The organism is Streptomyces griseus subsp. griseus (genome assembly GCF_000720255.1).
GTDB lineage: Bacteria > Actinomycetota > Actinomycetes > Streptomycetales > Streptomycetaceae > Streptomyces > Streptomyces griseus_I.
In genome coordinates, this window is sequence record NZ_JOJE01000026.1 from 1 (window position 1) to 56,153 (window position 56,153).

General features: G+C 70.6%; 55 protein-coding genes and 1 pseudogene (1 of these 56 running past the window's edge). 19 read left to right on the plus strand and 37 right to left on the minus strand.

Annotation, left to right across the window (positions count from 1 at the left end; translation table 11 throughout):
* From IG99_RS28975 to IG99_RS28985, 3 genes are all read left to right on the plus strand, one after another.
* Positions 1–427, plus strand: a 427-nt coding sequence (locus IG99_RS28975; protein ID WP_037678902.1) for an MMPL family transporter, incomplete at its 5' end; no start/stop codon positions are given.
* Positions 428–518: 91 nt separating this feature from the next.
* Positions 519–1,703: a sensor histidine kinase gene (locus tag IG99_RS28980; protein WP_037678904.1), complete on the plus strand. Its 1,185-nt coding sequence runs from the start codon at positions 519–521 to the stop codon at positions 1,701–1,703.
* A gap of 20 nt (positions 1,704–1,723) precedes the next feature.
* Positions 1,724–2,401, plus strand: a complete 678-nt coding sequence (locus tag IG99_RS28985; protein WP_037678906.1) for a response regulator — start codon at positions 1,724–1,726, stop codon at positions 2,399–2,401.
* Positions 2,402–2,479: 78 nt separating this feature from the next.
* Here IG99_RS28985 and IG99_RS28990 read toward each other — a convergent pair whose 3' ends face one another.
* Genes IG99_RS28990 through IG99_RS29015 form a run of 6 tightly spaced genes read right to left on the minus strand, consistent with a single transcriptional unit; the run spans position 2,480 to position 7,802 of the window.
* Entirely contained in the window at positions 2,480–3,574 is a 1,095-nt protein-coding gene (locus tag IG99_RS28990; protein WP_234311991.1) for an amidohydrolase family protein, read from the minus strand.
* A 25-nt stretch (positions 3,575–3,599) separates the two neighbouring features.
* Positions 3,600–3,920, minus strand: coding sequence for a hypothetical protein (locus IG99_RS28995; RefSeq protein ID WP_037678907.1), 321 nt, complete (start codon positions 3,918–3,920; stop codon positions 3,600–3,602).
* A complete protein-coding gene (locus tag IG99_RS29000; protein WP_063768345.1) occupies positions 3,883–4,290 on the minus strand; it encodes a hypothetical protein in 408 nt (135 codons plus the stop codon). The genes IG99_RS28995 and IG99_RS29000 overlap by 38 nt, the downstream gene beginning before the upstream one ends.
* Positions 4,287–4,997 (minus strand): ABC transporter ATP-binding protein, encoded by a 711-nt coding sequence (locus tag IG99_RS29005; RefSeq protein WP_037678910.1) that lies wholly within the window; start codon positions 4,995–4,997, stop codon positions 4,287–4,289. The genes IG99_RS29000 and IG99_RS29005 overlap by 4 nt, the downstream gene beginning before the upstream one ends.
* Entirely contained in the window at positions 4,994–5,713 is a 720-nt protein-coding gene (locus IG99_RS29010; RefSeq protein WP_037678914.1) for an ABC transporter ATP-binding protein, read from the minus strand. The genes IG99_RS29005 and IG99_RS29010 overlap by 4 nt, the downstream gene beginning before the upstream one ends.
* Positions 5,691–7,802: a branched-chain amino acid ABC transporter permease gene (locus IG99_RS29015; RefSeq protein ID WP_037678915.1), complete on the minus strand. Its 2,112-nt coding sequence runs from the start codon at positions 7,800–7,802 to the stop codon at positions 5,691–5,693. Before IG99_RS29015 ends, IG99_RS29010 begins: the two co-directional genes overlap by 23 nt.
* Positions 7,803–7,897: 95 nt before the next feature.
* Here IG99_RS29015 and IG99_RS29020 point away from each other — a divergent pair, with 95 nt between their 5' ends.
* From IG99_RS29020 to IG99_RS29035, 4 genes are read left to right on the plus strand one after another with little or no spacing between them, the layout of a single operon-like run.
* A complete protein-coding gene (locus IG99_RS29020) occupies positions 7,898–8,314 on the plus strand; it encodes a nuclear transport factor 2 family protein (protein WP_037678917.1) in 417 nt (138 codons plus the stop codon).
* Positions 8,311–9,405: an acyl-CoA dehydrogenase family protein gene (locus IG99_RS29025; protein ID WP_037678920.1), complete on the plus strand. Its 1,095-nt coding sequence runs from the start codon at positions 8,311–8,313 to the stop codon at positions 9,403–9,405. The genes IG99_RS29020 and IG99_RS29025 overlap by 4 nt, the downstream gene beginning before the upstream one ends.
* A gap of 6 nt (positions 9,406–9,411) precedes the next feature.
* A complete protein-coding gene (locus IG99_RS29030; protein WP_037678923.1) occupies positions 9,412–10,269 on the plus strand; it encodes an acyl-CoA dehydrogenase family protein in 858 nt (285 codons plus the stop codon).
* A gap of 10 nt (positions 10,270–10,279) precedes the next feature.
* A complete protein-coding gene (locus IG99_RS29035; protein ID WP_037678925.1) occupies positions 10,280–11,077 on the plus strand; it encodes an acyl-CoA thioesterase in 798 nt (265 codons plus the stop codon).
* 44 nt (positions 11,078–11,121) lie between these two features.
* Here IG99_RS29035 and IG99_RS50550 read toward each other — a convergent pair whose 3' ends face one another.
* From IG99_RS50550 to IG99_RS49690, 7 genes and pseudogenes are all read right to left on the minus strand, one after another.
* The gene (locus IG99_RS50550; protein ID WP_037678928.1) at positions 11,122–11,505 is read right to left on the minus strand and encodes a hypothetical protein; all 384 of its coding nucleotides are present in this window, start codon (positions 11,503–11,505) and stop codon (positions 11,122–11,124) included.
* 344 nt (positions 11,506–11,849) lie between these two features.
* A pseudogene (locus IG99_RS29045) lies at positions 11,850–12,083 on the minus strand (rhamnogalacturonan lyase family protein); the annotation flags it as partial.
* A gap of 84 nt (positions 12,084–12,167) precedes the next feature.
* Positions 12,168–13,049 (minus strand): alpha/beta hydrolase family protein, encoded by an 882-nt coding sequence (locus IG99_RS29050; protein WP_051866018.1) that lies wholly within the window; start codon positions 13,047–13,049, stop codon positions 12,168–12,170.
* 259 nt (positions 13,050–13,308) lie between these two features.
* The gene (locus IG99_RS51445; RefSeq protein WP_267882569.1) at positions 13,309–13,437 is read right to left on the minus strand and encodes a hypothetical protein; all 129 of its coding nucleotides are present in this window, start codon (positions 13,435–13,437) and stop codon (positions 13,309–13,311) included.
* A gap of 34 nt (positions 13,438–13,471) precedes the next feature.
* Positions 13,472–15,013 carry a family 43 glycosylhydrolase gene (locus IG99_RS29055; protein WP_037678934.1) on the minus strand — a complete coding sequence of 514 codons (1,542 nt, stop codon included), beginning with the start codon at positions 15,011–15,013 and terminating at the stop codon, positions 13,472–13,474.
* A gap of 1 nt (position 15,014) precedes the next feature.
* Positions 15,015–16,820 carry a right-handed parallel beta-helix repeat-containing protein gene (locus IG99_RS29060; protein ID WP_234311992.1) on the minus strand — a complete coding sequence of 602 codons (1,806 nt, stop codon included), beginning with the start codon at positions 16,818–16,820 and terminating at the stop codon, positions 15,015–15,017.
* A gap of 227 nt (positions 16,821–17,047) precedes the next feature.
* On the minus strand, positions 17,048–17,203 hold the full coding sequence (locus IG99_RS49690; protein WP_199815617.1) for a hypothetical protein: 156 nt from the start codon (positions 17,201–17,203) through the stop codon (positions 17,048–17,050).
* A 1,268-nt stretch (positions 17,204–18,471) separates the two neighbouring features.
* Here IG99_RS49690 and IG99_RS50555 point away from each other — a divergent pair.
* The 4 genes from IG99_RS50555 to IG99_RS29085 all read left to right on the plus strand — a co-directional run bounded on the left by IG99_RS50555 (position 18,472) and on the right by IG99_RS29085 (position 23,183).
* Entirely contained in the window at positions 18,472–18,975 is a 504-nt protein-coding gene (locus IG99_RS50555) for an SGNH/GDSL hydrolase family protein (RefSeq protein ID WP_234311993.1), read from the plus strand.
* The gene (locus IG99_RS50560) at positions 18,975–19,334 is read left to right on the plus strand and encodes an SGNH/GDSL hydrolase family protein (RefSeq protein WP_234311994.1); all 360 of its coding nucleotides are present in this window, start codon (positions 18,975–18,977) and stop codon (positions 19,332–19,334) included. Before IG99_RS50555 ends, IG99_RS50560 begins: the two co-directional genes overlap by 1 nt.
* Positions 19,335–19,584: 250 nt before the next feature.
* Positions 19,585–21,780, plus strand: coding sequence for a glycoside hydrolase family 2 (locus IG99_RS29080; RefSeq protein WP_051866020.1), 2,196 nt, complete (start codon positions 19,585–19,587; stop codon positions 21,778–21,780).
* 65 nt (positions 21,781–21,845) lie between these two features.
* Entirely contained in the window at positions 21,846–23,183 is a 1,338-nt protein-coding gene (locus tag IG99_RS29085) for a right-handed parallel beta-helix repeat-containing protein (RefSeq protein ID WP_037678945.1), read from the plus strand.
* Between the two features lie 735 nt (positions 23,184–23,918).
* Here the strand turns inward: IG99_RS29085 and IG99_RS29090 are convergent.
* The gene (locus tag IG99_RS29090; RefSeq protein WP_037678948.1) at positions 23,919–25,064 is read right to left on the minus strand and encodes a thiolase family protein; all 1,146 of its coding nucleotides are present in this window, start codon (positions 25,062–25,064) and stop codon (positions 23,919–23,921) included.
* On the minus strand, positions 25,057–26,490 hold the full coding sequence (locus tag IG99_RS29095; RefSeq protein WP_037678951.1) for a class I adenylate-forming enzyme family protein: 1,434 nt from the start codon (positions 26,488–26,490) through the stop codon (positions 25,057–25,059). Before IG99_RS29095 ends, IG99_RS29090 begins: the two co-directional genes overlap by 8 nt.
* 53 nt (positions 26,491–26,543) lie before the next feature.
* Here IG99_RS29095 and IG99_RS29100 point away from each other — a divergent pair, with 53 nt between their 5' ends.
* On the plus strand, positions 26,544–27,311 hold the full coding sequence (locus IG99_RS29100; RefSeq protein ID WP_037678954.1) for an SDR family oxidoreductase: 768 nt from the start codon (positions 26,544–26,546) through the stop codon (positions 27,309–27,311).
* A 224-nt stretch (positions 27,312–27,535) separates the two neighbouring features.
* Here the strand turns inward: IG99_RS29100 and IG99_RS29105 are convergent, their stop codons facing one another.
* The 4 genes from IG99_RS29105 to IG99_RS29120 all read right to left on the minus strand — a co-directional run bounded on the left by IG99_RS29105 (position 27,536) and on the right by IG99_RS29120 (position 31,463).
* Positions 27,536–28,600 (minus strand): phosphotransferase family protein, encoded by a 1,065-nt coding sequence (locus IG99_RS29105; RefSeq protein ID WP_037678957.1) that lies wholly within the window; start codon positions 28,598–28,600, stop codon positions 27,536–27,538.
* Complete coding sequence (locus tag IG99_RS29110) at positions 28,597–29,922, minus strand: acyl-CoA dehydrogenase family protein (protein WP_037678959.1); 1,326 nt, start codon at positions 29,920–29,922, stop codon at positions 28,597–28,599. Before IG99_RS29110 ends, IG99_RS29105 begins: the two co-directional genes overlap by 4 nt.
* A 72-nt stretch (positions 29,923–29,994) precedes the next feature.
* The gene (locus IG99_RS29115) at positions 29,995–30,651 is read right to left on the minus strand and encodes a TetR family transcriptional regulator (RefSeq protein ID WP_037678960.1); all 657 of its coding nucleotides are present in this window, start codon (positions 30,649–30,651) and stop codon (positions 29,995–29,997) included.
* Positions 30,652–30,701: 50 nt separating this feature from the next.
* Positions 30,702–31,463, minus strand: coding sequence for an SDR family NAD(P)-dependent oxidoreductase (locus IG99_RS29120; protein WP_037678961.1), 762 nt, complete (start codon positions 31,461–31,463; stop codon positions 30,702–30,704).
* A 173-nt stretch (positions 31,464–31,636) separates the two neighbouring features.
* On the opposite strand from IG99_RS29120, the gene IG99_RS29125 reads away from it, so the two are divergent.
* The gene (locus IG99_RS29125; protein ID WP_037678962.1) at positions 31,637–32,404 is read left to right on the plus strand and encodes an SDR family NAD(P)-dependent oxidoreductase; all 768 of its coding nucleotides are present in this window, start codon (positions 31,637–31,639) and stop codon (positions 32,402–32,404) included.
* Positions 32,405–32,465: 61 nt separating this feature from the next.
* Here IG99_RS29125 and IG99_RS49695 read toward each other — a convergent pair whose 3' ends face one another.
* Positions 32,466–32,657: a hypothetical protein gene (locus tag IG99_RS49695; RefSeq protein WP_199815618.1), complete on the minus strand. Its 192-nt coding sequence runs from the start codon at positions 32,655–32,657 to the stop codon at positions 32,466–32,468.
* A gap of 612 nt (positions 32,658–33,269) precedes the next feature.
* Between IG99_RS49695 and IG99_RS29135 the strand changes: the two genes are divergently transcribed.
* On the plus strand, positions 33,270–34,799 hold the full coding sequence (locus tag IG99_RS29135; RefSeq protein ID WP_234311995.1) for a multicopper oxidase family protein: 1,530 nt from the start codon (positions 33,270–33,272) through the stop codon (positions 34,797–34,799).
* A 60-nt stretch (positions 34,800–34,859) separates the two neighbouring features.
* Here IG99_RS29135 and IG99_RS29140 read toward each other — a convergent pair whose 3' ends face one another.
* From IG99_RS29140 to IG99_RS29170, 7 genes are read right to left on the minus strand one after another with little or no spacing between them, the layout of a single operon-like run.
* Complete coding sequence (locus IG99_RS29140; RefSeq protein WP_037678965.1) at positions 34,860–35,897, minus strand: CaiB/BaiF CoA transferase family protein; 1,038 nt, start codon at positions 35,895–35,897, stop codon at positions 34,860–34,862.
* Positions 35,894–36,850: a TIGR03564 family F420-dependent LLM class oxidoreductase gene (locus tag IG99_RS29145; RefSeq protein ID WP_037678966.1), complete on the minus strand. Its 957-nt coding sequence runs from the start codon at positions 36,848–36,850 to the stop codon at positions 35,894–35,896. Before IG99_RS29145 ends, IG99_RS29140 begins: the two co-directional genes overlap by 4 nt.
* A 3-nt stretch (positions 36,851–36,853) precedes the next feature.
* Complete coding sequence (locus IG99_RS29150) at positions 36,854–37,255, minus strand: cobalamin B12-binding domain-containing protein (protein ID WP_037678968.1); 402 nt, start codon at positions 37,253–37,255, stop codon at positions 36,854–36,856.
* Positions 37,255–38,832, minus strand: a complete 1,578-nt coding sequence (locus IG99_RS29155) for a methylmalonyl-CoA mutase family protein (protein ID WP_037678970.1) — start codon at positions 38,830–38,832, stop codon at positions 37,255–37,257. The genes IG99_RS29150 and IG99_RS29155 overlap by 1 nt, the downstream gene beginning before the upstream one ends.
* The gene (locus IG99_RS29160; protein ID WP_037678973.1) at positions 38,829–40,271 is read right to left on the minus strand and encodes a FadD3 family acyl-CoA ligase; all 1,443 of its coding nucleotides are present in this window, start codon (positions 40,269–40,271) and stop codon (positions 38,829–38,831) included. Before IG99_RS29160 ends, IG99_RS29155 begins: the two co-directional genes overlap by 4 nt.
* Positions 40,268–41,446, minus strand: a complete 1,179-nt coding sequence (locus IG99_RS29165; protein WP_037678975.1) for an amidohydrolase family protein — start codon at positions 41,444–41,446, stop codon at positions 40,268–40,270. The genes IG99_RS29160 and IG99_RS29165 overlap by 4 nt, the downstream gene beginning before the upstream one ends.
* An 11-nt stretch (positions 41,447–41,457) precedes the next feature.
* Positions 41,458–43,044 (minus strand): AMP-binding protein, encoded by a 1,587-nt coding sequence (locus tag IG99_RS29170; RefSeq protein WP_199815619.1) that lies wholly within the window; start codon positions 43,042–43,044, stop codon positions 41,458–41,460.
* Between the two features lie 64 nt (positions 43,045–43,108).
* On the opposite strand from IG99_RS29170, the gene IG99_RS29175 reads away from it, so the two are divergent.
* Genes IG99_RS29175 through IG99_RS29185 form a run of 3 tightly spaced genes read left to right on the plus strand, consistent with a single transcriptional unit; the run spans position 43,109 to position 45,599 of the window.
* Positions 43,109–44,113: a ferredoxin--NADP reductase gene (locus IG99_RS29175; RefSeq protein WP_037678977.1), complete on the plus strand. Its 1,005-nt coding sequence runs from the start codon at positions 43,109–43,111 to the stop codon at positions 44,111–44,113.
* A gap of 42 nt (positions 44,114–44,155) precedes the next feature.
* Positions 44,156–44,875, plus strand: a complete 720-nt coding sequence (locus IG99_RS29180; protein WP_037678980.1) for an enoyl-CoA hydratase/isomerase family protein — start codon at positions 44,156–44,158, stop codon at positions 44,873–44,875.
* Positions 44,865–45,599 carry an alpha/beta hydrolase fold domain-containing protein gene (locus IG99_RS29185; RefSeq protein ID WP_051866032.1) on the plus strand — a complete coding sequence of 245 codons (735 nt, stop codon included), beginning with the start codon at positions 44,865–44,867 and terminating at the stop codon, positions 45,597–45,599. The genes IG99_RS29180 and IG99_RS29185 overlap by 11 nt, the downstream gene beginning before the upstream one ends.
* 519 nt (positions 45,600–46,118) lie before the next feature.
* Here the strand turns inward: IG99_RS29185 and IG99_RS29190 are convergent.
* From IG99_RS29190 to IG99_RS29205, 4 genes are all read right to left on the minus strand, one after another.
* Positions 46,119–46,616 (minus strand): snapalysin family zinc-dependent metalloprotease, encoded by a 498-nt coding sequence (locus IG99_RS29190; RefSeq protein ID WP_234311996.1) that lies wholly within the window; start codon positions 46,614–46,616, stop codon positions 46,119–46,121.
* A 471-nt stretch (positions 46,617–47,087) separates the two neighbouring features.
* On the minus strand, positions 47,088–48,371 hold the full coding sequence (locus IG99_RS29195; protein ID WP_051866021.1) for a metal-dependent hydrolase family protein: 1,284 nt from the start codon (positions 48,369–48,371) through the stop codon (positions 47,088–47,090).
* A complete protein-coding gene (locus IG99_RS29200) occupies positions 48,371–48,700 on the minus strand; it encodes a hypothetical protein (protein WP_037678984.1) in 330 nt (109 codons plus the stop codon). The genes IG99_RS29195 and IG99_RS29200 overlap by 1 nt, the downstream gene beginning before the upstream one ends.
* Before the next feature lie 50 nt (positions 48,701–48,750).
* Entirely contained in the window at positions 48,751–50,034 is a 1,284-nt protein-coding gene (locus IG99_RS29205) for an aromatic ring-hydroxylating oxygenase subunit alpha (RefSeq protein WP_037678986.1), read from the minus strand.
* A 278-nt stretch (positions 50,035–50,312) separates the two neighbouring features.
* Between IG99_RS29205 and IG99_RS47910 the strand changes: the two genes are divergently transcribed.
* Positions 50,313–50,537 (plus strand): hypothetical protein, encoded by a 225-nt coding sequence (locus IG99_RS47910; RefSeq protein ID WP_037678989.1) that lies wholly within the window; start codon positions 50,313–50,315, stop codon positions 50,535–50,537.
* Positions 50,534–51,388: an NAD(P)-dependent oxidoreductase gene (locus IG99_RS29215; protein WP_037678991.1), complete on the plus strand. Its 855-nt coding sequence runs from the start codon at positions 50,534–50,536 to the stop codon at positions 51,386–51,388. Before IG99_RS47910 ends, IG99_RS29215 begins: the two co-directional genes overlap by 4 nt.
* Here the strand turns inward: IG99_RS29215 and IG99_RS29220 are convergent.
* The 6 genes from IG99_RS29220 to IG99_RS29245 all read right to left on the minus strand — a co-directional run.
* Positions 51,364–51,963 carry a TetR/AcrR family transcriptional regulator gene (locus IG99_RS29220; protein ID WP_051866022.1) on the minus strand — a complete coding sequence of 200 codons (600 nt, stop codon included), beginning with the start codon at positions 51,961–51,963 and terminating at the stop codon, positions 51,364–51,366. The two genes, IG99_RS29215 and IG99_RS29220, sit on opposite strands and share 25 nt — an antisense overlap.
* Positions 51,964–52,051: 88 nt before the next feature.
* Positions 52,052–52,786, minus strand: a complete 735-nt coding sequence (locus IG99_RS29225) for an NAD(P)-dependent oxidoreductase (protein ID WP_267882570.1) — start codon at positions 52,784–52,786, stop codon at positions 52,052–52,054.
* A 92-nt stretch (positions 52,787–52,878) separates the two neighbouring features.
* Complete coding sequence (locus tag IG99_RS29230) at positions 52,879–53,379, minus strand: DoxX family protein (protein ID WP_037678994.1); 501 nt, start codon at positions 53,377–53,379, stop codon at positions 52,879–52,881.
* A complete protein-coding gene (locus IG99_RS29235) occupies positions 53,372–54,286 on the minus strand; it encodes an alpha/beta hydrolase (protein WP_037678996.1) in 915 nt (304 codons plus the stop codon). The genes IG99_RS29230 and IG99_RS29235 overlap by 8 nt, the downstream gene beginning before the upstream one ends.
* Before the next feature lie 16 nt (positions 54,287–54,302).
* A complete protein-coding gene (locus tag IG99_RS29240; protein ID WP_037678998.1) occupies positions 54,303–55,958 on the minus strand; it encodes a thiolase C-terminal domain-containing protein in 1,656 nt (551 codons plus the stop codon).
* A protein-coding gene (locus IG99_RS29245; RefSeq protein ID WP_037679001.1) for a cytochrome P450 crosses the window boundary here: on the minus strand, positions 55,955–56,153 show its end. It continues 1,169 nt past the right edge of the window; only the last 199 of its 1,368 coding nucleotides appear in the window; its start codon lies off the right edge, out of view; it ends in the stop codon at positions 55,955–55,957. Before IG99_RS29245 ends, IG99_RS29240 begins: the two co-directional genes overlap by 4 nt.

Genomic DNA, 56,153 nt, shown 5'->3' on the forward strand with positions numbered 1-56,153 from the left:
GGTCGTCGGCATCATGTTCGGCCTGTCCATGGACTACCAGGTCTTCCTGGTCAGCCGGATGCGCGAGGAGTGGGCCCACACCGGCGACAGCCACCGCGCAGTCCGGGTCGGCCAGGCCGAGACCGGCAAGGTCATCGCCGTCGCGGCCACCATCATGGTCTGTGTCTTCGGCTCCTTCGTCTTCGGCGGCATGCGGGTCATCTCCGAGTTCGGCGTCAGCCTCGCGGTGGCTGTCGCTGTGGATGCCCTGCTGATCCGCATGATCGTCGTCCCCGCGCTCATGCACCTGTGCGGACGGGCCAACTGGTGGCTGCCCCGCCGGCTGGACAAGGCCTTGCCCAACGTGTCCGTGGAAGGCCCCGCCGACGAGCCCGCGCATCCGCTGTACGCCGTGCGGGAACCGGATCACTCCGGCCTGGCCAACTGACCGTCACCACGACGGACCGACATCGCACGCGGGCCGGTGGAGGGGGGGGTGACCTCACCTTCCACCGGTCGGCGCTGCTTAGAGTGAGGGAATGGAACTGCCCATGGTGTGGCGACGGTGGCTGGCCCGTCATGACCGGATCAAAGACGCGTTGCCGGCGGTACCGCTGATCGTGATCGCCGCGGCGGCGACCGCCGCCGTCGGCAAGGACAGCTGGCAGGAGCCTCGTTGGCACGAGGTCGTGTGGACGACGCTGTCGTGCGTGCCGCTGGCCTTCCGAAGCCGCTGGCCCCTGGGCGTAGCCCTCTTCACCCTGGCGGGTGACCTCACGCTGATGGCCGTCGCCTCACACATCTCGCCGGCCCCGGGAGCGAGCCTGATCGCCCTGTACACCCTCGCCTTCCTCGGCAGCCGGCGCACCGCGTGGACGGTCGGGGTAGCCTCGGCCATGGCGATCACCGGTGTCTACGCCGCCACCCACTCCGAGTCTCTCGTGGCGGGGGCCAGTCTGTTGCGGTTGGACTTCGCGATCGCGGCCACCCTGCTCGGCCGCACCGTCCGCAGCCGCCGTGAGAACCTCGCGGCGGCCAGGGAACGCGTGGAACACGCCGAACGCACACGGGAGGAAGAGGCCCGGCGGCGGGTCACTGAGGAACGCGTGCGCATCGCGCGCGATCTGCACGACGTGGTCGCCCACCACATCACCCTCGTCAACGCCCAGGCGGGGGTGGCCCACCATCTCATGCGCGCCAACCCGGAACAGGCCTTCGAGGCACTGGCCCACATCAAGGACAACAGCCGCGCCGCCCTCGACGAACTGCGGGCCACCGTCGGCCTGTTGCGTCAACCCGACGACGCGCCGGGCGCGCGGGCCCCCGTCCCGCGTCTGGCCGATCTCGACGCCCTCGTCACCGGTTTCGAGGCGAGCGGGCTGTCCGTGTCGGTGACCCGTACGGGCGGCACTTCGCCGCTGGCGCCCGCAACCGACCTCACCGCCTACCGCATCATCCAGGAAGCCCTCACCAACACCCACAAGCACGCGTCCGCGTCCCGCGCCTCGGTGGTCCTGGACTACGGCGTGCACTCACTCCGGGTCGCTGTGACGGACGACGGACGCCCGGGCGCACCGAAGGGCGCGGGCACCGGCCACGGACTGATCGGCATGCATGAGCGGGCCACGGCCATCGGCGGTACCGTCACCGCCGGCCCGCGTCCCGAAGGCGGCTTCCAGGTCGTCGCCGAGCTGCCGCTCTCATTCTCCCCCGCACCTGCCTGACCCCCGTGAGGAACCCGCCCATGACCATTCGCGTCCTGCTCGCCGACGACCAGGCCCTGCTCCGCGGCACCTTCCGGCTGCTCATCGACGCACAACCCGACATGGACGTCGTCGCAGAGGCCTCCAACGGGAGGGAGGCAGCCCAACTGGCCCGGTCCAGGCGCGCCGACGTCGTCGTCATGGACATCCGGATGCCCGAGGTCGACGGCATCGAAGCCACCCGGCTGATCGCCCAGGACGAGGACCTGGCCGGAGTCAAGATCCTCGTCCTGACCACCTTCGAGGAGGACGACCTCGTCGTCGAGGCCCTCCGGGCCGGGGCGAGCGGCTTCTTGGGCAAGGGCGTCGAACCGGCACAGCTCCTCGAGGCCATCCGCCTCGTGGCCGCAGGCGAGGCGCTGCTCTCCCCGGCGGCCACCAAGGGCCTCATCACCCGGCTCCTCGCCCAGCCCTCACCCGGCGACCTCGTCGACCCCCATCGGCTGGCCACGCTGACTCCCCGGGAACGCGAGGTACTGGCACTGGTGGGCACCGGCCTGGCCAACGACGAGATCGCCGAACGCCTCTTCGTCACCCCGGTCACCGTCAAGACCCACGCCAACCGGGCCATGGCCAAACTCGGCGCCCGCGACAGGGCTCAGCTCGTCGTCATCGCCTACGAGACCGGCCTGGTACGCGCGGGAGAGCGGCAAGGCTGAGGCACCGGCCGACCACGGCCGGTGCCCGGGTCTCCCGGAGCACGCGCCGGAAGGACGCGCGCTGTCGACGCGTGCCCGTCAGCGGGCCGTCGCCCTCACTTCGGCTGCGCGGCGGCGAGCGCCGCCTCGGCCTTCTTGCGGTAGATGGCGAGTTTCTCGGCGGGGGCGACGACCTGGCGGCTGCGGGACTTCACGGACACGTCGTGGCCGCCCGCGGCCCTGCGCAGGGCGCCCACCGTCGCCTGTTCGCGGGGGACGTGGGCGAACGGGTCGAAGGAGTACCAGCGCATGGCGTTCTCGTGCGTCATCTTGTTGATGTCGTCGTCCGGCACGGAGTTGGTCCAGGCGGTCCAGAAAGTAGGGGATCCAGCCGGTGCCGCCCTCCGACAGCCCGATCCTGATGGCCGGGTACTCCTTGAGGACACGGGACCACATCAGGTCGGCCGCCGCCTGGACGAGGTTGATGGGCTGGAGGGTGATCATCACGTCCGGCGGGGCGTCGGGCGCGGTGATGGCGAGGCGGCCGGAGGAGCCGATGTGCAGGTTCATCACCGTGCCGCAGTCGGTCAGCGCCCGCCATACCGGGTCCCAGTACTCGGAGTGGAAGCTCGGGTAGCCGAGCGGGACCGGGTTCTCCGGGAAGGTGAGGGCGTGACAGCCCTTCTCGGCGACGCGCCGGATCTCCTGGGCGCACAGCTCGGCGTCCCAGATCGCCGGGAGGGCCATGGGGATGAACCGGCCGGGGTGGGCGGCGCACCACTCGTCGATGTGCCAGTCGTTGTAGGCGCGCACCAGGGCCATCGAGAAGTCGGAGTCCTCGGTGGCGAACAGCCGGGCGGAGAAGCCGGGGAAGGAGGGGAAGTTCAGCTGGGCGAGGACACCGCCGGCGTTCATGTCGGCGACGCGTTCGTCGACGTCGTAGCAGCCGGGCCTGATCTCGTCCAGGCCCTGCGGCTCCATGCCGTACTCCTCCTTGGGACGGCCCGCGACCGCGTTGAGCGCGGCGTTGCCGATCCTGGCGTCCCGGAACTGCCAGACGTCGCTGCCGTCCTCGCGGTGCACCAGCCGCGGCGCGTCCTTCTTGTAGCGGGCCGGCAGGTGGTTGGCGAACAGGTCCGGCGGTTCGATGATGTGGTCGTCGACGCTGATGAGGATCATGTCATCGCGGTCCATGGGACTCCTTGTGGCTGAGGGCGGATCAGTCCGAGGCGGGCAGGGCCTTGGGCGGTTTGACCGCCAGGGGCCTTCCTCCGTAGGTGAGGTGGCCGGTGCCGGAGGCGGTGCAGAGGAGTTCGAGCGTGTCGGCGGGGTCGACGTAGCGCTTGCCGATGAGGGTGTCCGGTGCCTGGCCGGCCGGCTGTGCGGCAGGGGCGTCCTGGGCCGGGACCATCGGGCTGCCACCGCATTCGACCGGACCCGTGACCTCCTGCGGGGCCCGGATCACGATGACGCGGGTGGTGCCGGTGACCGAGGCCAGCTGGTCACCGGGGCGCAGGGCCGGTGTGCGGGGTGACGGCATGGCGCGGTTCTCCTTGGGATGCGGGTGCCGGTGGAGTGAGCCTCTCCCCCAGCCGGTCCAGGTCGTAGGACTGGCGGGCGAGCCAGAAGCGCAGGAAGCCGGTGAGCGAGTAGCGCAGGAAGAGGGCTCCGCCCACCACGGCGGCGGCGATTCCGCCGAGACCGATGGCGAGGGCGTCGCCCTGGGCCAGGGAGTTGTCCGTGGCGTGGGCGAGAGGAAAGGCGAGCGCGCCCAGGACGAGTCCCGCGGCCATGAGCAGTCCGCCGAGCCGCAGCCAGAGCGTGGCGCGGGCGGCGGCGGGGTCGGGGATCTTCAGCTCGGCGAGTTGGCGGACGAACCGTTCTGCACGCGCGTCGGGAGGTGCGGTCATATCGGGCTCCCCAGGTAGTAGGAGGAGAGTTCGGCGTGCAGGGAGCTGTCGGGGTGCCCCTGCCACTGGACGCGGCCGCCGGCGAGGACAGCGGCGTGGTCGGCGATCTTCAGTACGGCGGCGGCGAACTGCTCGACGACGAGCACGGCGACGCCCTGCCGGGCGATGCCGGCGACGAGTTCGTAGAGCTCGGCGACGACCAGCGGGGCGAGCCCCATGGAGAGTTCGTCGAGGAGCAGGACGGCGGGGTCGGTGGCGAGGCCGCGGGCCAGGGCGAGCATCTGCTGCTCGCCGCCGGAGAGGGTGCCCGCGGGCTGGGCGCGCCGGGTGCCAAGGACGGGGAAGCGGGCGTAAGCGATCTCCTCGATCTCCTCGTGGGTGCGGCCCGTGAAGGTCATCATCCGGAGGTTGTCGCGCACGGACAGGTTGGGGAAGACACCACGGCCCTGGGGCACCAGGCACACGCCGGCGCGGGCGAGGTCGCGCGGGTGGATGCCGGTGGCGTCCCGGCCACCGAGCAGCAACCGGCCGGCGCTGGGCGGGTGCACACCGGCGGCGACCGACAGCAGGGTGGTCTTACCGGAGCCGTTGGGACCGAGGAGAGCCACCACGCGGCCCTCCTCGACAGCCAGGTCCACGCCGTGCAGCACGGTGATGCCGCCGTGGGCGGCGCGGATGCCGTCCAGCTCCAGCAGGGGTCCGCTCATGGCCGTGCCTCCCCCAGGTAGGCGGCGAGGACCGTCTCGTCGGTCTGCACTCGGGCGGGCGGGCCGCTGGCGACGACGGAGCCGAGGTCGAGGACGTGCACCTCGTCGCAGACGCTCATCACCAGGCTCATGTCGTGCTCGACGAGCAGGACGGCCGTGCCCTCGTCGGCGAGGGAGCGCAGCAGCGCGGCGAACCGCTCCGTCTCCTCCGCGTCCTGACCGGCGGCGGGTTCGTCGAGGAGCAGGACGCGTGGGCCGAGGACGAGGGCGCGGCCGACCTCGACCAGGCGGGCCAGGCCGGTGGGGAGCGCGTCGGACGCGTCGTCGGCCACACCGGTCAGGCCGAGCCGTGCCAGTACGGCGTCGGCCGTGCGGGCGGCGTGGCGGCGCCCCGGGCCGAGTTCGGCGGCGACGAGCAGGTTGTCGCGCACGGAGAGACGGCCGAAGAGCTCCAGGTGCTGGAAGGTGCGGGACATCCCGCGGCGGGCGCGACGGGCGGGGCCTTCCCGGGTGATGTCGCGGCCGTCGAGACGGATACGGCCGGTGCGGGGCCGGCGCAGCCCGCAGACCACGTCGAACAGCGTGGACTTTCCCGCTCCGTTGGGGCCGATGAGGCCTGTTACCCGGCCCGCCTCGGCCGTCAGTGACACGCCGTCGAGGGCGCGGCATCCCCCGAAGGAGACGGTGATCTCCTCAGCCCGCAGCAGTGGTGGCACGGCTCAGCACCTCCCCGTCCTCGGACCGCCAGGGGCGGCGTACTCCCCACCACTCGGGCGGGATGTCGGTGGGCGGCCGCTGTGCGGCGGCGGCGCGGACGCGCAGCAGCAGGGCCGTGACGAGGGCGATCGCGAGGAGCAGCCATCCGTTCGCCACATCGAGCGCCGCGAGCAGCCAGCACACGCCGAGGACGCCGAGCAGCCCGCGCAGCAGCGGCCGGTTCCTTCCCAGCGGCGCCCATTCGGCGCGCATCTGGGCCAGGACACCGCTGGGGTTGTGCGCGAGTCCCATGCCGGCGAGCGCGACGAGGAGCGAGGTCACATCCTGGACCCACGAGCCGGCGCCGTGCAGCAGTTGCGCCGGGACGACGAAGGCGATACCGGTGAACAGGCCCGTTCCCACCGCGCCGAGGCCGCCGATGACTGCGATCAGGAAGATCGGCAGCCCGGCGATGAGGTTGAACTGGTCGGCGGTGACGGTCTGCAGCTGCATGCCGTACAGGGCACCGCCCAGTCCCGCGATCCCGGCGGACAGGGCGAAGACGGCTGTCTTGGCGACGAGGAGCCGTCCGCCGAGGGTGGCGTAGGCGGCCTCGCTGTCGCGGAGCGCGATCAGCCGGCGGCCGAACCGGCCCCGGCGCAGTGCGGCGACGCCGACCGAGGCGAGCGCGAGACAGACGGCGGAGAGCACCAGCAGCTGGGCCGGTGAGGTGAGGTGCAGGCCGAACAGGTCGGGGCCGCTGACGGTCACCGAGCCCTGGTCGAAGAAGGTGATGCGCACGCCCAACACCTCGAAGGCGGGCAGAGTGAAGATCCAGCGGTCGAGGACGACGGCGAAGGCGGCGGTGCCGAGCGCGAGGTAGATGCCGGACAGGCGCAGGGCGGGCAACGCGATCAGCACGCCGACGGCCGCGGTGACCAGCATGGCGGCGGGCAGCGCCCACAGCTCGCCGTGCGCGCCGAGGTGTCCCCACACCACGGCGCCGATGCCGGCGATGGACAGCTGGCACAGGGAGATCTGCCCGGTGTATCCCGCCAGGGGCACGAAGGACAGGGCGATGACGCCGAGCGGGAAGAGCGTGCCGTAGGAGAGGACGGCGTCCTCCGCCAGGACGGTCACCAGGACGAGCGCGAACAGCACGATCGAGCCCGCGAGGAGGAGGCTGCCGCGTGCCGTCGGCAGCGGCACCTGTACCGGGGTGCGGTCACGGCCGCGCAGTCTGCGGTGTGGGAAGGCGAGCAGGGCCAGGAACAGCAGCAGCGCGGGGGCTGCCAGACGCAGGCCCGGAAGGTAGTCGTTCTGCGGCAGGTAGCCGGCGAGATAGGCCTCCAGCAGGCCGACGACGAGGGCCCCGAGGAAGGTGAGCGGCAGGCTGCGCAGCCGGCCGAAGACGGCGGCGGTGTAGGCGCTGACGATGAGCAGCGACAGCTGCTGGGCGTCGAGCGCGACGGCGGGCGCGATGAGGATGCCGCCGACGGCGGCGAGCTGGATGCCGAGCACCCAGGCGAGCCGGGTGGCACGTAGCGGATCGGCGCCGGTGAGGCCGGCGAGAGCCCGGTCGTCGACGGAGGCGCGCATCTCCGTGCCGGCGCGGGTGCGGTGCAGCAGTGCCCAGAGGGCCGCGGCGATCGCCAGGGCGACGGCCATGGTGATCGCCTGGTGCCAGGTGACGGCGGCCGGGCCGAGGCGCAGTGCGGGCCGTTCGGCGAGGAACGGCGCGAGCGGGCGCGCGGTGTTGGGGTCCCACACCCAGCGGGCGAGCGCGATGCACCCGGTGAGCAGCGCGACGGTCATCACGAGGCGTTCGGCCTCGCCGAGCGCCTGCACCGGCCGCATGAGCACGCGTTCCACGAACAGGCCGAAGGCGGGGGCCAGGACGAGCAGGACGAAGGCGAGGGCGAGCGGGACCGGCCAGCCCCAGCCGACGGCCAGCTGCCAGTAGGCGAAGGCGGACAGCATTCCGGCCGCGCCATGGGCGAAGTTGAACACACCGGTGGTGGCGTGGGTGACCACCAGACCGGTGCCGATCACGGCGTAGACGGCGGCGGTACTCAGGCCGACCACCGTGAAGGCCAGGAATTGATCCATGACTTGGAAATTAGCTTCTCCCTATTGGAGAAGCAACCATCCGGAGCAATACTCCTTCAGTGAGAATTACATTCTCGTACGAGAGGACGAGGCCCTTGAGCGTCACCGACGACCTGGTGGAGATCGAACAGCTCCTCGCCCGTTACGCGGTCGCCATGACCCGCGGTGACGTGGACCGGGTGCTCGCCGTGTTCGCGCCGGACGGCAGCTACAGCGCCTTCGGCGACACCTACCCGCTCGACGAGTTTCCGGCACTCGTCTCCGCCGCCCCGAAGGGGCTGTTCCTCGTGGGCACGCCGGTGATCGAGCTGGACGGTGACGCGGCGACCGGCACTCAGCCGCTGTGCTTCGTCGAGCACTCCACGCACGAGTTGCGCATCGGCTACTACAACGACACCTACGTCCGCACCCCGGACGGCTGGCGGCTGCGCACCCGCGCCATGACCTTCATCCGCCGCAGCGGCGCCCACGACTCGGGCCGCCCGCACGCCTTCGAGCGCACCCGCTCATGAGCGTCGAGGAGTTCCGCCGGGCGCTGGGCGCCTGGCTGGACCGTCACGACCTGTCCCCCGGTACGGACCACTCCCTGGACGCCCAGGTCGCGCAGCTGGCCCGCGTCCGGCGGGAGCTGTGGGCGGCGGACTGGATGCGGCACGGATGGCCGGACGCGGTCGGCGGACTCGGCGGCCCGAGCGTGCTGCGGGCGGTACTGGGCGAGCAGGTCGCCTCGCGGGACCTCGCCGAGCCCGGCCTGTGGTCGATGGTCGAGGTACTGGTCCCCACACTGATCGACTACGCGCCGCCCGCGCTCGCCGCCGAATTGGTGCCCCGGCTACTCAGCGGCGAGGAGCAGTGGTGCCAGGGCTTCTCCGAGCCCGGCTCGGGCAGCGACCTGGCGTCCCTGTCAACGCGTGCGGTCCCGCGGGGGGACGACTGGGTGGTGACGGGGCAGAAGGTGTGGACGAGCCTCGCCCAGTACGCGGCCCGCTGCGTCCTGCTCGCCCGGACGGGAGGGCCGGGGCACGGCGGCATCAGCGCCTTCTTCGTCGACATGGACTCCCCCGGCATCACCGTACGGCCGCTGCGCACGATGCACGGCGTGGACGAGTTTGCCGAGGTGTTCTTCGACGACGTGCGGGTCCCCGCGGGGCGGCTGCTGGGCTCCCCCGGCGACGGCTGGCGCCTCGCGATGGACCTGTTGCCGCACGAGCGGTCCACCTGCTTCTGGCACCGCGTGGCTCACCTCTACAGCCGCCTCGACCGGCTCCTGGCCGACGGCTGCGAGCCGGACGCGGACGCGCTGGGTGCGGTCTGGCTGGACCTGCACAGCGTGCGCTGCCGCTCGGCCGCCACACAACGGGCCCTGGCGGACGGCGGGCGGCTGGGCCCGGAGACCTCCGTGGACAAGATACTGCTGGCCGGCGCCGAGCAACGGCTCTTCGATACGGCGCGGGGCCTGCTGCCGGGGTCGGTGGAGCTGGCGCCGGACGGGACGTGGCGCACCGAGTACCTCTACTCGAGGGCCGCGACCATCTACGGCGGCACCGCCGAGATCCAGCGCAACATCGTCGCCCGCCGCCTGCTGGACCTCGGGAAGGAGTGAGACGCGGTGGACGCCGCTGAACGCGCACTGCTGGAAGATGCCCTGCGCAAGTCCCTGACGACTTGCGGGCCGGAAGCCGAACCGGGCTCCGCCCTGGCCGAGTTGGGCTGGGCGGAGATGCTCGCAGCGGAACCGGACACCGCGATCCCGCTGGTGTTCCGGCTGCTCGGGGAGACCGGCGCTCAGGCGCCGGTCCTCAACGACGTCGTCCTGCTGGCGGCGGGCCGCCCGCTCGGGGGTACGCCGCCGCTGCCGTACGCGGGCGGGGCCTGGGTGCGGTGGGCCCGGGGGGACGGTGTGCCGACCGGTCCGCTGGATCCCGGACTTCCGCTGCGCCACGCCGAACCCGGTGACCTTCCCGCGCCTGCCCTGGCGGCGGGCCGCCAGGCTCTGGGCTGGTGGCTGCTGGGCGTCGGACGGGCCATGCTGACGCTCGCCCGCGAACATGTGCTGGACCGCGAGCAGTTCGGCCGCCCCCTCGCTTCCTTCCAGGCGCTGCGGCACCGGCTGGCGGAGACGTACGTGGCGCTGGAGGCGGCGGAGGCGGTGCTGGTCGCGGCCGCGGCTCCGGAGACGGACCGCTCCGCCGGGGAGAACACCGAAGCGCCGGACAGCGCCGATGCCCTGGATCACACCGGCGCGCTGCTCGCCAAAGCCGCCGCCGGCCGGGCCGCGCTCACCGCTGCCCGCCACTGCCAGCAGGCGCTCGGCGGTATCGGCTTCACCGCCGAGCACGCCCTGCACCGGCACATCAAACGTGCCCTGGTGCTCGACGGGCTGCTCGGCTCCACCCGTGAACTGACCCGCGAGGCCGGTCGGCTGCTGCTGCGTGAGACGCGCGCCCCTCGCCTCGTCGACCTGTGAGGGGCGCCCTGTGTCCGACCTGTGGAACGACCTGCTCGGCTGTCTCGACCTCGCTCCCTGCGGGCCGGACACCTGGGAGGGCCGCTCGCAACAACTGGAGTACCGGCGGCTGTTCGGCGGACAGTTGCTCGCCCAGTTCGCAGGGGCGGCACAGCTCGCCGCGCCGGGCAAGGGGCTGAAGTCGCTCCATACGCAGTTCCTGCGGGAAGGGCGCACGAGTGAACCGGTGCGTTACGAGACCGAGGTACCGCAGCAGGGGCGGACCTTCGCGACCGTACGGCTGACCGCCCGCCAGGAGCGGGGAGTCATCGCGGTGGCGAACGCGAGCCTGCACGTGTGGGAGGAGGGGCCCGACCGGCAGGTGGCAACCCGCGTGCCGACGCTGCCCGGGCCCGAACGCGCCGTCGAGCTGGGCTTGCTGCCCTGGGAGTCGAGGGCGGCGGCCGATCTCGACACCGCGAAGTCGGAGCCGCCCGAGTACGAGCTGTGGACCCTCATCCCGGACGCTCCCCGGGCTCTCGCCCCCGCCCTCCTCGCCTACGCCACCGACCTCACGCCCATCGGCACCGCGCTACGTCCCGTGGAGGGCGTGACGCAGGCGGACGCGGGCCGTGCGTTCACCTCGGCCGTCACCGCACACACCGTGTGGTTCCATCGGCCGTTCACCACCGGGGACTGGCTGCTGCTGCGCCAGCACAGCCCGCTCGCCGCGCACGGGCGGTGCTTCGGCCGCGGGGACATCCTGACGGCGGACGGCTCGCTGCTCGCGTCGTACGCGCAGGAGGCGTTGTTGCGGTTCACCGCGTGAAGAGTGGCGAACGCCGTGCGACTCCCCGTCGGGGCCGAGGTGGGTCATCGGCTCCGGGTGAGGAGGTCGTCGATGGTCTGGGCAGGCCGGAGGAGTTCGAATCGGACATCTCCGCGAGGACCGGTGCGGACTCCGTAGACGGCGGGTTCGGGCAGAGTGTTGAAGTGGTAGGGGGCGGAGAAGCAGTAGGCGCCGGTGTCGAGGATCGCCACGACATCGCCCGCCGCGAGAGCGGGCAGGGGACGGGCTCGGGCGATCAGGTCGCCGGCGGCGCGCGCCTCCATCTGCGGCGCCCAGCTGACGTCGACGCCCTTCACGAAAGGCGCTGCGGCGGCGTTGGCCGGCGTCTCGAGTTCGGCGAGCGCGGCGGCGGTGGCAATCGCACCGGCCGTCGCGGAGGTGGCCTTGAGCAGAGTACGGCGACTCATCGAACCACAGCCGGATGACTGGCTCGGAGACATGGCCGCTCCTCTCCACCCGACGACCGCACGTGAGTCGTAGCGGCCGACGGGCGGTTGGTAGTGGGTTGGGGTGTTGGGTTGGGTCGGGGGTTGGGGGTGCGTGTTTCGAGGGCTTGGTGCAGGTGAGCGGGGCGGTGGGTCGCCGTGGGACGTGTTTCGCGCCGATAGGGCGGAGCTGCTCGTCTGAGGGGCCGTCCACACGACGGCCGCAGCGGGTCTCACTGCGAACCGGCCCTGCCCCGCACCTGGTCGGCCGCCCATGCGGTGCAGCACGGTCGGCCACACGGCGCGGTTCAGGCGTGTAGACGGTTGGCCTTGGTGCCGTTGTTTGAGTGGACCCCGGATCCGGTCAGCGGGCGAGTGTCGTTGGACGTGCCGTACTTGTCGATGTGGGTGCCGTTGAGGAGTTCGCGCACTGTGCCGCCGTGCCGCCGGCGGACGAAGTTCGTGCTGGACGGCTCCCGGCCCAGGGAGGCGCCGGCAGTCGAGCGCAGGGTGGTGTCGGAGGCGGACCATGAGTCGGCGTCCGGGCTGCCGGCGTAGACCACCGGATGCAGCCGGAAGCCCGAGACCTGATGCTGACCCAATCATGACAACCCAACGATCAGGGGCGGTGAGCGGTTTACCCCTCAGCCGAGGACGGACTCCCACTTGGTCTTGGGCCCGGCCGCGTCGGCAGGGAGGCGGTCCCGTGCGGCAGTGTCGCCGTACATGCTCCAGCGCGCCCAGTCGACGACGGTGTTCGGGAAGCGCTTGTCGCTCCAGAAGCTGGTGTGGGTGCCGCCGACGAAGGTGAGGAACGCCTTGGGCCAGGCGATCTCCTTGTACGCCTGCCGGGCCGAGGAGTACTTCGTGGTCGAGTCCCGGTCGCCGTGGACGAACAGGACCTTGGCGGAGACCGAACGGGACGGGTTGCCCATGTCGGTGCAGGACTGCGGGTTGGCGGAGATGATCCGGCTGTCGGGCCAGGAGGTCAGCAGGCCATGCGTGATCATGCCGCCCAGGGAGTGGCCGGAGACGCCGACGCCGATCCCGGTGTTGATGTGCCCAGCCAACGGACCGCTCGCGTTGAGTGCGAGGGTGTTGGTGAGGATCTGCGAGACGTCCTTGGAGGAGTTGCCGTTGTTGACGTCGTCGAAGCTGTGGTTGAAGTGCGGGGCGGGGACGACGAAGCCCGCCGCGGCCAGGGGCCGGATGATGAACAGGGAGTTCTGCGGGCTGCTTCCGAAGCCGTGGGTGAAGTTGTAGACGGGGAAGACACCGTTCGCGACCGGGGCGTTCGTCACCGGGCTGCCGCCGGGGGCGCCGGCGGCGGGGTAGTAGACGTAGGTGGTGCACCGGCGGCTGCCGCGGGTCCAGTCATACCGGCGCACGCCGACCGCATACGGCGTGGTCGGTGCGCCCTGCGGCCTGACGAGGGCGCCTGCCTGCCCGGCGCCGAGCAGGGACGCGCCCACGCCTGCAGCTCCGGCCGCGCTCAGGGCCAGGAAAGTACGCCGTTGCATGCTCATGGATGACTCCTGTGTGAGTGGGGGGATTGCTCCGAGAGGGGAACGTGAGCCTGGTTCTTGGGTGAGCATCCGTCGCGCTTGAGGCAGTCCGTCACGACGTCGTTCGCCAACGCGCTCGCCGGTCCAGGCGCGACCGCAACGGTCGAACCGACCTGCCGTGACACACACATGGAGATGCCTCGCCCGCCACATGTCTGTGAACGCTCCCACACCAGTCGAATAACAGAACCGGACCTTGTGCGGTTGGCCGGCGGTTGGCTCACCCCTGCGATGTCAGCCGCTCGCCCTCGGTCAACACCAGCGGATGCAGCCTGCTGTCGCCCATTTCCTCCAGCAGACCGCAGCCGACAGCCGTCTTGACCGACCGGGCCGGACCGAGACGAACCACGCCTCACCTGGCGAGACGCGAACTCAGGACCAGATCACTGGCCGGTTTGCACCAGTTCGAAGTCGTCGACGTTCACCCAGTTGCCCGGATTCGCATCGGAGGCCACGCCGACCTGGATCGACCCGTTGGTCACGGTGATGCCGGAGATGCCGACCTTCGTCCAGGTGCCTATCGACTGGTTTACCGAACGGTTCATTTCGCCCGCGCCGAAGTTCTTGGCGAAGATGTTCGCCGCCTTCTGCCCGCCGCTGCTCTTGACCCAGGCCGACAGCGTGTACGTCCCGTTCGGGACCGTGATGTTCTGGTACATGGTGGCCTTGTAGGCGGAGGCGTAGGACTGCGCAATCGCCCAGCGTCCGCTGTGTCCGCCGAGGTGGTTGCTGTTCGGATCGCTGCTGACGTTCGACGAGTTCGTCCATCCGGCGAGCGTCTTCTGGGAGACCCGGTCGGCCTCGACGCTGGGGTTCAGAACGTGGTTGTTGCCGCTGCCGACGGACCATGTGCCCGCGGCGGCGTCGATGTTCCACTGGTTCAGTGAATGGAAGACCGGCGTCGTCCCGTCGAAGGTGACCGGAACCCACTGGTTGTAGCCGATGCCGTTGCCGGCGAAGTCGCTCCAGCGGTCGCCTCCGAACATGACGAACGATCCCGATGAACCGCTCACCTCGAACGCCAGGCCGGTCTGCGTCACATGTGAGAAGTCGGCGTCCGTGCCCTGCAGAACGAACTCCGAAGAATATCCGCTGCTTATCTTCGACGATTTGATGCAGTAGGTGTGGGACGCGTTCCAGCCGTGCAGATCCGAGGAGCAGAAGTAGTACGTCCCGGCGTGCTTGAACATGATGTTGCCTTCACGCCCGCCCGCTGAACTGCTGTAGATCCGCGTGGCGTTGTCGACGTGCAGGTAGTCGGAGGAGCGCAGCGGGGCGACGTACAGGTTCGAGCGGCCGCTCTTGTTGCTGAAGATGAGGTAGGCCCGTCCGTCGTCATCGGTGAAGACCGACTGGTCGCCGGACATGCCGGTGCTGACGTTGCCGATGCTCGACTGCGTGCCCGCGCGGCTGAAGTGGCCCGCCGGAGTGCTGCTCGTGCCGAACACGAGCCCGCTGTTGAGCTGGGAGACCAGCACGTACTTGCCGGTGTTGGGGTTGTGTGCGACACCCACCCGGCCGACCCAGGATGATCCACCGATGTCCGAGGAGGTCATCGCGTTTCCCTCGAACTTCCAGTGCACCAGGTCGGTGGAGGAGTAACAGGTGATGGCGTTGAACGACGTGTTGCTGTTCTTCCCGCCGGCGGGGTTGTTGTAGTAGCTGACGGCTCCGTTGTACTTCACGCCGTACCAGTAGTACGTGTTGCCGACTTTCAGCACGCCTCCGCCCTGGGAATAGATCGGGTTCCCGGAGGTGTCCTTCCAGAAGACGTCGTTCTGCAGTACCGGGGCGGCAGCGGTCGCTGCTTTCTGGGGCAGAGGGGCCGCGGCTCTCGCGTCGGCGAAGTCGCCGAAGAAGGCCAAGGCGACCGCGCAGAAGAACAGCAGTACAGCGATCGTCCATCGGGGAAGTTTTCCCAGCATTTCACATCCTCCGCTTCGGTTGCTCTCCAGGCTGTTCGGTCGAGGTTCCGAGATGGTGGGCGGTACCGGTCTGGCTCTCGAAGGCCCCGATGTCCGGCAGGCGGTTGTAGACCGTGGCCCCCGTGTAGTCGACACCGCCGTTGTCGGTCACATTGACGCCGGTGTCGATGGCCGGCGAGCCCGCCGCGACGCTGAGCGGCAGTGCCGCGTTCAGTGCCGGTCCCGTGTCGGCGTTGCCGTAGGGGCCGGTGATCGTTCCGAGGAACTTTGGGTTGCCCCTGACCGCGCGGCGGTCGGAGGACGGTACGGGCAGCGTGGCGCCGCCGTAGAGGTTCGCGGTGTACTCGATGGTCGGGCTGGTGGTCAGGGACGCGCCCGCCCTCGTCGAGTACAGGACGTTGTTCCACAGGTAGTAGGACGCGGACAGGTTGGCGCCGTAGCCGTAGATCAGGTAGTTGCTGCGGCTGTTGTAGACGGAGTTGTTGTAGACATGAGCGGTGGTACCGCGGTTGGAGTGCAGGTAGATCTGGTATCGGCGATTGCCGGAGATCACGTTGTACCGGACCCGCACGCTCCCGAAGTTGCGCCCGCATTGGCACAGCAGGATGCCGTCGCCGTTGTCGTGCACGAAGTTGCCCTGAACGACCATGTTGGTGGTCGCGTTGTCCGCGTCGATGCCGTTGGAGTCGGCGCCGCCGGCCTTCTTCTCGGTGGCGTAGACCTCGTTGCGCTGGACGGTGACGCCGTCGGAGTAGTAGGCCTCGATACCCGACGTTCCGGCCCGCTGGACCACGTTGTGCTCGACCACTCCGCCCCGCGTGTCGGTCATGTACACGGCATTGGCGGCGTAGGCGGAGTCGCCCTGGTAGATGTAGTTGTCGCGGATCACGACCTGGGTGTGCGGCGCGAAGCCGGTGTCGGTGGCGCTGGTCCGCTCGCCCCAACCGGTGTGTACAGCACCCGCGTTGGAACCGGTGTACTGCTTGACGACGATGCCACCGAAAGACGTGTTCTTGACGGTTGAGTTCGCCACCAGGATGTCGTGCAGGATCGTCGGCCGGCCAGGACTCGCGGGATGGGCGACAAGGCCGCGAAACACGATGCCCCCGGTGCTCTTGGAGCGGTCCCAGCCGGTGCCGAAGGTGATCCCCGGCTTGTTGTTCGCCGTGTCGCCGCCGATCCAGTTCACCTCGCCGGTCACATCGCGCACGTCCACGCCATCGACGTGGAAGTGGCTGAGCTGACCGCCGTTGTCGCCGCTGATGCCGATGCCCCGCAGGTCGCGCAGATTGGTGCCTGGCCGGCCGCCGCCCAGCGGCCTGGCGTTGGTGACCTGCAGGTTCCGGATGTCCCAGTACTGCTGGTTGTGCAGGCGCACCGTATCGGCGACCTGCCCCGCGCCGTCGACCTCAGGCTTGGTGCCGGAGCCGTACACGTCGATCACGATCGGCCGGCCGTCCGCCCCCGAGCCCTTGGGCCACAACTGTCCGGTCCACTTCTGCCCGGCGTGCAGCAGAATCCGGTCGCCCGGGCCGAACGTGCTCGCGTCGATCTTGCCGAGCGTGCGCCACGCCGTCGCGGACGTGGTACCGGCGGCACTGTCATTGCCGTTCACGGCGTCCAGGTAGTACGTCGTCCCCGTGTCGGTCGCCGTCGCGGTGCCCGGTGTGAGGCTCAGCGCTCCTCCCGCCAGCAGGAGCACGGCACTTGCCCGCAGCAGGCGCTCCATGACACGCCAGGTCCATGGGGGCGTCGTCCCTGGAAAACGTCTCTTCTCCGTCAGGTGCAGGTCCGTCAAATCTGCCATGATCAGGTCAATCCTTTGTGGTCGGTGACACACGAAGTCCGGCCCAACCGGCGTCCACCAGTACCCATCGCCCCCCGTCGCCCCTACCGGTCGTCAGCCACCGGACGTCGCACCGGCCCCGGGCACGCAGGGGCATCTGCTGCGGTAGATCGAGGCCCCCTGGAATCGGCGAGTTTCGTGCAGAGGAACTGGGTGTAGCGGGTGTCGTCGTCGAGGAAGATCTTCAGTCAGGGGATCAGAATGCGCATCTCGTTGCTCTTGGGATGCGTGCAGTAGAGGTGGTCGGCCGGCGCTCGACACCTGCCCCGGAAGAGCCCCGTCAGCAGCTGCGTGCCGCGGGCGACGTCGAAGTCGTCGGGGCTGTTGGCGTCGATGCCGATCACGACGAAGCCGAACGAGGCCAGCCACGGCCCCGACCACGCTCCCTCCTTGGGGAACTTCGCGTGTACCCGGCGCGATCGCCACCACTCCCCACGTGCCCGAGGTGGTGTCCGTGGGGTAGTAGATCGTCGCATCCTTGAAGCCACGGCCGGATCCCACGCTGCGCCGGAAGGTGGCGAACGGCCCGTGGTCGGCGGCCGCACCGGGGGTCGGAGCGGCCCACGTCGATAAGGGGGATCGGCGGCGGACGCGGACGACAGCGTCAGCAACGTCGCGACCAGCGCCGCCATCGCCGTTGTCACCGGCCCCCGAACTCGTCGGCGCCTACGGCACGTTGCGGTACGCTCCGGAGCCACCGAGGACGTTGCTCGTTGTTGCATCAGCCTCTCCTTCTTCTCGTGCGCAGCTCCACTCGGCACCGGTCTCTCCGACGACCCGTCACCTACTGCCGACGGACGTGCCGAGGATGATGCGGTGATCTGGTCGTCACAGGTGATCCGTGGTCGCAGACGTCGAGTTGAGTGCGGGCCGGTGTGCAGTCGACTGTCGTGTCGCGGTGCTGGACTCGTGTCGTGACAGCTTCATGTGCCGGCGCGTCAGCGTCATGTCCTGGCTCGTCAACGCCATGTCCCGGCGCGTCAGCGTCGTCGCGATCCGCCCGCCGACGGGGTCGAGAGCGAACAGGTTATCCACCTGCCGCGTCGCGCAGCGCGCGCCCAACGCGACACCGTGCGCGAACGCCCGCGTGAATCAGGCACGATGACCTCCGATGTGGGGGCGAGTGGACGCGGCACCCCGAGGTGAGAGGTGATCGTTCACTCTGGAGGTGTGGGAGCGTTCCCACGTCGGTGAGAGTAGGAAAGCCCCGACGCGTCGTCAAGGATTTTGTCCGACTCTGCTGTTCGGTCATGTTCGAATGCGACAACTCATGACACACGGCAGAACAACGTCCCACCATCATCCCGTGCTCCTGCGAAGTGCATCTGACCTGCGCCTCCCTCCCCTGATCGCAGCCGGTCAGGCCGCTTGCCACCGCGCTGCGCCAGCATCTCTCAACCAATGCGCGACCCGCCAATCCGCCGGATCCCGTTGACAGGTACGCGTCCGGCCGGGAAGCTGCGTGACACACCCCACGCTCATCGACGCCTAGGGCTCTGCCCCACCGTAAGGTCCGATCTGTGAACGATCACAGACTGGGGGCGGGCTGAATCTGCGCCGCTGACCGTCCAGCCTTCACAGACCGGCACCCGTGCCCGCGCCCGGAGAACCCATGAAGAGCCTTCGGATCCTTCTCACGACCACGATGGTGGTCGCCTTGTCGGCATTGGGCATCCGCGGTGCCTCAGCGGCCGACGGCGCCGCAGGACACTGTTCCGGTACCGCCCTCGCCGCGGCACCGGCGGGGCGGGCGCCGGCCCGGCCGATCACCGTGTGGCTGGCCGGTGACTTCACCATGGCCAATCCCAGTAGCCGTTGCCCCGTCGGCTGGGGCAGCCAGTTCGACGCCCTGTTCAACAGCGACGTCGTCGTCAAGAACCGGGCCGTCGGCGGTCGCAGCATCCAGACCTGGTTGTACGAGTCGAACGTGAGCAACACCAAGGGCCCCGACGGCGAGTGCCGGCTCAGGTCCGTCGCGTACTCGTCGCGCTGGCAGTCGATGCTGAACGCCACCACCGGGATGAAGCCCGGCACTACCTCTTCATCCAGTTCGGCATCAACGACACCGCCTCGGCCTGCCCGCAGCACGTCGGCAGGCCCCGCTTCCAACTGCTGATGACCATGGTGGCGCAGGCCGCCCTGGCCCGGGGCGCGCACCCCATCCTGCTCACCTCGGTGGCCGCCATCACCTGCTCCGGCGGCACGGCCACCAAGAACCGGGCCTTCGTCCCCCAGACGTTCGCGGCTGGAACAGCCACCGAAGCACCCGTCGTCGACCTCGAGACACTGAGCGTCTCGCTCTACAACAGCCTGCGCTTCTGCCCGAACAACGGTGACTACGGCTCAGACCCGTTGGGCGCGTTCTTCTGCAACGACCACACCCACTTCGAAACCTACGGCGCGCAGCGTATCGCCCCCCTTGTCGCCGACGACATACGCCGCAAAAACCTCCCGCTCGCCACATACCTCAGGTAGCGACGCCCTGACGGCAGCGGCCCCCACTGAGCCGGACCGGACTCCGGACGTTGCGGCTCCCCGCTGACCAACTGCCCACCGACCGCACAACTCGCGCGCGATCGGCGGGCTGGAAGGACCCGATGTGCCTTCTCCATCCCGCTCTGCAGGTTCCGGGCGGATCACCCGCCGCACCCTGCTCGCAGTTCGCACCCCACCCGCCGATTCCCTGATCTGGAGAGCCCGAGTCTGCGCGCTCGCTTTCCTGCTGATGGCACCGCTGGCCCTCGCCTGCACGACAGGCACCGCCTCGGCCGGCGCCACCTCCGTGGCTGTGACCAGCACCGGCACCGGCACCGCGACCAGGTACCGCACGGTCACGGACTTCGACCCCGGCTGGCTCTTCCACTATGGCGACGCGAGCGGCGCGAGTGCCGCCTCCTACGACGACAGTGGCTGGCGCGGGCTGAGTGTGCCGCACGACTGGAGCATCGAGGGCCGGACCCCGTCGTCAGACCCGTTTTCCCAGTCGGCGTCGAGCACGGGCCGCGGCGGCTATCTGCCCTCGGGCATCGGCTGGTACCGCAAGCACTTCTCACTGGCCGGGGTGCCCGCCGACCGCAAGGTGTACATCGAGTTCGACGGCGTGATGGCCAATGCCAGCGTGTACATCAACGGCAAACTGGTCGGCACCCATCCCAACGGCTACACCAGCTTCCGCTACGACATCACAGGCACGGTGAAGGCCGGCGGCACCGACAACGTGATCGCCGTCAAGACCGACACCAGCCTGCAGCCGGCCTCCCGGTACTACACGGGGGCCGGCATCTACCGCGACGTGCGCCTCATCGCGACCGACCCGGTGCACATCGACCAATGGGCCACCTACGTCACCACGCCGAACGTCAGCAGTTCCGCCGCCACAGTCCACGCGCAGACCACCGTGGTGAACAACGGCACCACCGCTGCGAGCGTCAGCGTCCGAGGGGTGCTGAGCGAGCCTGACGGCACCGCGCTCCCCGCCGTCACCACGGCCGCCAGGACCGTCCCCGCGGGCGCCTCCGCCACCTTCGGCTACGACATTCCCGTCACCAACCCCAGGCTGTGGGACCTGAAAACACCGAACATGTACGAGCAGGCGACCTACATCAACGTCGGCGGCATCCCGGTCGACGACGACCTCACTCCGGTCGGCATCCGCAGCCTCGCCTTCAGCCCCACCGGCGGGATGAGTCTGAACGGCCACAGCGTCAAGCTGCAGGGGGTCGCGCTGCACCAGGACTACCACGCCCTCGGGACCGCCGCCCCGCAGCGCGCAATGCAGCGGCGGCTCGCCCAGCTCAAGGCCCTGGGGGTCAACGCCATCCGCACCGCGCACGAACCCCCCGGCCCGGCCTTCCTGGAACTCACCGACCGGATGGGCTTCCTGGTCCTGGACGAGTTCTTCGACACCTGGACACAGCACAAGTACAGCGACGCCGGCGACTACGCCACCTACTTCAACCGCACGGCGTCCTCGCCCACCGGCACACCGGCCGTCCCGGGCGCGAGCGGATCGGCGCCCTGGTACCAGGTCGACACCACCGGCATCGTCATGCGCGACCGCGGTCACCCCAGCGTGGTGATGTGGAGCGCCGGCAACGAGATCCGCGACCCGCTCTCCACCCGGCAGCCGCTGCTGAGCAGGATGGTGTCGATCTCGCACGCCCTGGATCCGTCCCGCCCTGTCACCCAGGCGCTCTTCCGGCCCAAGGACAGCGGCGACGTCACCGGTGCCACCCGCACCACGCTGGACGTCTTCGGCGGCAACTACCGGCCCGACGAGGTGGTGACCGCGATGGGCATGTCGCCCAAGCGACCAGGTCTGCTCACCGAGATGGGCACCGACACCTCGTCCTGGACGACGGTGAGGAACAACCCCGGCCTGATCGGCGAGTTCCTCTGGACCGGCGCCGACTACCTCGGGGAGGCCGACGGTCTGTGGCCCACCGTGGGAAGCAGCTCCGGTCTCATGGACGCGGTCGGCACGGTACGGCCCATCGGGTACGCGTGGCAGAGCACTTGGGGCGCTCCCCACACCTCACCGCCACCTACGGGGACGACGGCCAGCCGGGTGGTGCTCAAGCCCGACCACAGCACCGTATCGACGGACACCGACGACATCTCCTATGTACAGGCCGCCGTCACCGACTCCTCCGGCCGGGTCGTGACCGGTTCGTCCGCTCCGGTCACCTTCAGCATCAGCGGGCCGGGCGTGATCGTGGCGGTCGACAGCGGCAGCCAGACGCAGGAGAGCTACCGCGGCACCGTACGCAAGGCCTACCACGGGCTCGCGTACGCCCTCGTCCGGGCGACCGGGCCGGGCACCATCACCGTCACCGCCCGAGCGGACGGCCTCACCCTGGGCACAACCACCCTGACCGGCACAACGGCACCCTTCGTGCCGTGCTCGGGAACCTGCGACTGACCCACAACGGCGCGGCGCCGGGCCCAAGTTCACCCACCTGCGTTCCGAGCGAACTGGAGAAAGCAATGAAACGTTCCAAGCACGGGAGGCTCGCTCTCCCGGTCGCCGCGGTCCTGGCGGCCGTCGCCACGGCGGTCGTCGGGTCGGCGGCATCCGGCAACGCGGCAGCCGGGAAGGTCTTCTACGTCTCCCCCACCGGCAGCGACAGCGCCGCCGGAAGCGAAGCGGCTCCCTGGAAGACGTTCGCCCACGCCCAGTCCGTCGCGCAGGCCGGTGACACGGTCTACTTCCGCGGCGGCACGTACGCCTACTCCCGCGCGAACGCGGGCTGCAAGAGCCAGACCGACAGAGTCGACGCCATCACCCTGAACAAGAGCGGCAGTTCGGGCAGCCTCATCAACTACGTGGCCTATCCGGGAGAAAAGCCGGTCTTCGACTTCTCGCAGATGAAGGACGACTGCCGGATCAAGGGCATCGACGTCACCGGCAACTGGATCCGGCTCAAGGGGCTGACGGTCACCGGCGTCCCGCAGAACAACAACCGCAACCACGAGTCCTGGGGCATCTGGATCTCCGGAAGCAACAACACCTTCGAACAGCTGGACCTGCACCACAACATGGGCCCCGGTCTGTTCATCCAGGACGGCGGCGGCAACCTGGTCCTCAACTCCGACTCCCACCACAACTACGACCCGCGCACCTCCAACGGGGCCGGCGAGAGCGCCGACGGTTTCGGCGCCCACATCTCGGCCAACCATCCCGGCAACGTCTTCCGGGGCGACCGCGCGTGGTGGAACTCCGACGACGGCTTCGACCTCATCAACGCGTTCTCGTCCGTCACCATCGAGAACTCCTGGGCATGGCTCAACGGCTACCTGCCCGGGAGCACCACCCCGTCCGGCAACGGCAACGGCTTCAAAGCCGGCGGCTACGGCGGCAAGTACGTCTCCAACGGGGTCAAGCACACCGTCCGCTCCTCCGTGGCGTTCAACAACCGGTCTTCCGGCTTCTACGCCAACCACCACACCGTCGCGGACGACTTCTTCAACAACACGAGTTACGGAAACCACCCCGACTTCAACATGCTCGGTATCTCCCGGACCGGTGCCGCCATCGGCCTGGGCAACCTGCGTAACAACATCGCCTACACCGGCACCCTGTTGTCGAACATGACCGGGACCAGCGCCTCGTACAACTCCTGGAATCTGAACGTCAACCTGTCCAACTCCCAGTTCCAGAGCGTGTCGACATCAGGCTGGGACGCGTCCCGCCAAGCCGACGGGAGCCTGCCGGTACTGCCGTATCTGCACCTCGCGTCGAACAGCGCCCTGATCGACAAGGGCGTCAACGTCGGTCTGCCCTACAACGGCTCGGCCCCGGACCTCGGCGCCTTCGAACGCTGACCCGCGCCGCCCGCGCGACGGCCCCTGGACGCCCTGGCCCCTGCCGCGCCCGGGGGTCGCGGGGCGAAGGACCGCGTGCGACGGGCTGGTGCCGACCGCTCGGTGGGGTGGCTCCGCCGGCCTGCTCCGAGTACGGCTTCCCGAAGCCGGTCCTGAGCCATCGTCAGGCATGCGTGGACCGCTCCCAACGGCGACGATCCTCTGCAACGGACCCTCCACGGACTCACCGGCCCCGACGAGACATACACCCTGCCCGCCCGCCAGGACTTCGGGCCCGCCCGTGGGCTCGCCACGGGCAAGCACATCGAGCCGGCGAGACCGAGCGGAAACCGGTTCTTGAGGACACGTCGAACCGGAGTGCCGGGATTTTCCCGGCACTCCGGCCACCATTTCTTGCGACTCAGGCGGGTTCCCCGCCGCGACGGACGCGTCGGGCCGTGTCAGCACCCCGCGCACCGCGTCCGCGAGTGCGGGAGCCGCGTCGGCGTGGTCGCTCTCGCCCGGTCGGCCCGGACGTTACCCCGCCGCGTTCCATGGCAGTCGGCGGCGTCGTGCAGCGCCTCGTTGATTCCAACGTCGGACCGGAAACCGTCGAGGGCCGATGAGAGGGGAAAGAACCACCTGCCTGCATGAGCAGCCGCTGCACTGGAGATCACGACAGTCGCCGCGGGAACCGCAGGTTGCGGTCGAATCCAGCCTACTGATCGTGTGACGTCCCGCCCTCTTCACGTACCGTCACAGCCCCGGCACCTCCAGGACCAGCGCCGAACCCATCCCCCCGCCCGCGCACATCGACGCGACGCCCACCCCCCCGCCCCGGCGACGGAGCTCGTGGACGAGCGTGACGACCATCCTGGTGCCCGTGGCGGCGACGGGGTGGCCCAGTGAGCAGCCACTGCCGTTGACGTTGACGGTGTCCGGGTCGAGGCCGAGGCGGCGGACCGCGGCGAGTGGCACCGAGGCGAACGCCTCGTTGATCTCGAACAGATCCACGTCGGACAGCGTCATGCCCACCCGCCCGAGCGCCTTGGGGATGGCGTGCGTGGGGGTCAAGCCGGTCTCGGCCGGGTCCCTGGCCACGGAAGCCCAGGACCGCACTCTGGCCAGGGCGGGCAGTCCGAGGTCCTCCCGCGCGAGACGCTCTTCGGCCACCGCCACGGCCGCCGCCGCGTCGTTGGCGCCGCAGGCGTTGCCCGCCGTGATCGAGAAGCCCTCGATCTCGGGGTGGAGCGGCTTGAGCGCGGCGAGCTTCTCGGCGCTGGTGTCACGCCGCGGGTGCTCGTCGGCCTCAAAGGGGCCATGTGGGGTGTCGACCGGCACGGTCTCGTCTTTGAAGCGGCCTTCGTCCAGTGCCCGGACGGCGTTGCGGTGCGAGCGCAGCGCCCACGCGTCCATCTCCTCGCGGGTGAGGCCTTCCTTCACGGCGGTGTTCCAGCCGACCGTGATCGACATGTCGAGGTTGGGGGCATCGGGACGGTCGGGGTGGGAGGGCGGCACCCAGCGTTCACCGCCCAGGTAGGACAGCCTGGGCGCGGTGGAGGCGGAGTTGACACCACCGGCGAGCACCAGCCGGTCCATGCCGGCCCGGACGGATGCCGCCGCGGTCGAGACCGCGGCGAGTCCGGCCGCGCAGTGCCGGTTCAGAGCGAGCCCCGGCACCTGTGGCAGGCCCGCCGTCACGGCCGCGTGGCGGGCGACGACCCCGCCGCCGTAGTGCGACTCGGCGAGGATCAGGTCGTCCATGAGGTCCGGGTCCAGACCTTCGGCGACGGCCGTGACCACACGGTCCGCCAGGTCGTAGGCGGACGTGGCGCGCAGACTCCCCTTGAAGGCGGTGCCGATCGGGGTGCGCAGGGCGGCGACGAGCACGGCTTCAGGCATCGGCGGCCTCTTCCAGTTCGGTGACCAGGGTGCGGCGCAGCAGCTTCCCGGTGGGCGTGCGGGGCAGTTCGGGGCGGAAGACGACCGTGTCCGGCGTCTTGGAGGAACGCAGGCGCTCTTTCGCGAAGGACCGGATCTCGTCCGGATCGCCGGTCCCGACCAGCACCGCGACCAGGCGCTGGCCCCACTCCGGGTCGGGCAACCCCAGCACGGCGGCCTCGCGCACGCCCGGGTACTGGAGCAGTACGTCCTCGATCTCGGCGGGGGCGATGTTCTCCCCGCCCCGGATGATGGTGTCGTCGGCGCGGCCCTCGATGAAGAGGTAGCCGTCCTCGTCCAGCCGGCCCCGGTCGCGGGTGGCGAACCAGCCGTCCGTGTCGCTGCCGCTCGTCTCCGCGTACTCGCCGGATATCTGCTCCCCGCGCACGAAGACGAGTCCTGTCTCGCCCGGCCCAAGAGGTTTTCCGTCCTCGCCCCGGATCTCGGCCTCGACGCCGGGCAGCGGACGGCCAACGGAGCCGAGACGGGCCCGTACCGCCGGGTCGTCGGAGATGATCGCTCGCCAGTGGTCGTCAGGGCCCAGCACGCAGACGGACGAGGCGGTCTCCGTCAGCCCGTAGGCGTTGACGAAACCGGTTTGCGGGAACTGCCGCAGCGCCCGCTCCACCACCGGGCGGGGGCAGCGCGCTCCGCCGTAGGCGAGACTGCGCAGGGTCGGCACACCGGCCTGCGCGTCCCCCAGCTCCGCCGTGATCCTGGCGAGCATGGTAGGGACGACCATGGCGTGGGTGACGCCCTCGCGGCGCACCGTGGCCAGCCAGTCGGCGGGACCGAAGGCCGACTGGTAGACGACGCGCCGGCCGGCGTACAGGTTCGTCAGCAGGTTCATCAGGCCGGCCACATGGTAGGGCGGGAGGGCCACCAGGCTCGCGTCGGTCACCTCCGCCGAGCCGAAGTCCTGGGTGTTGAACACGTAGGCGAGCAGGTGGCGGTGGCGCAGCAGGGCCGCCTTGGGGGCGGCGGTGGTGCCGCTGGTGTAGAGGACGACGGCGGTGGCGTCGCGGTCCTCGGGGGCGGGCCGTCGCCCGGCCTCGCCCTGCGGTGGGGTCAGCAGCGCGTCGAGATCGGCCGGGTGCAGCACCTCGGCTCCAGGATGCCGGAGGACCAGGGAATCCAACTGCTCGTCGGCCAGGCGGTAGTTGAGAGGGACAAAGGGGATACCTGCCAGCGCCGCGCCGAACAGGGCGATGGGGTAGGCGAGGTGGTTCGGTCCCAGGTAAAGGACCGCGGCGCGGTCACGGAAGCGGTCGGCCGCATGCTGTGCGAGGCAATGGAGCTCGGCCGCGGAGAGCGAGCGGCCGCCCTCCGTGACGGCCGGCCGGTCCCCCGCGGAGGCGGCCATTTCCAGGATCACGGCTATATTCATGAGAACGTCATTCTCTTACACTCAGAGCGCGACTCGCAAGAGAGGGGAATGACGTGCGGATCGAGGATTCGGCGGCCCTGGTGGTCGGAGGCACGGGCGGCCTCGGTGAGGCCACGGTTCGGCGACTGCACGCGGCGGGCGCCCGGGTGGTGATCGCCGACCTCGCCGACGACAAGGGCAAGGCCCTGGCCGAGGAGCTCGGCGTGCGATATGTCCGCACCGACGCCACGGACGAGGACTCGGTGGCGACCGCGGTGGCGGCAGCCGAGCAGGCGGGCGAGTTCAGGATCGCCGTCGACTGTCACGGCGGTCCGGCGAGCGGCGGCCGGCTCGTCGGCAAGGACGGCTCGCCCCTGGATCTCGCCGGCTTCCGCGCCACCGTCGACGTTTATCTGACCGGCGTCTTCAACGTCATGCGCATGGCCGCGGCGGCACTCGCACGCACCACCCCCCACGACGCGGACGGCGGGCGCGGCGTGATCGTCACGACGTCGTCCATCGCCGCGTACGAGGGCCAGATCGGCCAACTGCCGTACGCCGCCGCGAAAGGCGGGGTGAGTGCCATGACGCTGGTCGCCGCCCGGGATCTGTCGCCTCTTGGCGTCCGTGTGGTCTCCGTCGCCCCGGGCACGGTCCTCACTCCCGCGTACGGGAAGGCAGCCGACCGTCTGGAGGCGTACTGGGGCCCCCAGGTGCCGCATCCGCGGCGCATGGGACGTCCGGAGGAGTACGCCGCACTGGTCCACCACCTGTGCGAGAACGACTACCTCAACGGTGAAGTGGTGCGCCTGGACGGCGCGTTGAGGTTCCCACCGAGATAGCCTCCCTGAAGGAGTCTCTGCGTACCAGGGCCAGGGGGCATCGTCCTGGTGGCCCTGGTCGGTATCACCACCGGGGTGCAGGCCGGCGAGGCGAGGCCGTACGGGCCGCCCCCGGCCGGATCGATCTCCCGCAGATGGCCTTCCGGGCGACCGGCACGCCCACCACGACGATCAGCGGCCGGACGTAGCACCGCCGGCGAAGGGCACCTGAGACCTTTCAGGACTCAGGCACCCTCCATCTCCTGGCGGGCCTTGGCCCACAGCCATCCCGCGTAGGCGTGCAGCCCGTCGCCCAGCTTGCGGTTCATCTTCCCGGCGAGGGCGCGGGCGTAGCTGCCCTCCAGGAGGGCGGCCAGGCGGAAACAGGCCAGGACCTGGTACCAGCGGAAGGCGGAGACGTCCCGGCCGGTCGACTCGGCGTAGTGCGCGACGAGTTCGGCACGGCCGGGCATTCCGTCCCAGGGCTGGAACTGAGGGTCGCTGCCGGGCGGGTCGTCCTTCTCGCGCCAGGCGGTGAGGACCCAGGCCAGGTCGAGGAGGGGGTCGCCGAGGGAGGCCATCTCCCAGTCGACGATGGCGGCGAGGCGCGGGGCGTCGTGGGCGAACATGACGTTGGCGAACTGCAGGTCGCCGTGGACGATCCCGGTCGCACCCTGCTTCGGGGTGTGCGCGGCGAGCCAGTCGGCGACGAGGTCCACCTGCGGGTTCTCGGTCTCGCGGTAGGCGGGCTCCGTGCGGTAGCCGTGCAGCATCTTCAGGTACTTGGGGGTCTGCCGCTCCAGCCAGCCCTCCGTCCTGCCGAGGTCGGCCAGGCCGTGCGCGGACGGATCCACGGCGGCCAGGCGCGCGGCGCCGTCGACGAGGGCGAAGGCGACCGAGCGCCGCCACCCGGCGTCCTGCGCGTACCGGCCGGGCAGCTGTCCCCGGGGCATGAAGCCGTCGATCTTCTCCAGGACGGAGAAGGGTGCGCCCAGCACCGCGTCCTCCTGCACGCTCGCGTACAGGCGCGGATGGGGTACGTCGGTGTCGGCGAGAGCCGTCAGGACGCGGCTCTCGCGCCGGAAGGCGTCGGACGCGCCGGACCGGAGGTGGCGGCCGGGGCGGCGCAGGACGAGTTCGGTGCCGTCGGCCCGGCGGAGGGTGAACAGGAGGTTCTGGGCGCCGCCGGTGAGGGTGTCGAGGGCGGTGACGGGGCCGTCACCGGGAAGGTCGGCGAGACCGGGCCAGGCGTTGAGACGGTCGAGGTCGGGCGTGGTGTCGTCGGCGGTGCTTTCCTTCTGCGAGGTCACCGGGTCACCGTCGTCTCGTTCAGGCAGTCCGCGTACTTCGCGCGGGCCGCGGCCAGCCGGGTGGGCAGATGTTCCGAGCCGAACAGCGGGTCGTCCGCCGGGACCGCTTCCTTCAGCAACAGCCGGGCGACGACGTCCTGGTGTGCCTCGGTGGGGCCGTCAGCGACTCCGAGGGTGGGACCGGCCTGCCACATCCTGGCCAGCGGCAGCTCGTTGGACACGCCGAGGGCGCCGTGCAAGTGCAGGGCGCGGTAGGCGACGTCGACGAGCACCTTGGGCGTGGCGACCTTCACCCCGGAGACGTGGAGCCGGGCGCGGCGCGCGTCCGCCGGGTCGCCCGTGTCGTTCGCCCGGTCCATGTGCCAGGCGGCGTGCAGGACCTGGAGGCGGAACTGCTCGATCTGGATCCAGGTGTCGGCCAGTTGGTGGCGCACGGACTGCTGGTCGGCGAGCGGGCCGCCCCGGGTGCGACGGGAGGCGATCCGCTCTGTCATCATCTCCAGGGCGCGCCGGCACTGGCCGACCGACCGCATGGCGTGGTGCAAACGGCCACCGCCGAGCCGGGTCTGCGCGATCAGGAAGCCGGAGCCGGGCTCGCCGAGCAGGTTCTCGGCCGGTACGCGGCAGCCGGTGAACCGCAGGTAGGCGTGGACACCCTGGCCGAGCGGCTCACCGGCCAGGCCCGTGCCGCGCACCATCTCCATGCCCGGGGTGCCGGCCGGGACCAGGATCATGGACGCGCCTTTGTGCACGGGCACGTCCGGGTCGGTGATGACCATGGCGATGACGAAGGCGGCGTGGGGGTAGTTGGAGGCGAACCACTTTTCGCCGTCGATCACCCACTGGTCGCCGTCCCGGACCGCACGGCAGGTGAAGCCGCCCGGGTCGGCGCCGCCCGTAGGCTCGGTCATCGCGAAGGTCGAGACGATCCGTCCGTCGAGCAGCGGCTCCAGGTACTCCTTTCGCTGCTCCTCGGTGGCGTAGTGGGCGAGGATCTCCGCGTTGCCCGAGTCGGGGGCCTGGGTGCCGAACACCATCGGGGCCCAGCCCGAACGGCCCAGGATCTCGTTCAGCAGGCCGAGGTTGACCTGACCCATACCCATGCCGCCCAGCGACGGCGGCAGGTGGGCGGCCCACAGCCCCTGGTCCCGCACCCGCCGCTGAAGCGGCCGGACGACTTCGCGGAAGACCTCGCTGCCCCGGTCGTACGGCTCGGCGTTGCCCGGGAACAGCACGTCGAGCGGCTCGATCTCCTCACGGACGAACGCCGCGGCCCAGTCCAGCTTCTCCTGGAACGCGGCATCGGTACTGAAGTCCCACATGACGCACCCACCCTCCGTCAGAATACGATTCTGAATCTAGCAGAATGCCATTCTCGCTTACAACCATCGCGCCTATCGGCGGCGGGAGTCGGGGGCTCGCACGCCTGCGAGGAGGAAGCCGACCAGATGCTCGGTCTCGGCGCGCCCGGGCGCCTCTTCCGTGAACAACCAGTACTGCAGGGCCGCGACGACCCCGCCCGCCGTGGTACGGGCGGCACGCATCGGGTCGCCCGCTCCCAACTCGGCCGCGGGCTGCGCGAACAGCGCGGCAAGGGCGTCCACGAGGGCGACGGTGGCGTGCGCGGCGCGGGGCGTGTGGCCGGTGGCGTTGGCCAGAACGGCCCGAGTCTGCCGGGCCAGATCCTCGTCCGAGGCCTGCCGCAGCACTGCCCCGATCCCTGCACGCAACCGGGCCTCCGGTCCGTCCTCGGCCGCTCGCGCCATCCGGTGCCGCACGTAACCGACGACGGTGTGCGCACCGCGCTCGACGATGGCCTCGACCAGGGCGTCCTTGCTCGCGAAGAAACGGTAGAAGGCGTCGTTGGACAGGCCGGCCGCGGCCACGATGTCGGCCACGCGCGGGCGCCGCCCGCGGGCCGCCACCATGAGCGCGAGCCCGGCGTCCAGCAGAGCCAGGGCCTCGCCACCGGCGGCTTCTCCCGGCTCCCCGGTCCGGCCGCCGGACGCAGCCGGTCGAGCCGGCGCGGAAGGCTCGGTCTCGGCTGTCATCGGCGTTCACCGTCCTCGAAGTGGGGGATCCGGGCCGCGTTCCGGCCACGTCAGCGCAGGACGGTCCCGCCGTCGACGTTCACGACCTGCCCGTTGATCCACTCGCCTTCGTCGGAGAGCAGGTAGGACACCATGCCGGCGATGTCCTCGGCCCGGCCGTGACGCGTGCTCCGGGTCCGGGCGAGCATGCTCCGCAGCATCTCCGGGGGCGCGCCCCGTTCGATGTCGGCGGTCAGGACGAGTCCCGGCGCGACCGCGTTGGCCCGGATGCCGTCCTTGCCCCAGCGCGAGGCCACATGACGGGTGAGCGCGTTGATGCCCGCCTTGGTCGCGGCGTACGCCGGCCGCTTGGCATCACCCGTGAACGAGGCGATGGAGGAGGTGTAGACGATCGCCCCACCGCCGCGGGCGAGGAGCGCGGGCACGGTGTGCCGGGAGACCAGCATGTGACCGCGCAGGTTGACGGCGAGGGTGCGGTCCCAGATCGCGAGGTCCATGTCGACCACGTCGGTGTCCTTCTGGACCGCGCCCATGTCCCCGGCGTTGACGTGCACGGCGTCCAGACCGCCGTAGGTTCGCAGCGTGGCCGCGACCAGATGCCCGACCGAGGTGTCGTCGGAGATGTCGAACTCCACCGCGACCGCCTCGCCGCCCCCGGCGCGGATGGCGTCGGCGGTCTCCTCGGCCCCGTCCGCGTTCAGATCGCCGACGACGACCCTGGCTCCTTCCCGCGCCAGCCTGCACGCCGAGGCGGCACCCAGCCCGGTGGCCGCACCCGCCACCAGGACGACCTTGTCCTTCAGACCTCGCACGATGTCCGCCTCCGCTCTCCTGGGCTCCCCGGGCAGGCGAGCGCCTGAACTTTCCGCGAACGCCCATCACCACAATGCGGGAATGCTGTTCTACGATAACGAGAATAATAATCTCGCACCGGAGTGCGCCAGGGAACAGGCGGCTTCGGACACTTCAACAGGACGGGAATGGGATGGGGTACGCAGACGCGTTGTTCGATCTCACCGGCCGGGTGGTCCTCGTCACCGGCGGCAGCCGGGGGCTCGGACGGGCCATGGCGTTCGCGGCGGCACGCTGCGGAGCCGACGTCGTCGTCGCCAGCCGGACATACGACGCCTGCGCCGCGGTGAGTGCGGAGATCCAGAAGGAGACAGGGCGTGCGGCACTGCCGTACGCCGTACACATGGGCCGCTGGGACGAACTGCCCGGGCTGGTCGACGCGGTCCACGAGCGATTCGGCAGGATCGACGCGCTGGTCAACAACGCGGGCATGTCCCCCGTGTACGACGATCTGGGCGAGGTCACGGAGAAGATGTTCGACTCGGTGCTGGGCCTCAACCTCAAGGGTCCCTTCCGCCTGTCCGTGCTGGCCGGGAAGCGCATGGCCGAGGCCGGCGGCGGTGCGATCGTCAACGTCAGCTCCACCGGTTCGATCCGGCCGCGCCCGGCGATCGTGCCGTACGCGGCCGCCAAGGCCGGGCTGAACGCGGTGACCGTGGGTCTGGCACAGGCGCTCGGGCCGACGGTGCGGGTCAACACGCTGATGTGCGGCCCGTTCGCCACGTGGGCCACCCGGGGCTGGCAGGAGAACCCCGAGCAGCTCGCCGAGGGGGTGCGCCCGCACGCGCTGCAGCGTGTCGGCGCCCCCGACGAAGTGGTGGGCGCCGCTCTGTACCTGATGTCGGACGCCTCGTCGTACACCAGTGGGGCGACGCTGCGGGTGGACGGCGGGATGCCGTAGCGGCCCCCCTGAGCCCGGGCGGCTTCTAAGTGGTCTGAGCCCGAAGTCCTTCGGGGGTTGATCACGCTGTTGGTGCGGCGGAGGATTTTTCCTGGCGATCGAGTGTGTGTCGGTCGAGCCGGGCCAGCAGATCGTCCAGGTCGGATGTGGTGAACCTCCACTGGAACGGCTGGGCTGTGGCGTTGTAGCGGTCTTCGAATGCGCGGAGCCGGTCTCGGATCTGGTCGAGGTCCGTGAAGTCGTTGGGTGCCACGACTTTGCGTTGGACGACGGAGAAGAAGATCTCGATCTGGTTTGGTCCAGGAGGCGTGGACCGGGGTGTGGACCATGACGGCGTTGGGAAATGCCTTGGCCAGGCGGTCGATGGCGGCCTTCCCTCGGTGGGAGGAACCGTTGTCGACGATCCAGAAGACGCGTTTCGCGCTGGCATAGGGTTCGCTGGTCATGACCTGGCTGACCAGGTTCATGAAGGGCACGATGCCGGTGGTGGGCGTGCAGTGCCCGATGACGCAGGCGTGGTGGACGTCGTAGGCGGCCAGGTAGGCCAGCGCGCCGCCGCGCCGGTACTCGTGGTTGACGCGCATGGCCCGGGCCTGGCCTGGTGCCAGGGTGGGGTGGCAGCGGGCCTGGATCGAGGTCTTCTCGTCGCTGGAGATGACGTACTCGTCCGCGCCCAGCGGAACGCCGTCGAAGGTGCGGGCGTACAGGTCCATGATGCGGGCGGCCTTGGGCCGGAAGTCCGGGTCGCGGATGAAGATCCAGGACCGGTACTGCCAGGGCTTGAGCGCGTCGTCCGCCAGCCAGCGGCGTACCGTGGAGACGCCTTCTTGGCCTGGCGGCGCTGGGCGCCGGAGGGGCAGCCGCCGTGACGGCCGGCGTTCTGGTATTGCCGCCCTGGCTGCGCCAGGGCGAGCCGGGCACGTTGCTTCGCAGCGGCCGTCCACTGCCGACCCCCTATCAGATGCCACTGCCGATCCCGCCGGTGATGGCACCGATCCGCAGTGACGCCACCACCGACTATTACGAGATCACCCAGCGGATCGGCGACATCGCCGTCTTCGACGGAGTCCGCACACCCGCCTGGACCTACCAGGGGACCTTCCCCGGCCCGACGATCATCTCGCGCTCGGGACGCCGCACGGTGGTGCGCCACGTCAACCGCCTGCCACACCCTGTTGTCGTCCACCTGCACGGCGGGCACACGCCGCATGAGAGCGACGGCTACCCCACCGACCTGATCCTGCCCACCGGCTCACCGCTGCCGCCCGGTTCCGGCACGCCGATGCCGTCCATGCCGGACATGCCCGTCCTCACGGGCGCCGCTACCTCCGGCAGCCGCGACTACACCTACCCGATGAACCAGCGCGCAGCCACGCTCTGGTACCACGACCACCGGATGGGGTTCACCGGCGCCAGTATCTGGTATGGCCTGGCCGGCTTCCATCTCGTCCATGACGCCGAGGAGGACGCGCTGCCACTGCCCAAAGGGGATCGCGACGTGCCGATCATGATCGCGTACCGGTCCTTCGACGCCGCCGGCCGACTCCACTATCCCGCCGCCGACCCCGCGTTGACCTCGGCACCCGGCGTCCAGACCGCCTACATGAACGGCGTCCTCGGCGACGTCATCCTGGTCAACGGCGCGCCGTGGCCGGTGATGAGCGTCGAGCGGCGCAAGTACCGGCTACGGTTGCTCAACGCCTCCAACGCTCGTCGCTACCGGCTCGTCCTGGACCCGCCTCCGCCGGGCAGAGCCGGACTCGTCCAGATCGGCAGCGACGGGGGCCTGCTCTCAGCCCCGATCGTCCACGACGCGATCGAGCTGGCCCCAGCCGAACGGTTCGACGTCGTCATCGACTTCGCCCGCTTCCCGCCCGGCACGCGCGTCCACCTGCGCAACACCCTCGGCTCGGGTGCCACCACGCACATCATGCGATTCGACGTCTCCGGCTCGGCCACGGGAACCAGCGACGACGCGATGATTCCCGCCTCTCTGGCCGCCGTTCCCACGCCGGACCGGCGCACCGCCGCAGTTACACGGGACTTCCTGTTCCAGAACCGGCCCGGTTCCCAGGCCTGGACCATAAACTCCCGCCGCTACGACCCGGCCCACCCACTGGCCCACCCTCGACTCGGTCAGACCGAAATCTGGCGCTTCGTCACCGACCTGCACCACCCCATCCACGTCCACCTCGACCACTTCCAAGTCCTTGCCCGGAACGGCAGCGCGCCCGGCCCCTACGACCAGGGCTGGAAAGACACCCTCGACCTCTACCCCGCTCAATCCGCCGAAGTAATCGTCAAATTCACCGAGTACGCCGGCCGGTTCCTGCTGCACTGCCACAACCTCGAACACGAAGACATGGCGATGATGGCCGACTTCATCACCAGCTGACAGCGAAGTCCCCAGCACCGGCTCCGGAGTCAACCCCCGAAGGACTTCCCGGGCCGACCACTAAGCCGTGTCGTCGTGCTCCCCGAGGCGAGGCGGCGGGCCGTACGACGGCTGGTGCCCGGCGATCCGGAACGGGCTTGCGACCAGGCGGTGTTCGCCGGCCCGCACGACCGCGTCGGGAAACTCGACAAGTGCCTGGGGCAGCGTGCGTACGGCTGCGGCGGGGACGCCCAGCGGGCGCAGCCGACGTTCCCAGGCCACCGCCGAGTCGGCGGCGAGCGCCTTGGTCACCGCGGCGACCACCTCGTCGCGGCGGGCCGCGCGCTCGGCCATCGTCAAGTAGCCCTCGATGCCGGCCTCCGCGGCGAAGGAGCGCCAGAAGCCGTCGTGGGTGATGAAGAGGGCCAGGTGTCCCTCGGCGGTGGGGAAGAGCTGGGCGGGGACGTAGTGGGCGTGGGCGCCTCCCAGGCGGCGCGGAGCCTTGCCGTCGTTGAGCCAGGCCGCGGCGTGGTAGTTCAGCTGCGAGAGCATCACGTCGCGCAGCGACACCTCGATCTGGCCGCCGCGTCCGGAGACGATCTGGGCCAGCAGGCCCAGCGCGGCCGCCATTCCGGCCGAGTTGTCGACCGAGGAGTAGCCGGGCAGCGCGGGCGGGCCGTCCGGGTCGCCCGTCATGGCCGCGATGCCGGTGGCCGCCTGGACGACGTAGTCGAAGGCGGGCATGTCGCCCGCGTCCATGCCCCAGCCGGTAAGGGCCACGCACACCAGGCGCTCGTTGTAGGGCTTCAGGGCCTCGTAGGTCAGGCCGAAGCGCTCGATGGCGGACGGCTTGAGGTTGACCAGCAGGGCGTCGGCGTCGCGCACCAGCTCGTGCAGGCGGTCCTGGCCGGCGCGGGCGCTCAGGTCCACGCGGACCGAGCGCTTGTTCCGGTTGAGGCTGGCGAAGTAGGCGTCGGAGACCTGCCGGGACAGGTCGCCGCCGGGCGGTTCGACCTTGGTGACCCGGGCGCCCAGGTCGGCGAGCAGCATGGTGGCGTACGGGCCGGCCAGGATGTGGCCGACCTCCAGCACGCGCAGGCCGGCCAGCGGGCCGTTCACCGCAGGTCCGCCGCGATCGCGGCCACCGCGTCACGGGTGCGCAGTTTCGAGGCGACCAGTTCGTCCCGCCCGTTCCCCAGGGGCAGCAGCCGCACCGACAGATCCGTCACCCCCGCGTCCGCGAACCGCCTGAAGCGGGCCCTGATGGCCGCCTCGTCACCCGCCGCGCACAGGTCGCCGACGTCGCGGGCGTCGCCGTACTCCAGCAGGCGCTGGTAGTTGGGGGACACCTCGGCCTCGCCGAGGATGCGGTTGGCGCGCTCGCGCGCGGCGTCGACCTCGTGCGGTGCGCACAGACACACCGGGATTCCCGCGACGATGCGGGGTGCCGGACGGCCCGCGGTCTCGGCAGCCTTGGTGATCGTCGGGGCGACGTGCTCGGCGACCGACCGCTCGTCCGCCATCCACAGGACCGTGCCGTCGGTGTACTCCCCCGCGATGCGCAGCATCACCGGGCCCAGCGCTGCCATCAGAACCGGCAGGGGGGCGACCGGGGCGATGGTGAGCGGGTTGTGGATGCGGAAGACGTCGTTCTCGACGTCCACCGAACCACCCCCGGACAGCGCCGAGTTGACTACCTCCAGGTAGGCGCGGGTGTACGCCGCGGGCTTCTCGTACGGCAGGCCCAGCATGTCGCGGACGATCCAGTGGTGGGAGGCACCGACGCCGAGCGTGAGCCGTCCGCCCGCCGCAGCCTGCGCGGACACGGCCTGACGGGCCAGTGCGATGGGGTGCTGGGCGTGGACGGGGACGACGGCCGTGCCCAGTTCGACGCGCTCGGTGGCCTGACCCATGAGGGCGATGGCGGTCAGGGCGTCGAAGTCGGTCGGCACCTGTGGCACCCACACGGTGTCGAAGCCGGCCTCCTCGGCCCAGCGGGCGTCGTCGACCATGCGGGCCGCCTTGTGCGCGGCGTCGCCCCGTTCGGGGCCGCTCATCACTCCGACTCGCATGGTCTAGTCCTCCGGGGCTGTCAGGACGCGGATGTCCGCGACGATCGCGTCGAGCGGGGTGCCCGTGGGGTACACCCCGGCGGCTCCGGCCTCCCGCAGCCGCGCCACGTCCGAGGCCGGGATGGTGCCGCCGACCACGACGGGGATGTCGTCGCCGCCTGCGGCGCGCAGCGCCTGGACCGTGCGGCGGGTGAGGGCGAGATGGGCGCCGGAAAGGATGGACAGGCCGACCAGGGCGACGTCCTCCTGCACGGCGGTGGCGGCGATGTCGTCCACGCGGTGCCGGATGCCGGTGAACACCACCTCGAAGCCGGCGTCGCGCAGCCCGCGGGCGACCAGCTTCGCGCCCCGGTCGTGGCCGTCGAGCCCGGGCTTGGCGACGAGAACGCGCACAGGTGTGGTCATCAGAACACCACCGGCTGCCGGAACTCGCCCCACACCGCGCGCAGAGCGTCGGCCATCTCGCCGACCGTGCAGTAGGCGCCCGCGCACGCGACGAGCGGATCCATCAGGTTCGTGTCTCCTTCGGCGGCGCGCCGCAGATCGTCGAGACGGGCGCGTGCCTCGGCGGCGCTGCGCTCGGACTTGATGCGCGCGAGCCGTTTGAGCTGGCGTTCGCGGCCCTCGGCGTCAAGTTCGTAGGTGGCGAGGTCGGGCGGGGGCTCGTCCACGGTGAACCGGTTGACGCCCACGACGGGCCGCTCGCCGGAGGCTGTCTCCTGGTGCAGCCGCCACGCCTCGTCGGCGATGAGCCCCTGCAGGTAGCCGTCCTCGATACAGCGCACCATGCCGCCGTGCGCCTCCAGGTCCGCCATGATCTCGACGATCCGCTCCTCGGTGGCGTCGGTGAGGGCCTCCACGAAGTACGAACCCCCCAGCGGGTCGGCGACCTTCGTCACGCCCGTCTCGTGCGCGAGCACCTGCTGGGTGCGCAGGGCGAGCGTCGCGGACTCCTCACTCGGCAGGGCGAACGGCTCGTCCCAGGCCGCGGTGAACATCGACTGCACCCCACCCAGCACCGAGGCGAGCGCCTCGTAAGCGACGCGCACGGTGTTGTTGCGGGCCTGCGGTGCGTAGAGGGAGGCGCCGCCGGCCACGACGCCGAAGCGGAACATGCACGCCTTGTCGGTGGTCGCGCCGAACCGCTCGCGCACGATGGTCGCCCAGCGCCTGCGCCCCGCACGGTACTTGGCGACCTCCTCGAAGAAGTCGCCGTGCGTGTAGAAGAAGAAGGAGACCTGCGGGGCGAACTGGTCGATGGTCATCCGGCCGCGTTCCAGGACGGTCTCGCAGTACGTGACCCCGTCGGCGAGGGTGAACGCCATCTCCTGTACGGCGTTGGCGCCCGCGTCGCGGAAGTGCGCCCCCGCGACGGAGATCGCGTTGAAGCGGGGCACCTGCGCGGCGCAGAACTCGATCGTGTCCGCTATGAGCCTCAGCGAGGGTTCCGGGGGCCAGATCCAGGTACCGCGCGAGGCGTATTCCTTGAGGATGTCGTTCTGGATGGTGCCGGTGAGCTTCGCACGGGGGATACCGCGCTTCTCGGCCGCGGCGACGTAGAAGGCGAGCAGGATCGCCGCCGTACCGTTGATGGTGAAGCTGGTGCTGATCCGGTCCAGCGGAAGGGTGTCGAAGAGGATCTCAGCGTCGGCGAGGGTGTCCAGCGCGACCCCGACCCGGCCGACCTCGTCGACGTACTCCGGGTCGTCGGAGTCGTAGCCGCACTGGGTGGGCAGGTCGAGCGCCACTGACAGGCCCGTGCCGCCCTGGTCGAGGAGGTAGCGGTAGCGGCGGTTGGACTCCTCGGCGGTGCCGAAGCCGGAGTACTGGCGCAGGGTCCAGGTGCGGCCCCGGTAGCCGGTGGGGTAGTTGCCGCGTGTGAAGGGGAACGTGCCCGGGTCGGGGGGGTCGGCGCGGAGGTCCGCGGGGCCGTACACCGGGTTGAGTGGGATGCCGGAGGGAGTGCGGAAGTCCTGGGTCATGTCAGTTGGTCCTTCATCACCTTTCCGGTGGCGTTCAGCGGCAGCTGCGTGCGGAACTCGACGTGGCGGGGCACCTTGAAGCCGGCCATCCGCTCGCGCGCCCAGGCGATCAGCTCGGCCTCCGTGATCCCGGCGAATTCGGTGCGCGGGACGACGAAGGCCTTGCCGACCTGGCCGAGCCGCTCGTCGGGCACGCCGATGACGGCGGCCTGGGCGACCGCCGGGTGCCTCAGCAGAAAGCCCTCGATCTCGGCGGGGTAGGCGTTGAAGCCGCCGACGACGAACATGTCCTTCTTGCGGCCGACGATCCGCAGCCGGCCCTCGGCGTCCAGTGCGCCGAGGTCGCCGGTGTGCAGCCAGCCATCGGCGTCCACGGCCTCGGCGGTGGCCTCGGGGTCGTCGAGGTAGCCGCGCATGACGGAGTAGCCGCGCACGAGCACCTCCTGGTCCTCGGCGACGCGCACCTCGAAGCCCTCGCACGGTTTGCCCACGGTCGTGGCGACGGCCTCGTAGGGGTCGCCGGGCCGGGACGCGGTGACGGTGCCGGCCTCGGTGAGGCCGTAGCCGGTCATGAGGTGCGTGAACGGCAGGTCGGTGGTGATGCGCCGGACCAGCTCCCCCGGGATGTCCGCCGCACCGGTCACCGCGACCCGCAGGGAGGACAGGTCACGGTCCGCGCCGGCCTCCAGGAGGGAGTGGTACAGGGTCGGCGGTCCGGGCAGGACGGTCACCCGTTCCTTCTCCACCAGGTCCAGCACCCGGTCCACGTCGAAGACGGCGACGGGGAGGACGGTGGCGCCCCGGATCATCGACGCGACCAGGCCTGCCTTGTAGCCGAAGATGTGGAAGAAGGGGTTGACGATCAGGTACCGGTCGCCCTGCCGGAGCCGGGCCAGGTCGCACCACTCGGTGTACAGGCGCAGCGTCTGGCCGTGTGTGGTCATCACGCCCTTGGGGCGTCCTGTCGTACCGGAGGTGAAGACGATGTCCGCCAGGTCGTCCTCGCTGCTCCTGGGTTCCATCGGGTCACCGGAGGCGAGGAAGCCGGAGGTCTTCAGGTCGATGACGCGAACGCCGGGTGGACCGGTGAACTCCCGTTCCAGGAAGCCGTTCTGGACGAGCAGCACCTTGGCGCCGCTGCGTACCACGATGTCGTGGGCCTCCTCGTCGAGGAAGCGGGTGTTCACCGGCACCAGCACCCCGCCTGCCGTGAGCAGGCCGAACGCGGCGACGATCCACTCGGCGGAGTTGGGCGCCCACAGCGCCACCCGGTCGCCCGGGCCGACGCCCGCCGAGGCGAACGCCCCGGCGGTGCGGCGGACCCGGTCGGCCAGGTCGCGGAAGGTGAGGCGCACCTCGCCGTCCACGACGGCCTCGGTGTCGCCGAACCGGTCGGCCGAGCTCAGCACCAGTTCGGGAATGGTGCGGGCGGTGGTCATGCGTCGATCAGCCGGGCCAGATTGCCGCCCATGACCTTGGCCTTGTCCTCCTCGGACAGCTTCGGGAGGTGGTCGACGTAGGTGACGGGGTCGGCGAGGCCCTCGGGGTGGGGGTAGTCGGAGCCGAACAGGACCCGCTCGATGCCGATGAGGTTGCCGAGTTCCGCCATGTCCTCCTCCCAGAACGGGCTGATGTGGATGTGCCGCTTGAAGACGTCCACCGGGTTCTCCCGGAACTCGTGGGGCATCTTCTTGTGGACGTCGGCGAGCCTGCTCAGCAGGGGCTCCACCCACGAGGCGCCGTTCTCGATGACGGCGACCTTCAGCTCGGGGAAGCGGGACAGCGCGCCGTGGCAGATCAGCGAGGAGACGGCGTCCTCGATCGGCCGCCACTCGTTGACCTGCCGGAAGGCGTTGGGCTTGAAGGGCAGGAACTCGCGCCGCCGGCCCTCCCAGTCGTTGGCGTAGTTCGCGTAGCCGCTGTCGGAGGAGTGGAGGGCGACGAGCACGCCGGTCTCCACCACCCGCTTCCAGAACGGGTCGAACTCGGGCAGCGCGAAGGACCGGGTGCCGCCGAAGCCGGGGACCGGCGCGGGGCGGATGAGGATGGCGCGGGCGCCGCGCTCCACGACCCAGTTCAGCTCCTCGATCGCCTTGTCGACGATCGGGAGGGTGATGACGGGGACGGTGAAGATGCGGTCCTTGTAGGTGAAGCCCCAGGTGTCGTGCAGCCACTGGTTGAGGGCGTGGACGACGACGTGGATCAGCTCCGGGTCGTCCTTCATCCGCTCCTCGATGAGGCTCGCCAGCGTCGGGAACATCAGGCTGCGCTGGATGCCGAGCTCGTCCATCAGCTGGAGGCGCGGGGCCGGTTCGCGGAAGGCCGGGATGGAGCGCATGGGCTCGCCGAAGATCTCCCGGCGGGTCTTGCCGTCGGGGTTGCCGACCCGGAAGTACTCCTCCATCGCGCCTGGTCGGGCGACGACTTCGAAGGTGGGGTTCGGGATGTACTCGCTGATCTGCCCGCGTATCGCGATCTTGGTGCGACCGCCGACGTTCACGTACTGGATGGCGCCCCGGTATTCCTCGGGGAGGTACTTGGTGAGCGCTTCCTGCGTCTCGTAGAGGTGGTTGTCCGCGTCGAACAGCGGATACGCGAGTTCACGAGAGGGCATGAGATCCTCCTTCACCGTTTGCGAGAATCGTATTCTCGCATCGAGGGAGTGGCAATGTCCTCGCGAAGGACGAACTTCTTCACCTTGCCGCTCGGGGTGCGCGGGAAGTCCTCGACCTCGTGGACCGCCTCGGGCCACTTCTGACGGGCCAGCCCCGCCCGGCCGAAGTGCAGGCGCACCTCGGCCAGGCCCGGGGCCGACCAACCGGGCAACATGCGCAGGACGGCGGCGGCCCGCTCCCCCAGGCGCGGGTCGGGCACGGCCACCACGACAGCCTCGGCCACACCGTCCAGCCCGAGCAGGACCTCCTCGACCTCCAGGGCGCTGATGTTCTCCCCGCCCCGGATGATGACGTCGGCCTTGCGGGCGGTGACGGTCAGCCAGCCGTCGGCGTCGAGCACGCCGATGTCGCCGGTGCGGTACCAGCCGTCGGCGTCGAAGGCGGCGGCGGTGAGCTCCGGGTCGGTGTAACCGAGGCAGAGGTCGGGGCCGCGAGTGAGGATCTCACCGTCCTCGGCGAGCCGGACCTCCGCACCGGGCAACGGGAGGCCGTCGGTGTGCAGGCGTTTGGCGGCGGGGCCGTCGTACGGGGTGCAGGTCACCGAAGGGTGCTCGGTGGAGCCGTAGGCCCGGAAGACAGTGATGCCGAGGGACTCCAGCCGGGTCGTCACGGCGGACGCGATGGAGGCGCCCCCCAGTCCGGCGTACTTCAGCCGCGCGACGTGCTCCTCGGTGCAGTCGGGGTGGTCGAGCAGACTGGTCATGTAGTACGTCGCACCGCCGCCGACGGTGAGCCCCTCGTCCCGCATGAGGGCGAGCGCCCGGGCCGGGTCCCAGGAGTCGCCAAGGTTGACCGGGGTGCCGTCGAGGACCGGGATGAGGAACGCGTTGATCATGCCGATGAAGTGGCCGACCGGCGCCACTGTGAACTGCCGTCCCCGGTCCGGGGGATAGCTCGCGGCCAGCTGCCGGGTTTCATAGCCGAGGGTGCGGTGGCTGTGGATGACGCCCTTGGGGTCCCGGGTGGTGCCGGAGGTGAAGGCGACGAGGGCGGGGGTGTCCGGGTCCACCGGCAGGACACCGGCCAGCGGCTCGTCGGCGAGCAGCTCGTCGAAGTCCCGCCCGACGACGCCGACGACCGGCACCTCGGCACACAGGTCCGGTCGGAACTCCGTCCGCCCGAAGCGCTCGGCGGCGAAGAAGGCCTTGGGGCGGGTGGCCTCGACGATGTAGCGGACCTCCTTGGGCCCGTAGAAGTGGACCACCGGGACGACGACGGCTCCGAGGAAGGCCGAGGCCCAGAACACGGCCGCCGCCTCCATCCAGTTGGGGAGCTGCATGACCACCACGTCGCCCGGGCCCACGCCACGCGCCCGCAGACCTGCGGCCAGCCGCCGCGCCGTACGCTCCACTTCGGCGAACGTGCCCCTCCAGGGTCGCGCCTCGGAGTGCACGCGGAACTCCGCGTCCCCGGACCTGCCCAGCCCGGCCGCCAGCAGGTCGCCCAGGGTCTCCCGGGTCCACCAGCCCTCGGACTCGTAGCGCGCCGCGAGTCCGGGCGGGACTGACCGCAGGGCGCCGGGGGGAATCGCCGTCATGACAGATACTCCTCCCTCGTTTGGAGAATTGCACTCTCCCACAGCGAGAAGGTAAGTTCCATACATGGCACGGGACCATGGCTTCCATCCGGTGCGGATCACCCGGGTCGTCGACGAGACACCGGACACCCGCACCTTCGCCCTCGACGCGCACTTCCCCTACCGGGCCGGGCAGTTCCTGACCTTCAAGGTATGCGGGACGCTGCGGAGCTACTCGATGTCGTCCTCGCCCGACACGGACGGGGAGGTGTGTGTCACGGTCAAGCGCGTGCCGGGCGGGCTGGTCTCCGGCTGGATGCATGAACGGCTGAAGCCCGGTGACACGCTGGAGGCCACCCTGCCCGGCGGTTCGTTCTGCCTGCGCGGGGACGTCGGCGACCGGCCTCTCGTCGCCTACACCGGCGGCAGCGGCATCACTCCGGTGTTCTCACTGATCAAGAGCGCGCTGGCGACGACACGCCGTGACGTCGGACTGCTGACCGCACATCAGAGCGCCGGTGCGGCCATCTTCCGCAAGGCGCTGGACGCCCTCGCGGCGCGCCACCCCGGCCGGCTGGACCTGCGCCATCATTTCGACGACCGGGACGGGCTGGTCGCTCCCGCGGAGATACGGGCCCTGGCCGACGAGGGGGCGGACTTCTACGTCTGCGGGCCGGAGCCGTTCATGGCCCTGGTCGAGCAGACCCTGACCGCTCATCGGATCGCTCCCGAGCGGATCTTGGTCGAGCGGTTCACCCCGACGGCACCCGTGGAGGCGGCCGAGGAGGCGCTCGCCGGGCCTTCGGAGCCCGTCGCCGGGACCGTCACCGTCGACCTGCGCGGTGAGCGTCGTACCGTGCCGCAACGGCCCGGCGAGACGCTGCTGCAGAGCGCCCGCCGGGCCGGCTTCACGCCGCCGTTCTCCTGCGAATCCGGGGACTGCGCCACCTGCATGGCCCGGCTGACCGACGGCGAGGCCAAGATGCGGGTGAACAACGCCCTGGACGCCGACGAGGTCGCCGAGGGCCATGTGCTCACCTGCCAGGCCGAGCCGACGACCCCCGACGTGACCGTCGTGTACGAGGACTGACCCGGCAGCATCCGCATCCGCCCGACGACCGGAAGGCCGCACATGGTTGAGCTGGAGCTGGAAGACGGCCTGGCGGTCGTCACCATCGATCGTCCGCACGCCCGCAACGCCATCGACCCGCACACCATGGGCGAGCTGGAGAAGGCCCTGAACGCGGCCGAGGGCGCGACGGCGCTGGCGGTGACCGGTGCGGGCGAGAGGGCCTTCGTCTCCGGCGGTGACCTGAAGGAACTGGCGCGGCTGCGCACCGAGGGCGAGGCCTCGGACATGGCGCTGAGGATGCGGGCACTGTGCGACCGCATCGCCGGATTTCCCGGTCCGGTGGTGGCCGCGCTCAACGGGCACACGCTGGGCGGCGGCGCCGAGGTGGCCGTGGCGGCCGACATCCGCATCGCCGCCGACGACGTCCGGATCGGCTTCACCCAGACGAAGCTCGCCATCGTCCCCGCCTGGGGCGGGGCCGAACGGCTGGCGCGGCTGGTGGGGCCGGGTCAGGCCATGCTGCTGGCGGGCACGGGACGGATGTTGGAGGCGACCGAGGCCGCGCGGCTGGGGCTGGTCGATCTGGTCGTGCCCCGTACGCAGTTCGCCGACCGCTGGCGGGAGGTGGCCCACTCCCTCGCCACCCCGCAGGCCCGCGAGATCAAGAACCTCACCACCCGGACCCGTCCTGTACGCGAGGCCGCCGAGGCATTCGCCCGGCTGTGGGTGTCCGAGGAGCACTGGGAAGCAGCGGAGAAGGTGATGTCCCGTGGTAAGTGAAGTACGCGTCGACGAGGGGCCGTTCGGGCCGGAGGTCCGCCCCGAGGGCAGGGCCGTGGCACAGACGGTGCTGTATCTGCATGGCGATCCGCGGCTCGCGGGCACTCCGCAGGACGCACTGCCGACCGCCCGGGAACTGGCCCGGCTCACCGGGTACGCGGTTGTCTGCGCCCGCTACCGGCCTCGCTTCCCGCAAGCCTTGGAGGACGTGTGGGCGGCTTGGGAGCACTGCCACGCCACCGGTCCGGCGACGGTGGCGGGCAAACGGCTCGGCGGGGCCCTCGCCGCCGGCCTGCTGCTGCGGCTGCGCGACGCGGGCGCGACGTTGCCGACCTGCGCGGTGCTCTCCTCACCGGTGCTGGACTTCACGCTGGACTCGCCCAGCCTGCTGCTCAACGCAGCCGCCGACCGCACCGTGGACGCGGAAGCGCTGCCGGTCCGGGCGGCCACGTACACGGGGACGACCCCGCGCGACCATCCGCTGCTCAGTCCGCTGCACGGCAATCTCCACGGTCTGCCGCCGCTGCAACTGCACGCGGCCGGCACGGAGGTGCTGCTCGACGACACGCTGTCCTTCGCGACCCGGGCGGCACACTCCGGCGTCGCGGTGGACATGCGGATCCACGAGGACTCCGCCGCACAGGGCCTACGGCAGCTGGAGGCGACGGCGCAGTTCCTGCGGGCCTGGTGCCCGGACGGGGCGGTCGTGCCGCGTCGCGGATGAACTCCGCGGCGCGCCACGCCTTCGCGGCCCGTCGAGCACGCGCTGACGGCAGGGAAGCCGCAATAGCCGCTGCCGAGCGCCGAGCGGGCGAGATGGTGGCCGGCGACCCCTCGGAGGTGGGCCGGAGAGGGCGGCGAGGGACCAGCAGGGCCACGGTGTCGGGCCGTTCCAGGTCAGCGCGCGACTTGAGGAAGGCCATCGCGTCGTAGGCCGGGCTGGCCGGCGGGTCCGGAGGGTAAGCAGCCGCGCGCGGTACGGACCGGGGAGGCCGGGTGGCCAGGTTTCGGCGGGCGCCGGACGGAGCGTCGGGACGGAACCGCACCACCAGGCAGCCGGGTTCGCGCAGCCAGACACCGACGTGCGGACGGTGCAGTCGTACCGCCACGCCGACGGCACGCAGCACATGTCCGGTATGACGAGGACCGTGGAACCGGAACCGTCAGGGAGGTGAACGGTCTCCAGCCCCGACGCCGGCGAGGGAGAGCCGGGCCGTGGTTGGCGGCCCGGCGACAACCACCCCTACCGTGCAGCGAGTCCTGACCCCCACCACGGGACCCGGTCACCGACGTCGTTGGCGGCGAAGAAGTCCCTGACAGCGGTCTTCTCACTCGCGTCTGGCTGATCGTTGACGCAGTCCGCGCCTCCCCAGGCGCCCGACATCACCTTGGAGCAGGGGCTGCCCGGGCCCAGGTCGGGAAGCGACAGAATGTGACCCAGTTCGTGGACGACGATGCGGGAAGGCTTGTACAACTGGGCGTCCCCGACCTCCAGGTACACCCAGCCGCGTCCCGCGCCTTTGATGTTGACGTGGGATTGGACACCCCTGGCCGTCTTGTACTCCATGACCCGCAGCGCCGCCGGAGTGTCCTGCTCGACGAGCTTGATCGTCGGGACGGCTGTGTTCCAGATCGCGATCGCCTCGCGGGCCGCGTCGGTATAGGAGCCGGCCAGCAGCAGGTCGATCGGGATGACCTCCGGGGCGGGTTCGGCCGCGCCGGCCGGTGTGCTGACACCCAAGAGGGCGCCACATGTGAGGACCGCGGTCGATAACAGGTTCAGTCTTCGGGCCACAGAATTCGCCTCCATTGCATTGACGGATGTGAACGCACGCTAGTGGCTTGGCATGGTGTGACGCTCCCAGCGCTCAGGCGAAATGTCCTCGCCACCTCCCGGACCTGCCTGACGCGCTCTCAGCTGGGGTAGTCGTTCTCGCGCAGGTGCTGCACCAGCGCCGCGTACTACTCGGGCCCGCCCGTCCAGCGCGTGATCCGCAGGTACGGGCGCCGGTCGGCGCCGCCCGCCTCGACGAGCAGCACGCGGACCTGATTGGCTCGAGAGCCGTTGGGTCGGCGCACCACCTCCCGCTACGGCGCCCGCGGCGACGTAGTCGTACATCACGGTCCTTTGTGGGCGCGCGAGGCCTCGACGGTGCCGCGCGGTCCCCTCCTCGGCTTCCCGTGCGGAGCCGGCCCGGTGGTTTCGGCGGGGTCAGGAGCCCGCTGTGTCGTCGCGGTACACCCGGCCACCCTTCATGACGAAGCACACCTTCCCGGTGACGGACAGGTCGGTGAGCGGGTCGCCGGGCACGGCGATGACGTCGGCGAGGAGTCCGGGGGCGATTCGGCCCCGGTCGTCGGCGTCGATCAGTTCGGCGGCGACGGTGGTCGCGGCGCGCAGGGCGTCGACCGGTCGCATGCCCCGGTCGGCGAGGGCGAGGAGTTCCATGACGCCCTTGCCGTGCGGAATGGCGGGGGCGTCGGTGCCGAGGGCGACCTTGACCCCGCGCCGGATCGCGCGGGCGGTGGACTCGCGGGCACGTGGGAAGACGTCGGCGGCCTTCGCCCGGAGCGCCGGGTCCGCGTGCGCGGTGTCCATGCCCTCGGTGAGCGAGGTGGTGGCCACCAGGAAGGTGCCGCGCTCGATCATCAGGTCGAGGGTGGCGTCACTGGCCAGGAAGCCGTGCTCGATGCAGTCGATGCCGGCCTCCAGGGCGGCCCGGATCGCCGAGTCGCCCATGCAGTGCGCGGCGACCTTCAGCCCCGCGCGGTGTGCCTCGTCGACGATGGCGCACAGTTCCTCGTCGGAGTATTGCTGCGCACCGGCGGGGCCGGTGTGCGACATGACACCGTTGGAGGCGCACACCTTGATGACCCGTGCCCCGTACTTGATCTGGTGGCGCACCGCCTTGCGCACCTCCGCCACCCCGTTGGCGATGCCCTCCTCCACGGTGAGCGGGAGCACGCCCGGCGCGAATGCCTGGAACATGGTCGGATCCAGGTGCCCGCCGGTCGGGGCGATCGCGTGCCCGGCGGGCACCACCCTCGGGCCCTCGACCCAGCCCAGGTCGATCGCCTTCTTCAGCGCGACGTCCAGCAGCACTCCCCCGGTCTGCACGAACAGGCCGAGGTTGCGCACGGTGGTGTAGCCGCGGCTCAGGGTGCGGCGGGCGTTGGCGGCGGCCCGCAGGGTCCGTACGGCCGGGTCCTCCTGGACCGGGATCAGCGGGCTGCGGTGGTCCGGACCGCCGAGGAAGAGGTTGACTTCCATGTCCATCAGGCCCGGCAGCAGGGTGACGTCCCCGAGGTCGCGGACGATCGTGCCCTCGGGCAGCCGGGTGGGCTGGATCTCGGCGATGTGCTCGCCCACCACCAGCACCTGGCCCGGCTCCACGATCTCGCCCTTGTCGACGTCCAGCAGTCGCGCCGCCCGCAGCAGCACGGGCGGGTGCGGCGCCTTTTCCCTGGTGGCCGCCCCGCGTTCCCGGGCGCCCATCACACGGCGGGTTCGATGACGGCGTCGATGCTGGACGGGCCGCTGTCCGGGACCCTCGGCTGGCCCCACGCCTCCACCGGGAAGGCGACGGTCACCAGTGCGCAGAACGCCCACAGCAGGTGCTTGTCCTCTTTGCTGATCCCGTCGAGGCGGAGGTTCTCCAGGTACTCGGTGTTCTGCTGGAGGAGTGGATACGCCACGTCGTAGAAGGCCTGAAGCTCCTCCATGGTGCTGGTGACGCGTTTGGCGTAGCGGGCCCGCTCACCGCGGACCGCCCAGTCCGCGAACGGCTCCAGCGCGGCGAAGTCGGGGGGAAAGACGTTGCCCATGTCTAAGGTCTCCGTGTCTGTTCGGCGGGCGTCTTCGGGCGGAGGGCGTCTCAGGAAGTGGGCGCCGCGGCGTTGCGCTGCTGGTACTCGCGCACGTAGCTCTGCGTGGTGTTGTGCAGATGGCGGAGCAGGACCTCCTGGTCGCAGAGCGGGAACTGGTCCACCGTCCGCGACTCCAGCATCGTCTGGGTCGCTTCCAGAGTGTTGCCGTCCTGGAGGCCGTACTCCTTGAAGGTCACGGCGGCGAGTTCCTGCTGGAGCCGCTGGAAGCCGTTCTCCGGCGGAACGAAGTAGCAGGTCCCCTCGAAGATGTGGGTGTTGTACGACGTCGGCCAGTAGTGGTACGTCAGCACCCAGTTGGGCCGCCAGATCAGCAGCATGAAGTTCGGGAAGAACACGAACGAGTCCATGCCCCAGACCTCGTTGCGCGTCGGGTTGATCGCCGGCGGCAGCTCCTCTGTCGTCATGCCGATGTCGGGGGCGTCCCACGGCCCGAACAGGCCGCTGCGCAGCACTCGTTCGATGGGCTTGACCATGGCCTTCTCCTTGGGGGGCGCGATACCGCCCCACGAGGAGACCATGCTGTGCGGGCCGTCTATGTCGTACGACAGCGCCTCGTAGCCGTACTTCTTGATCTTGGCGGCCTCGCCGGACTCGTACTGGCCGGCATGGAGGATCGGCGCGTGGTAGAACTCGGCGAACGCGTCGATGAACAGCTTCCAGTTGCTGCCGATCTCGGCGCGGTACTTGTGCACCTGGGTCAGTTTGTGGAACGGGTAGCCGTCGATGCCCTGGGCGAACTTGCCGAGGTAGGTCTTGAGGGGCGTGGTGTTCTCCGGGTCGAGGTTGACGAAGATGAACCCCTCCCACACCTCCGTCTGTACCTGCATCAGCCCGTACTTCGACGTGTCGATTCCGAAGAACTCCGACTCCTGCTGGACGAAGGTGAGCTTGCCCTCCAGGTCGTAGCGCCAGGCGTGGTACTTGCAGGTGAAGGCCCTGCAGGTGCCCTTGGTCTCCTCGCGCGGGTAGTCGTCCCACACGAGCTTGTTGCCGCGGTGGCGGCAGACGTTGTGGAAGGCGCGCACCTCGCCGTCCGTGCCGCGGACCACGACGACGGACGCCCGGGCGGCGTCCAGCTCCTTGGTGAAGTAGCTTCCCTTGCGCGGGAGTTGCTCTACGCGCCCGACGTTCAGCCAGGTCCGGCGGAAGATGGCGTCCCGTTCCAGCTCGTAGAACTCCGGCGAGATCGAGTCCGCGTAGGAGACGGGACCGGTGTCGATCTTGAAGTGCTCGGTCCAACTGCCCTCGGAGGGCTTGGGGAAGTGCGCCATGGTCGGAACCTCCACTCAGGGTGACCCGGCAACGATAACAACAGTCTCTATATTGGAGAATAGCATTTCCGAATCTGCCTAATGACTACTGTCGCATATGTTGATGCCATTCCGGCGGGTCGATACGGTGGTGTCATCCCGGACGGCCGCAACGACGACGGTCCTGGACGGCCGCGTCCACGCCCACCCTCCCTCGCGTTCCTGGCGAGGGCCCGAAGACGGCTCAGCTCATCACGGTCAGGCCCGGCCCAGCGCCGGGTCGGAGAAGGAGAGCGCGGATGTACGACGGCGAATGGCGGCGGGCCGCGGCCGCGGCTCGCGCGGAGATCCCGGGCGACGACGGCACACGTTTGCCTCCGGGCGATCCCGTACCCACCGAGTTCCACGACCACTCGGTGTCCGTGGCGTGGGGCGCGTGGGCGCGCGCCGGTGTCACCGACTCCGAGGTCGACGAGCTGCTGTTCCAGATCGCCGCCTACTGTGGCGCCCTGGAGGGGGAGTGACGGGCCGGCCGGCCGTGGTCGGCTGCGTCGGGCTGGGCGCCATGGGCGGCGTGCTGGCGTCGAACCTGGTCCGGGCCGGGTTCGAGGTGGTGGCGTATGACGCCGCCGGTCCTGCTCGGACCCCGCAGGGGGCCCGTTGGGCGCCGGGCCCGGCGGACGTGGCGCGGGCAGCGGCGACCGTGGTGCTCAGCCTGCCGGACGGAGCGGTCTGCCAGGAGGTGGTGCGGGACCTCGGTGCCGCCCGGGACCGGAAGGTCACTCACGTCGTGGACACGTCCACAGTGGGGGTGGCGGCGGCCCGCGTGCTGTCCGCGATGGGGCTGGCGTACGTGGACGCACCCGTGTCGGGCGGGGTGGCCGGAGCGCGTCGGCGCACCCTGATGGTCATGTACGCAGGGACGGACGAGGACTGCGCCCGGGTGGAGCCGGTCCTGGCAGGGCTGAGCGACCGGCGGCGCAGGGTCGGCAACCGGCCCGGGCAGGCACAGGCGCTGAAGCTGGCCAACAACTTCCTGTCCGCGACCACGCTCGCGGCGACCAGCGAGGCCGTGGCCTTCGGGCGGGCCGCCGGGCTGGACCCGGCCGTCATGCTGGAGGTGCTCAACGCCTCCAGCGGACGCAGCGGAGCCAGTGCGGACAAGTTCCCCAGCGAGGTGCTCACCGGCCGCTACGCCTCGGGGTTCAGCAACGCGCTGATGGTCAAGGACGTGCGGCTGTACCTGGAAGAGGTACGGCGGCTGAGCAGCGCCCGGACCATGGGGACGGTGACGGGCTCGGTGTGGGAGGCGTTCGCCGCCGCGGAACCCGACGCCGACTTCACCCGCATCTACCCCTTCGTCGCAGGGGACTGACCCTCCGTGGCAGCCGTGCCGGTGCCGAGGAGCACCGCCATGGCCTCCCGGACGATCTGCGGATAGCGCTCCGCCTCCGGGTCCACGAGCCAGAGCTGGTGGACGCCTTCGATCAGCGCCAGCACGGCGGCCGCGGCGGTCGGCGCGCTCAGCCCGCTGGGCACGCGCTCCCCGTACCGTTCGATCAGGCTCGCGACCAGGTGGTCCTGCACGGAGCGGCACCGCTTCCGGACGAAGCCGGCCGCGGGTTCCTGGCCTGTGACCGCCTCGGCCAGCACCACGCTGTACACGGTGGCGAGCGACGGACGGCTCTGTTCGAAGGCGACGGTCTCGGCGAAGTCACCGGCCCAGTCCTCGCCGACCCGCCGTCCCGCCAGGTTCTCCCGGGCGAGCTCCTCACGGAAACTGAGGATCTCCAGCAGTAACCGCTTCTTGCTGGGGAAGTAGTGCAGGACGCCCTGCCGGGTGAGGCCGGCCCGATCGGCCACCGCGTCGATCGAGGTGCCCTTGAAGCCGTGGGCGGCCATGACCTCCAGCGCGGCCTCCAGAATCTGCTCACGCCGGTCAGACACCATGTCCTGCCCCTTCCTGCGGTGGAGAGGTGCTCGCACACAGTACGCACTGGCGCGGCCCGGGGGCGAGAGTGCGTTCGCCTCCTCCCCCTCACCGTCCCATCGCGGCGAGAGCGGCCAGGGCCGCCCCCCGGAGTACCGCCCCCTCGCGCACGCCGGCCATGTCCGCGATCTCGGCGAAGAGGCGCACGTCCTTGGCGAGCAGGCTCCCCGCGTGGGAAGCGATGCGGTCCAGGCCGCCGCCGGCATCGGCGACCCGCTCCAGCGCGAAGCTGGCCGCGCTGCCGCGTGGCAGCACCCGGCTCAGCGCGGCTCGGTCGAGACCGAGGGTGACCCCCAGCCCGAGCATGTCCGCGGCGAGCCCCAGGTGGGCCGTGAACAGCAGGTTGTTGAGGATCTTCGCCAACTGGCCAGAGCCGGTCGGGCCGAGGTGGACGACGGGGTCGCCGTAGGTGGCGAACACCGGACGGCAGTAGGCGAAGTCCTGGGAGTCCCCGCCCGCCATGACGACCAGGGAGCCCTGGTCGGCCGCCCGGCCGCCACCGCTGACCGGCGCGTCCATGAGAAAGACACCGCACGTGCGGGCCGACGCCTCCAGGCGACGGCAGGTGTCGGGGTGCACCGTGGAATGGACGGCGATCACGCCGCCCCGGCGCAGTCCGGCGAGAACCCCGTCCGGTCCGGTGACCACCTGCTCGACATCGGCGTCATCGACGACGCACAGGCACACCAGGTCGCTGACGGTGGCCAGTTCGGCGGGTGACGCGGCCGTCTTGGCACCGCTGCCCGCGAACGGCATCAGCGTGGCGGGTCTGCGGGCCCACAGGGTCGTCTCGTGTCAGGCGGCGATGATGCGGCGTGCCATGGGCGCGCCCTGACTGCCCAGTCCGATGAATCCCACGCGCAGCGGAGGTCTGCTCACGCAGTCCTCCGGGGGCGCCAGAACGCAGCGAGCAGTCCGGCGGTCGCCGCCACGCCGAGTCCCAGCACGACACCGGCGCCCGCCCACCCCATGACCGCGATGCCGGCGGCCGTGTCCACCGCGTACTCCCCCGGACCCCAGGCGCCGAGCGCGAGGGAGAGCACGGCCAGGACGAGGACGTACTCCCAGCCTTCCTTGAAGACGAAGAACCCGTGCGGCCGGTGGGCGAGCAGCCCGGCGACCAGCATGACCGACAGCACCGCCGCGCAGGCCAGCGGCGTGAGCAGTCCGAGCACCAGGAGGGCGCCCGCGCCGATCTCGGTGACCACACTGAGCCACGCCTGCAGGCGCGGCCGGGTCAGCCCCAGGCCGGCGAACCAGCGCGCGGTGCCGGTGATGCCGCCCCCGCCCCGCCAGTGGTTCCAGCCGTGCGCCACCATGACCGCGCCCAGCACGAGCCGGACCACCAGCAGCGCGGCGTCGAAGGCCTCACCCATCGCGCCGTCCCCGTTCCGCGGGTAGCGCGGGCACGCCGAGCGCGCACTCCTCGACGAAGGCCAGGACGTGCAGGTGGTATGCGAGGGCGGTTCGCCCGACGCTGGTGTTGTGGCCCGCCCCCGCCTGTTCGTGGAGCACCACGCGAGGTGAGCCGGTGAACAGCGAGGCGAGGTCCGACAGGCCCTCCGGCCCGTTGATCCACACCTGCTCGTGTTCGGCGAGGGTGATGTGGACCGGCACCGCGACACGCGCCGCCAGCCGGATCAGGTCCTCTTGCCAGCCCTCCCGGTGTCCCTCGTAGGCGGGCGAGGCCGCGCCGATGCGCTGTCCGCCGTGTACATCGGGCGGATAGGCCTGCGGCGGGTACCACAGCGCCTGGCGCAGGCTGGGCCGGGTGCGGGTCGGGTCGCTCCGCCACTCCTCCATCGCCCGCACGGCCCGGGGGTGGTGCACCCGGCCCATGCCGGCCAGCTCCACGCCGAGCAGTTCCCCGGCCCGCGGGTCGCTTGCCATGCGCAGCGCGAGTTCGGAGCCCGCCGAGTGCGCCCACAGGAACACGCCCACACCGCGTTCACGGTCCTTCAGCAGCGCCTCGACGGCCTCGTACGCGAAGTCGGTGCGCTGGCCGGGTGTGCGCAGGTGGTCCTCGTGCCCGGCGGAACTGCCGTAACCGGGGCGGTCCGGGGCGAGGACGGTGAAGCCGGCCGCGGCGGCGGTGCGCAGCAGGGAGAGCCTCGGGTGCCCGGGGTGGTCGAAGTAGGCCGAGGTGGTGGCGCCGCCGTGCAGGGCCACGATCACGGCCTGCGGTCGCGGCACCTCGGCCACCAGTGCGGAGGCGGGGACGCCGTGCACATCGACGACCTGCCGGCGTACGGCGGTGGTGAGTTCGGGTTCGAGTGAGGTCATGCCACGGTCCTGGAAGTCATGCGTCCGTCCTGAGCAGGAGTACGCCGCTGGGGGTGAGCCCGCCGCTGGAGACCACCGCGGTGCGCGCGCCCGCGACCTGCCGCTGCCCCGCCTGGCCGCGCAGCTGGAGCACGGCCTCGTGGAGCAGGCCCATGCCGTGGGTGCGGCCGTGGGAGAGCTGACCGCCGTGCGGGTTCAAGGGAAGCGGGCCGTCCGGGGCGATGTTCTTGCCTCCGTCCAGGAAGTCGCGGGCCTCGCCGATGCCGCAGAAGCCGAGAGCCTCGATCCAGGACAGGCAGTTGAAGGTGAAGCCGTCGTAGAGCAGTGCCAGGTCCACGTCGGCGGGACGCAGGTCCGTGCGCGTCCACAGGTGGGCTGCCTGGCCGAGCACCTGGGGTTCGTGCGTGAGGGTGGACTGGTCCCATTCGGGGCGTTCGACGATCTGCGTGCCGACGGCCTCGACGCGCACCGGTGGCCCGGGGAGGTCGGAGGCGGTCTCGGCGGCGGAGACGACGACGGCGACGGAGGCGTCGCAGGGGACGTCGCAGTCGTAGAGGCCGAAGGGGGTGGTGACGGTGCGCGCGGTGAGGTAGTCGTCCATGGTGAGCGGGTCGCGGTAGATCGCGTCCGGGTGGCGGGCCGCGTTGGCGCGCTGGTTGAGGGCGATCCAGCCGAGGGTCTCCCGAGTGGTGCCGTAGCGGTGCATGTGCCGCTGGGCGTTCATGGCGAGCATGACGGCGGGCGAGACGGCGCCGAAGGGCTTGAACCAGCCTTCCGCGTCCGCCCGTCGGGGCACGGAGATCCTGCCTTGCCGGGCGAGTGCGCCGTACGTCGCCTCCCACACCGTGCGGAAGCACAGCACGTGCCGGGCCAGGCCGCCCGCGACCGCGAGCATCGCGGCGATCACCGAACCGCCCGGGCCGGGGGTCTCCCCCGCGCCGTTGTGCCACACCGGGCGGATCCCGAGCGCGGACTCCAGCGCGGTCACACCGCCCTCGGCGAAGCCGCCGTAGGCGCCGCCGCCGGGGTAGGTGCACAGACCGTCGATGTCGTCGAGGGTGAGACCCGCGTCGGCGACGGCCTTCTCGCAGGCCTCGACGGTGAGGTCGAGGGGCGGGACCATCAGACGGCGGCCGATGCGTGAGGCGCCGGTGCCGCTGATGACCGCGCGGTCCTCGAACCGGACTCCGGTCAGCGCCGGGCGCAGATGCGTGGTGACCGGGGGGTCCTCGGGCAGAGGTGCGGGCGGGGGCTGCTCGGCGCACGGCCGGAACAGGGGGAGCCATGCCTCGCCGGCCTGCTCGAACACCACCTCCATGCGCATGCCGATCCGCAGATCCTCCGGCGCGCAGCCGACGACGTTGGTGGTCAGCCTGACGCGCGGGTCCTCCTCGATCGCCACCTGGGCGACGACGAACGGGGAGGGCAGGCCGGGAAACGGGAAACGGTGGTTGACGGTGAAGCCGATCAGGGTGGCGAAGCCCGAGGCTTCCCCGACCTCGGTCTCGTGTCCCCGGCAGTGGCGGCAGACGGGCTGCGGCGGGTGGATCAGTGCCCGGCACGCGGTGCAGGTCTGGAAGCGGAGCCGTCCGTCCCGGCCGGAGGTCCAGAAGAACTCGGTCTCCTGGCGGATCTCCGGCTGTGGACGGACAGCGTCCCCGTCCCCGCTCAACGGATCTTCGCCTCCGCCTTGCGGACCGTGACCGGCTCCGCCAGTCCTTGCTCGTCACAGGCCTGTTGAAGGTTCTCCAGGGTTTCCGCCAGTCCGGATCCGAGGCGGTTGCCCGGCGTGAAGGTCGCCGGGAGGTGGCGCATGCCCTGGATGACGCCGATGGTCTCGTAGTGGACCGTGCCCTCGGGGTCGCAC

Excerpts from the sequence above, each read along its gene's own strand:
- IG99_RS28980 (WP_037678904.1), top strand. The coding sequence starts at position 519 with ATGGAACTGCCCATGGTGTGGCGACGGTGGCTGGCCCGTCATGACCGG.
- IG99_RS28985 (WP_037678906.1), top strand. The coding sequence starts at position 1,724 with ATGACCATTCGCGTCCTGCTCGCCGACGACCAGGCCCTGCTCCGCGGC.
- IG99_RS28990 (WP_234311991.1), bottom strand. The coding sequence starts at position 3,574 with ATGGACCGCGATGACATGATCCTCATCAGCGTCGACGACCACATCATC.
- IG99_RS28995 (WP_037678907.1), bottom strand. The coding sequence starts at position 3,920 with ATGCCGTCACCCCGCACACCGGCCCTGCGCCCCGGTGACCAGCTGGCC.
- IG99_RS29000 (WP_063768345.1), bottom strand. The coding sequence starts at position 4,290 with ATGACCGCACCTCCCGACGCGCGTGCAGAACGGTTCGTCCGCCAACTC.
- IG99_RS29005 (WP_037678910.1), bottom strand. The coding sequence starts at position 4,997 with ATGAGCGGACCCCTGCTGGAGCTGGACGGCATCCGCGCCGCCCACGGC.
- IG99_RS29015 (WP_037678915.1), bottom strand. The coding sequence starts at position 7,802 with ATGGATCAATTCCTGGCCTTCACGGTGGTCGGCCTGAGTACCGCCGCC.
- IG99_RS29025 (WP_037678920.1), top strand. The coding sequence starts at position 8,311 with ATGAGCGTCGAGGAGTTCCGCCGGGCGCTGGGCGCCTGGCTGGACCGT.
- IG99_RS50550 (WP_037678928.1), bottom strand. The coding sequence starts at position 11,505 with ATGAGTCGCCGTACTCTGCTCAAGGCCACCTCCGCGACGGCCGGTGCG.
- IG99_RS29050 (WP_051866018.1), bottom strand. The coding sequence starts at position 13,049 with ATGAGCATGCAACGGCGTACTTTCCTGGCCCTGAGCGCGGCCGGAGCT.
- IG99_RS29055 (WP_037678934.1), bottom strand. The coding sequence starts at position 15,013 with ATGCTGGGAAAACTTCCCCGATGGACGATCGCTGTACTGCTGTTCTTC.
- IG99_RS29060 (WP_234311992.1), bottom strand. The coding sequence starts at position 16,820 with ATGGCAGATTTGACGGACCTGCACCTGACGGAGAAGAGACGTTTTCCA.
- IG99_RS50555 (WP_234311993.1), top strand. The coding sequence starts at position 18,472 with ATGAAGAGCCTTCGGATCCTTCTCACGACCACGATGGTGGTCGCCTTG.
- IG99_RS50560 (WP_234311994.1), top strand. The coding sequence starts at position 18,975 with ATGACCATGGTGGCGCAGGCCGCCCTGGCCCGGGGCGCGCACCCCATC.
- IG99_RS29080 (WP_051866020.1), top strand. The coding sequence starts at position 19,585 with ATGGCACCGCTGGCCCTCGCCTGCACGACAGGCACCGCCTCGGCCGGC.
- IG99_RS29085 (WP_037678945.1), top strand. The coding sequence starts at position 21,846 with ATGAAACGTTCCAAGCACGGGAGGCTCGCTCTCCCGGTCGCCGCGGTC.
- IG99_RS29090 (WP_037678948.1), bottom strand. The coding sequence starts at position 25,064 with ATGCCTGAAGCCGTGCTCGTCGCCGCCCTGCGCACCCCGATCGGCACC.
- IG99_RS29095 (WP_037678951.1), bottom strand. The coding sequence starts at position 26,490 with ATGAATATAGCCGTGATCCTGGAAATGGCCGCCTCCGCGGGGGACCGG.
- IG99_RS29110 (WP_037678959.1), bottom strand. The coding sequence starts at position 29,922 with ATGTGGGACTTCAGTACCGATGCCGCGTTCCAGGAGAAGCTGGACTGG.
- IG99_RS29115 (WP_037678960.1), bottom strand. The coding sequence starts at position 30,651 with ATGACAGCCGAGACCGAGCCTTCCGCGCCGGCTCGACCGGCTGCGTCC.
- IG99_RS29125 (WP_037678962.1), top strand. The coding sequence starts at position 31,637 with ATGGGGTACGCAGACGCGTTGTTCGATCTCACCGGCCGGGTGGTCCTC.
- IG99_RS29145 (WP_037678966.1), bottom strand. The coding sequence starts at position 36,850 with ATGCGAGTCGGAGTGATGAGCGGCCCCGAACGGGGCGACGCCGCGCAC.
- IG99_RS29150 (WP_037678968.1), bottom strand. The coding sequence starts at position 37,255 with ATGACCACACCTGTGCGCGTTCTCGTCGCCAAGCCCGGGCTCGACGGC.
- IG99_RS29155 (WP_037678970.1), bottom strand. The coding sequence starts at position 38,832 with ATGACCCAGGACTTCCGCACTCCCTCCGGCATCCCACTCAACCCGGTG.
- IG99_RS29160 (WP_037678973.1), bottom strand. The coding sequence starts at position 40,271 with ATGACCACCGCCCGCACCATTCCCGAACTGGTGCTGAGCTCGGCCGAC.
- IG99_RS29165 (WP_037678975.1), bottom strand. The coding sequence starts at position 41,446 with ATGCCCTCTCGTGAACTCGCGTATCCGCTGTTCGACGCGGACAACCAC.
- IG99_RS29170 (WP_199815619.1), bottom strand. The coding sequence starts at position 43,044 with ATGACGGCGATTCCCCCCGGCGCCCTGCGGTCAGTCCCGCCCGGACTC.
- IG99_RS29175 (WP_037678977.1), top strand. The coding sequence starts at position 43,109 with ATGGCACGGGACCATGGCTTCCATCCGGTGCGGATCACCCGGGTCGTC.
- IG99_RS29180 (WP_037678980.1), top strand. The coding sequence starts at position 44,156 with ATGGTTGAGCTGGAGCTGGAAGACGGCCTGGCGGTCGTCACCATCGAT.
- IG99_RS29195 (WP_051866021.1), bottom strand. The coding sequence starts at position 48,371 with ATGGGCGCCCGGGAACGCGGGGCGGCCACCAGGGAAAAGGCGCCGCAC.
- IG99_RS29200 (WP_037678984.1), bottom strand. The coding sequence starts at position 48,700 with ATGGGCAACGTCTTTCCCCCCGACTTCGCCGCGCTGGAGCCGTTCGCG.
- IG99_RS29205 (WP_037678986.1), bottom strand. The coding sequence starts at position 50,034 with ATGGCGCACTTCCCCAAGCCCTCCGAGGGCAGTTGGACCGAGCACTTC.
- IG99_RS47910 (WP_037678989.1), top strand. The coding sequence starts at position 50,313 with ATGTACGACGGCGAATGGCGGCGGGCCGCGGCCGCGGCTCGCGCGGAG.
- IG99_RS29220 (WP_051866022.1), bottom strand. The coding sequence starts at position 51,963 with ATGGTGTCTGACCGGCGTGAGCAGATTCTGGAGGCCGCGCTGGAGGTC.
- IG99_RS29230 (WP_037678994.1), bottom strand. The coding sequence starts at position 53,379 with ATGGGTGAGGCCTTCGACGCCGCGCTGCTGGTGGTCCGGCTCGTGCTG.
- IG99_RS29235 (WP_037678996.1), bottom strand. The coding sequence starts at position 54,286 with ATGACCTCACTCGAACCCGAACTCACCACCGCCGTACGCCGGCAGGTC.